At 72.6% G+C, this 57671-nt stretch carries 36 protein-coding genes, 1 tRNA gene, 1 other RNA gene and 1 pseudogene (2 of these 39 running past the window's edge); 25 read left to right on the top strand and 14 right to left on the bottom strand.

Annotation, left to right across the window (positions count from 1 at the left end; all coding sequences use genetic code 11):
- The 5 genes in view from ACZ31C_RS23255 to ACZ31C_RS23275 are tightly spaced (at most 56 nt apart) and all read right to left on the bottom strand, a layout consistent with a single transcriptional unit that may run on beyond the window.
- Nucleotides 1-1002, bottom strand: partial view of a DUF58 domain-containing protein gene (locus ACZ31C_RS23255; RefSeq protein ID WP_465797059.1) — the 5' portion only. The gene continues 309 nt to the left of window position 1, outside the view; only the first 1002 of its 1311 coding nucleotides appear in the window; the start codon lies at nucleotides 1000-1002; its stop codon lies beyond the left edge, outside the window.
- Nucleotides 999-1928, bottom strand: coding sequence for an AAA family ATPase (locus tag ACZ31C_RS23260; RefSeq protein ID WP_465797212.1), 930 nt, complete (start codon nucleotides 1926-1928; stop codon nucleotides 999-1001). Before ACZ31C_RS23260 ends, ACZ31C_RS23255 begins: the two co-directional genes overlap by 4 nt.
- A 56-nt stretch (nucleotides 1929-1984) precedes the next feature.
- Complete coding sequence (locus ACZ31C_RS23265; RefSeq protein WP_465797060.1) at nucleotides 1985-3364, bottom strand: DUF4350 domain-containing protein; 1380 nt, start codon at nucleotides 3362-3364, stop codon at nucleotides 1985-1987.
- Nucleotides 3358-3936 carry a DUF4129 domain-containing protein gene (locus tag ACZ31C_RS23270; RefSeq protein WP_465797061.1) on the bottom strand — a complete coding sequence of 193 codons (579 nt, stop codon included), beginning with the start codon at nucleotides 3934-3936 and terminating at the stop codon, nucleotides 3358-3360. Before ACZ31C_RS23270 ends, ACZ31C_RS23265 begins: the two co-directional genes overlap by 7 nt.
- The gene (locus tag ACZ31C_RS23275) at nucleotides 3933-4778 is read right to left on the bottom strand and encodes a hypothetical protein (protein ID WP_465797062.1); all 846 of its coding nucleotides are present in this window, start codon (nucleotides 4776-4778) and stop codon (nucleotides 3933-3935) included. Before ACZ31C_RS23275 ends, ACZ31C_RS23270 begins: the two co-directional genes overlap by 4 nt.
- A gap of 208 nt (nucleotides 4779-4986) precedes the next feature.
- Between ACZ31C_RS23275 and mtrA the strand changes: the two genes are divergently transcribed.
- The 5 genes from mtrA (at nucleotide 4987) to hpf (ending at nucleotide 10839) form a co-directional block, all read left to right on the top strand.
- A complete protein-coding gene (gene mtrA / locus ACZ31C_RS23280; RefSeq protein WP_111245291.1) occupies nucleotides 4987-5676 on the top strand; it encodes an MtrAB system response regulator MtrA in 690 nt (229 codons plus the stop codon).
- 12 nt (nucleotides 5677-5688) lie between these two features.
- The gene (gene mtrB, locus ACZ31C_RS23285) at nucleotides 5689-7458 is read left to right on the top strand and encodes an MtrAB system histidine kinase MtrB (protein WP_465797063.1); all 1770 of its coding nucleotides are present in this window, start codon (nucleotides 5689-5691) and stop codon (nucleotides 7456-7458) included.
- Nucleotides 7455-9251, top strand: coding sequence for an LpqB family beta-propeller domain-containing protein (locus tag ACZ31C_RS23290; RefSeq protein ID WP_465797064.1), 1797 nt, complete (start codon nucleotides 7455-7457; stop codon nucleotides 9249-9251). The genes mtrB and ACZ31C_RS23290 overlap by 4 nt, the downstream gene beginning before the upstream one ends.
- A 44-nt stretch (nucleotides 9252-9295) precedes the next feature.
- A complete protein-coding gene (locus ACZ31C_RS23295) occupies nucleotides 9296-9958 on the top strand; it encodes a ComF family protein (RefSeq protein ID WP_465797213.1) in 663 nt (220 codons plus the stop codon).
- A gap of 251 nt (nucleotides 9959-10209) precedes the next feature.
- The gene (gene hpf, locus ACZ31C_RS23300) at nucleotides 10210-10839 is read left to right on the top strand and encodes a ribosome hibernation-promoting factor, HPF/YfiA family (RefSeq protein ID WP_131057878.1); all 630 of its coding nucleotides are present in this window, start codon (nucleotides 10210-10212) and stop codon (nucleotides 10837-10839) included.
- 89 nt (nucleotides 10840-10928) lie between these two features.
- Here hpf and ACZ31C_RS23305 read toward each other — a convergent pair whose 3' ends face one another.
- Nucleotides 10929-12038, bottom strand: a complete 1110-nt coding sequence (locus ACZ31C_RS23305; RefSeq protein WP_465797065.1) for a GNAT family N-acetyltransferase — start codon at nucleotides 12036-12038, stop codon at nucleotides 10929-10931.
- A gap of 170 nt (nucleotides 12039-12208) precedes the next feature.
- Here ACZ31C_RS23305 and secA point away from each other — a divergent pair, with 170 nt between their 5' ends.
- Nucleotides 12209-15136: a preprotein translocase subunit SecA gene (gene secA / locus ACZ31C_RS23310; protein WP_465797066.1), complete on the top strand. Its 2928-nt coding sequence runs from the start codon at nucleotides 12209-12211 to the stop codon at nucleotides 15134-15136.
- 195 nt (nucleotides 15137-15331) lie between these two features.
- On the opposite strand, the gene ACZ31C_RS23315 is transcribed toward secA, so the two are convergent.
- Together ACZ31C_RS23315 and ACZ31C_RS23320 are read right to left on the bottom strand one after the other, a co-directional pair.
- The gene (locus tag ACZ31C_RS23315; protein ID WP_465797067.1) at nucleotides 15332-15988 is read right to left on the bottom strand and encodes an Rv3235 family protein; all 657 of its coding nucleotides are present in this window, start codon (nucleotides 15986-15988) and stop codon (nucleotides 15332-15334) included.
- Nucleotides 15989-16111: 123 nt separating this feature from the next.
- The gene (locus ACZ31C_RS23320) at nucleotides 16112-16339 is read right to left on the bottom strand and encodes a helix-turn-helix domain-containing protein (protein ID WP_396740449.1); all 228 of its coding nucleotides are present in this window, start codon (nucleotides 16337-16339) and stop codon (nucleotides 16112-16114) included.
- A 205-nt stretch (nucleotides 16340-16544) separates the two neighbouring features.
- Here ACZ31C_RS23320 and ACZ31C_RS23325 point away from each other — a divergent pair, with 205 nt between their 5' ends.
- Nucleotides 16545-17063, top strand: a complete 519-nt coding sequence (locus ACZ31C_RS23325) for a DUF6912 family protein (RefSeq protein WP_465797068.1) — start codon at nucleotides 16545-16547, stop codon at nucleotides 17061-17063.
- A 13-nt stretch (nucleotides 17064-17076) separates the two neighbouring features.
- Here the strand turns inward: ACZ31C_RS23325 and ACZ31C_RS23330 are convergent, their stop codons facing one another.
- Nucleotides 17077-18111, bottom strand: a complete 1035-nt coding sequence (locus tag ACZ31C_RS23330; RefSeq protein ID WP_465797069.1) for a hypothetical protein — start codon at nucleotides 18109-18111, stop codon at nucleotides 17077-17079.
- Nucleotides 18112-18442: 331 nt separating this feature from the next.
- On the opposite strand from ACZ31C_RS23330, the gene pruA reads away from it, so the two are divergent.
- The 8 genes from pruA to ACZ31C_RS23370 all read left to right on the top strand — a co-directional run bounded on the left by pruA (nucleotide 18443) and on the right by ACZ31C_RS23370 (nucleotide 26096).
- Nucleotides 18443-20071, top strand: coding sequence for an L-glutamate gamma-semialdehyde dehydrogenase (gene pruA / locus ACZ31C_RS23335; protein WP_465797070.1), 1629 nt, complete (start codon nucleotides 18443-18445; stop codon nucleotides 20069-20071).
- 217 nt (nucleotides 20072-20288) lie between these two features.
- Nucleotides 20289-20804 (top strand): PadR family transcriptional regulator, encoded by a 516-nt coding sequence (locus tag ACZ31C_RS23340; RefSeq protein WP_350698870.1) that lies wholly within the window; start codon nucleotides 20289-20291, stop codon nucleotides 20802-20804.
- A gap of 270 nt (nucleotides 20805-21074) precedes the next feature.
- Complete coding sequence (gene prfB, locus ACZ31C_RS23345; protein ID WP_465797071.1) at nucleotides 21075-22196, top strand: peptide chain release factor 2; 1122 nt, start codon at nucleotides 21075-21077, stop codon at nucleotides 22194-22196.
- 118 nt (nucleotides 22197-22314) lie between these two features.
- Nucleotides 22315-22995 carry a cell division ATP-binding protein FtsE gene (gene ftsE / locus ACZ31C_RS23350; protein WP_117229384.1) on the top strand — a complete coding sequence of 227 codons (681 nt, stop codon included), beginning with the start codon at nucleotides 22315-22317 and terminating at the stop codon, nucleotides 22993-22995.
- Nucleotides 22996-23063: 68 nt separating this feature from the next.
- Nucleotides 23064-23939: a permease-like cell division protein FtsX gene (ftsX, locus tag ACZ31C_RS23355; RefSeq protein ID WP_396740441.1), complete on the top strand. Its 876-nt coding sequence runs from the start codon at nucleotides 23064-23066 to the stop codon at nucleotides 23937-23939.
- Between the two features lie 131 nt (nucleotides 23940-24070).
- Nucleotides 24071-24550 (top strand): SsrA-binding protein SmpB, encoded by a 480-nt coding sequence (gene smpB / locus ACZ31C_RS23360; RefSeq protein ID WP_350698875.1) that lies wholly within the window; start codon nucleotides 24071-24073, stop codon nucleotides 24548-24550.
- Nucleotides 24551-24657: 107 nt separating this feature from the next.
- Nucleotides 24658-25033: a transfer-messenger RNA gene (gene ssrA / locus ACZ31C_RS23365) on the top strand.
- A 94-nt stretch (nucleotides 25034-25127) separates the two neighbouring features.
- On the top strand, nucleotides 25128-26096 hold the full coding sequence (locus ACZ31C_RS23370) for a hypothetical protein (RefSeq protein WP_465797072.1): 969 nt from the start codon (nucleotides 25128-25130) through the stop codon (nucleotides 26094-26096).
- 55 nt (nucleotides 26097-26151) lie between these two features.
- Here ACZ31C_RS23370 and mdlC read toward each other — a convergent pair whose 3' ends face one another.
- Nucleotides 26152-27747, bottom strand: coding sequence for a benzoylformate decarboxylase (gene mdlC / locus ACZ31C_RS23375; protein WP_465797073.1), 1596 nt, complete (start codon nucleotides 27745-27747; stop codon nucleotides 26152-26154).
- Nucleotides 27748-28018: 271 nt separating this feature from the next.
- Here mdlC and ACZ31C_RS23380 point away from each other — a divergent pair, with 271 nt between their 5' ends.
- From ACZ31C_RS23380 to ACZ31C_RS23400, 5 genes and pseudogenes are all read left to right on the top strand, one after another.
- The gene (locus ACZ31C_RS23380; protein WP_131053527.1) at nucleotides 28019-28609 is read left to right on the top strand and encodes a YqgE/AlgH family protein; all 591 of its coding nucleotides are present in this window, start codon (nucleotides 28019-28021) and stop codon (nucleotides 28607-28609) included.
- A gap of 100 nt (nucleotides 28610-28709) precedes the next feature.
- Nucleotides 28710-28782, top strand: a tRNA-Ala gene (locus tag ACZ31C_RS23385).
- 319 nt (nucleotides 28783-29101) lie between these two features.
- On the top strand, nucleotides 29102-30337 hold the full coding sequence (locus tag ACZ31C_RS23390; RefSeq protein WP_465797074.1) for an RCC1 domain-containing protein: 1236 nt from the start codon (nucleotides 29102-29104) through the stop codon (nucleotides 30335-30337).
- Nucleotides 30250-30513 (top strand): annotated as a pseudogene (locus ACZ31C_RS23395) (FGGY-family carbohydrate kinase); the annotation flags it as partial. The gene ACZ31C_RS23390 and the pseudogene ACZ31C_RS23395, both read left to right, overlap by 88 nt.
- 318 nt (nucleotides 30514-30831) lie before the next feature.
- The gene (locus tag ACZ31C_RS23400) at nucleotides 30832-32850 is read left to right on the top strand and encodes a sigma-70 family RNA polymerase sigma factor (RefSeq protein WP_465797214.1); all 2019 of its coding nucleotides are present in this window, start codon (nucleotides 30832-30834) and stop codon (nucleotides 32848-32850) included.
- A 31-nt stretch (nucleotides 32851-32881) separates the two neighbouring features.
- On the opposite strand, the gene ACZ31C_RS23405 is transcribed toward ACZ31C_RS23400, so the two are convergent.
- The 4 genes from ACZ31C_RS23405 to ACZ31C_RS23420 form a co-directional block, all read right to left on the bottom strand.
- Nucleotides 32882-33280 (bottom strand): carboxypeptidase-like regulatory domain-containing protein, encoded by a 399-nt coding sequence (locus tag ACZ31C_RS23405; RefSeq protein WP_465797075.1) that lies wholly within the window; start codon nucleotides 33278-33280, stop codon nucleotides 32882-32884.
- 132 nt (nucleotides 33281-33412) lie between these two features.
- Nucleotides 33413-34453: a trypsin-like serine peptidase gene (locus ACZ31C_RS23410; RefSeq protein WP_465797076.1), complete on the bottom strand. Its 1041-nt coding sequence runs from the start codon at nucleotides 34451-34453 to the stop codon at nucleotides 33413-33415.
- Nucleotides 34454-34628: 175 nt separating this feature from the next.
- Nucleotides 34629-35900 (bottom strand): cation:proton antiporter, encoded by a 1272-nt coding sequence (locus ACZ31C_RS23415; protein ID WP_465797077.1) that lies wholly within the window; start codon nucleotides 35898-35900, stop codon nucleotides 34629-34631.
- 78 nt (nucleotides 35901-35978) lie between these two features.
- Nucleotides 35979-37277, bottom strand: coding sequence for an MFS transporter (locus ACZ31C_RS23420; protein ID WP_465797078.1), 1299 nt, complete (start codon nucleotides 37275-37277; stop codon nucleotides 35979-35981).
- A gap of 420 nt (nucleotides 37278-37697) precedes the next feature.
- Here ACZ31C_RS23420 and ACZ31C_RS23425 point away from each other — a divergent pair, with 420 nt between their 5' ends.
- The 5 genes in view from ACZ31C_RS23425 to ACZ31C_RS23445 are tightly spaced (at most 35 nt apart) and all read left to right on the top strand, a layout consistent with a single transcriptional unit that may run on beyond the window.
- Nucleotides 37698-39641, top strand: coding sequence for an amino acid adenylation domain-containing protein (locus tag ACZ31C_RS23425; RefSeq protein ID WP_465797079.1), 1944 nt, complete (start codon nucleotides 37698-37700; stop codon nucleotides 39639-39641).
- On the top strand, nucleotides 39638-41419 hold the full coding sequence (locus ACZ31C_RS23430) for a carbamoyltransferase family protein (protein WP_465797080.1): 1782 nt from the start codon (nucleotides 39638-39640) through the stop codon (nucleotides 41417-41419). Before ACZ31C_RS23425 ends, ACZ31C_RS23430 begins: the two co-directional genes overlap by 4 nt.
- A complete protein-coding gene (locus ACZ31C_RS23435) occupies nucleotides 41416-45627 on the top strand; it encodes an amino acid adenylation domain-containing protein (protein WP_465797081.1) in 4212 nt (1403 codons plus the stop codon). The genes ACZ31C_RS23430 and ACZ31C_RS23435 overlap by 4 nt, the downstream gene beginning before the upstream one ends.
- On the top strand, nucleotides 45614-52234 hold the full coding sequence (locus ACZ31C_RS23440; protein ID WP_465797082.1) for an amino acid adenylation domain-containing protein: 6621 nt from the start codon (nucleotides 45614-45616) through the stop codon (nucleotides 52232-52234). Before ACZ31C_RS23435 ends, ACZ31C_RS23440 begins: the two co-directional genes overlap by 14 nt.
- Nucleotides 52235-52269: 35 nt before the next feature.
- A protein-coding gene (locus ACZ31C_RS23445; protein WP_465797083.1) for a non-ribosomal peptide synthetase crosses the window boundary here: on the top strand, nucleotides 52270-57671 show its 5' portion. The gene runs 5026 nt beyond the window's last position; only the first 5402 of its 10428 coding nucleotides appear in the window; the start codon lies at nucleotides 52270-52272; its stop codon lies off the right edge, out of view.

Here is a 57671-nt window from a genome sequence, read left to right on the forward strand (position 1 = left end):
CAGGACGACCAGGCTCCGTGGGCGGTGTCGGCGCAGCAGTTCGCCCGCGATCAGGCGGAAGTCGGTCTCCACCAGGGCGGGTTGCAGCGGTGCCAGCGCGTGCGCCAGCCGGCTCCACTGCGCCGGTCGCTCCGCGCCGCTGACCGACGCCCGGGGCACCGCGTCGGCCGCGAACACGTCGACCCGGTCGCCGGCCCGGGTGGCCAGCGCGGTGAGCAGCAGCGCCGCCTCGATCGAGGTGTCCAGGCGCGGCTCGTCCCCGAGGCGCACCGCCGACGTACGCCCGGTGTCCAGCACGCAGACCACCCGTCGGTCCCGTTCGGGACGCCAGGTCCGCACCAGCACCTCGCCCCGCCGGGCGGTGGCCCGCCAGTCGACGGACCGTACGTCGTCGCCGGGCACGTACTCGCGCAGCGTGTCGAACTCGGTGCCCGCGCCGCGTCCCCGGCCGACCTGGCGGCCGTCGATGACCCGCAGCCGGGCCAGCTTCTCGGGCAGGTGCCGTCGCGAGTCGAAGCGGGGCAGCACCCGCAGTGTCCACGCCGGTGTCGCCGGTCGACCGCTCCACTGCCGGAACGCCAGCCCGAGCGGCCCGAACGAGCGGACCGTCAGCGCCACGGCGGGCCGGTCGCCCCGGCGGGTCGGGGTCAGTCGGCTGGGCAGCGCCACCACCGTGCCGGGGGCGACCTGCACCACGCGGCTCGGCGGCACGTCGGGTCGGGCCCCGGCCGACGGCACCCAGGCGTCGCGGACCTGGGCACGCAGCGGCCGACCGGAGAGGTTGCCCAGGTGCAGCACGACGGTGGCGGTCCCGCCGAGCCGGACGGTCCGTTCGCCGTCCCGTGCGGCGGTGAGCGACCGCAGCGGCGCGGCGAGCGCGAGGTCCACGACGAGCAGCAGCAGGACCGCGCCGACCATCACCGCCACCCCGACGAAGGGGGCCGGCCACAGCGGCAGGGTCAGCGCGCCCACCGCGAGCAGCGCCGCCGCCCGCCAGGTCATCGTGGGGTCGGCACGGTGGCCAGCACCGTGTCCAGCACGGCGTCGACCGCGACGCCCTCCAGCTCGGCCTCGGGGCGCAGCCGGAGCCGGTGCCGCAGGGTGGGTCGGGCCATCGCCTTCACGTCGTCGGGCACCACGTGGTCGCGACCGCTGAGCCAGGCCCACGCCTTGGCGGCGCCGAGCAGGCCGGTGGCGCCCCGGGGTGAGGCGCCCAGTTCCAGCGCGGGTACGGCCCGGGTGGCCCGGCACAGGTCGACGACGTACCCGAGCAGCGGTTCGGCGACGTGCACCCGACTGACCGCCGCGCGGGCCGTGGCGAGGTCGGCGGCACCGGCCACCGGGCCCACCCCGACGCCGGCCAGGTCGCCCGGGTCGAAGCCCGCGTGGTGGGCGCGCAGCACTCCCAGTTCCTCGTCCCGGTTGGGCAGCGGCACGGTCAGCTTGAGCAGGAAGCGGTCCAGTTGGGCTTCCGGCAGCGGGTAGGTGCCCTCGTACTCCACCGGGTTCTGGGTGGCCACCACGATGAACGGGTCGGGCAGGCCACGCCGCTCGCCCTCGACGGTGACCTGCCGTTCCTCCATCACTTCGAGCAGCGCGGACTGGGTCTTCGGCGGGGTCCGGTTGATTTCGTCGGCGAGCAGCAGGTTGGTGAAGACCGGCCCTTCGCGGAAGGTGAACGCCGCGGTCCGCGAGTCGAAGACCATCGAGCCGGTGACGTCGCCGGGCATCAGGTCCGGGGTGAACTGCACCCGCCGGGCCGTCAGGTCCAGCGCGGCGGCCAGCGTCCGCACCAGCAGCGTCTTGGCCACCCCCGGTACGCCCTCCAGCAGGACGTGGCCCCGGCAGAGCAGCGCGACGACGAGGCCGGCGACGACGGCGTCCTGCCCGACGACCGCCTTGGCCACCTCGGCGCGCAACCGGTGCAGCGCGGCCCGGGCGGGGTCGGCGGCGAGCGGGTCGACGGTGGTGGTGGCGGGTCGGGTCACCGGGGGTCTCCTTCGGATCGGGGCTGCGGTACGGGGGGTGACGGTCGTGACCCGGCCGGATCGACGCCGCCGGCCCAGGCCGCCCGGTCCAGGCCGGTGGCCAGGTCCAGCAGGTCCTGGTCGGTGGTCGGCGGCGGACCGTGCAGCAGGTGGTCGACGACCTCCCGGGGGGTGCCGGTACGGGCTGCCACGGTGGCGGCGACGCCCTCGTGCCCGGTCTCCGCGGACAGGTGCAGTCGGCGGGCCAACCGGGTCCGGGCGGCGGCCCGCAGCGTCTCGGCGGCGCTCTCGTGGGCCTGCGCCCGCTGATAGAGGCGGGCTCGTCCGCGCACCGTCTCGGCGGCGGGGACGGCCACCGGCAACGGCTCCGGCGTCGGCGGACCGAGCCGTCGGGCCCGCCAGACACCGACGAGCAGGGCGGCCAGCAGCAGTTGCAGCAGCAGCGCCCAGAACCAGGGCGGGAAGGCGGACCAGAGCGGGTTGGTCGAGTCGTCCGGCCCGGAGCGGCCGGGTCCGGACGCGTCCGGCCCGGACCGGTCACCGGGGGTCTCCTCCGCGCCGTTGCCGGTGCCCACGTCCGGGTCGTTCTCGGGTTCGCCGTACCCGGAGTCGGTCCGGTCCGGTGGCGGGCTGGCCGGGCCCGGCGGCGGCTCGGGCGGCGCCGGTGCGGGACCGTCCAGGTCGAGCCAGATCACCCGGCCGGTGCCGGCGAGCAGGCCGGTGGCGAAGGCGTGGTTGTCCCACTCGTCGAGGCGGCTGTTGCGGAACGGGTCGCTGGCCCCCACCACCACGCGCTCGCTGGGCCCCGGCAACCGGGCCAGGCCGGCGGCGAAGCAGAACTCGACGGGTTCCACGGCCCCGGTGGGCGCGTACCGCGCCCGGGTGACGGCGGCGGTGCCGACGCCGGACATCTCGGCCAGCGGGCAGGCCCGGCCGTCGTGGTGCGGTGCGACCGCCCGCGCCGCCCACCGCCGCGCGGCGGGCCGGATCGGCAGCCCGGCGGCGTCCAGCACCCGCCGGGGCGGGTCGACCAGGACCAGCCGGGTGCCGGCGGGCAGTAGGCCCAGGTCGTCGACGGTACGCGGGTGCAGCAGTTCGGGCGCCGGAACGAACAGGGTGGCCGGTGTGCCCCGGGTGGCCCGCAGCGCCTGGACGGTCTCGGTCTCCCGCTGCACCACCACTCCGATGCGGGCCAGGCTGGCCGCGAGCCGGCTGCCGCCGTCGTCCCCGGTGGCCACCGGCGAGAGGAATCCCCGGTCGGCCTGGTCGGGCTGGTCGAACTCGCGACTGAACAGGGTGACGGTGAGCACCAGCGCGGCGAGGACGACCGGGATCACCACCCGGTGCCGGCGGCGGGTGGTCCGGGGCGTCACCACGTGACCTCCGCCGACTCGTCGGCGGCGAGTACGTGGCGCAGCCGGTCGGCTTGCTCGCGCATCCGGTGGTCGTGCTCGACGGTGGCGCCGCGTTGGGCGTACCAGAGTTCGGAGAAGATGCCCGCTGCGGCGGTCAGCGGCGGACCGACGGACGGGCGGTTGGTGCTGGCCGCGGTGACGACCTCGCTGACGGTCATGCCCGGCCGGATCCAGACCACGCGCCGGTCGGTGAGATCGTGCAGCATGGCGCGCAGCCGTTCCCGGACGGCCTCGGCGTAGCGGCCGTCGGCGGAGAGCCGGTCGGCCAGGTCGGGGGCGACTGACGGCACGGCCGGGGACGGCAGACCGGCGACGGCGGGCGCGGGCACCGCAGTGACCGTCTCGGTGCGCTCCACCCGGCTCCGGGTACGCCGACGCAGTCGGGGAATCCGTCGGGGAACCCAGCTCGGGTAGGCGTACCAGCCGACCGCGACCAGGGCCGTGACCAGCCCCAGCAGCAGGGCGGCCAGCGGCAGCGGGACGTGGTCGCCGAGTGCCGCCGTGGTCTCGGTCCACCACCGGCTGACGTTCATCCGCGCACCGCCAGGGCTGCCGGCGCCGCGTCGGCCGGTTGTCGGGACAGGTGGATGTCCAGCCCTTCGGTGCGGATCCGGGTCTCCAGGTGCAGGACCGCGTCCAGGCAGGCCAGCGCGGCGTAGGCGACGGTGTTGACCGCTGCCCAGAGCAGGGCTGCGGCGACGACCAGGGCGCCCTCGCCCTCGATCAGGCCGAGCGTGGACAACCCGATGAAACTGCCCCAGCCCAGACCGACCCGGAGGATCCACCAGACCAGGTAGCCGAGGGTCCGCAGGGCGGCGCCGCGACCCTCGATCCGTACGGCGAGCGAGGCGGAGCGGGTGAGCGCACGCGGTGGCGTGATCCGGTCGAGCACGAGGGCGGGGGCGACCGCGCCGAGCAGGGCCCACCCGACGAACCATGCCGGGCCGAGCAGCGACAGGAACAGCATCGCGGCACCCACCAGCAGGGCGAGCAGCACGGTCGCGCCCCACCGGCCACCGGTGGGGCGGATCAACTGCCGGGCGGTGCGGTGGTGACCGAGCAGCGCGCCCCCGGCGGCCCGGGCGGCCGGGTTGCCGAGCAGCACGATGATCATCGCCTCGGTCGCCGCCCCGAGCGCGAGCAGCAGCCAGAACCCGCCGAGATTGTTGAGGTTCGGCAGCCACCACAGTGGCGGGCCGACACCGAGGGCGGTACGCAGCGGCAGCAGGAGGAGTTGTTCGCCGACGGCGAGTACGGCGGCGAGGGGGAGCAGCGTCGAGGCGTGGTGGCGCAACAGGAGCACGGCGGAGTCGAGGAGTTCACCGACGGTGAGCGGGCGGCCGGGGAGCACGGCGGTGGGGCCTGCTTCGGGCACGCGTACTCCTGGGAGGCGTGGATGGTGGCGCGCGGCGGCGCACCCGGGGATCATGTTGACACGCGCGGTCCGCCCGGGTGCAGGCCCGGCCCGGGTGGCTTCGCGAGAGCGGTGCAACCGGCCGGTGCTGGGCACCGCGTGTCCTCCGGCAGTAGCGTGCCGGGTGACGCCGAGCCCACCCAACTGACGGGATGGAAACATTAACCCCATGAGAGCCCGGGTACTGGTGGTCGACGACGACCCTGCGCTTGCCGAGATGCTCGGCATCGTGCTGCGCAGTGAAGGCTTCATGCCGTCCTTCGTGGCGGACGGGGAACGGGCATTGGCCGCGTTCCGTGACAACCGACCGGATATCGTCTTGCTCGACCTCATGTTGCCTGGAATGAGCGGAATCGACGTGGCGCGGGCTATCCGGGCCGAATCGGGCGTACCGATCGTCATGCTCACCGCCAAGAGCGACACGGTCGACGTCGTACTCGGACTGGAGTCCGGTGCGGACGACTACGTGGTGAAGCCGTTCAAGCCCAAGGAGCTGGTCGCCCGGATGCGGGCCCGGCTGCGGCGGGGCGAGGACGCGGCGCCGGAGATGCTCACCATCGGCCCGCCCGGCAACCAGATCTCCATCGACGTGCCGGCGCACACCGTGAGCCGCAACGGCGAGGAGGTGAAGCTGACGCCGCTGGAGTTCGACCTGCTGGTCGCGCTCGCCCGCAAGCCGCGGCAGGTCTTCACCCGCGAGGTGCTGCTGGAACAGGTCTGGGGATACCGGCACGCGGCGGACACCCGGTTGGTCAACGTGCACGTCCAGCGGCTGCGTGCCAAGATCGAGCCGGATCCGGAGCGTCCGGAAATCATCCTCACCGTGCGCGGCGTGGGTTACAAGGCGGGCACCGGATAGCCTGGTCGCACTGTGACCAACTCCCCGCTACCGGATCTTGACACGACGTCCCACCGGCGAGGTGCCGCGTGGGAGTTGTGGCGTGGGCTCAGCGGCCGGGCCGCGCGGCTCCTCGCCGGGCTGCACCAGACCTGGCGGCGTTCGTTGCAGGTCCGGGTGGTGACCATCACCCTGGTGGTCTCCAGCCTGCTGGTGGGCGGGTTCGCGTTCCTCATCGCCGACAAGATCACCAACATCCTGCTGGACAACGCCAAGACCGACGTCCAGCTCCGGCTGATGAACGGCGCCGAGTACGCGGCCAAGCAGTTCAGCCTCTACGGCCAGCCGCAGGAGGCCCAGCTCCAGGAGACCATCGACGGCACGGTCAACTACCTGGCCGGCGGTGACCCCCAGCAGAACAGCGGCGTCGTGGTGGCCCTCACCGCCGACAGCTACCCCGGGGTGATCGAGCCGCGCACCTCGCCGTCGGTGAACGTCCGGCCGCTGATCAGCCCCGAGCTGCGGGAGGCGGTCACCGACGGCAACGTGGCCAACCAGATCGTCACCGGGCGCCTCACCAGCGACGACGACACGAAATACCTGGTCTACGGCACGCCGGTGCCGACCCAGTTCGGTCAGGTGGAGCTCTACTACTTCGTGCCACTGACCGTGCAGGACGTGACCTCCGGCCAGGCGCGGGCCACCGTGGTCGCCACCGGGGTCGCCCTGGTGCTGCTGCTCGGCGTGCTCGCCGCGCTGGTGACCCGGCTCGTGGTGCTGCCGGTGCGGGTCGCCGCCCGGACCGCCCAGCGGCTCTCCGCCGGCCTGCTCGACCAGCGGATGGCGGTCAACGGCGAGGACGACCTGGCCCTGCTCGCCGCCTCGTTCAACCAGATGGCCACCAACCTGCAACGACAGATCCTGCGGCTGGAGGAGATGTCCCGGCTGCAACGCCGGTTCACCTCAGACGTCTCGCACGAGTTGCGGACCCCGCTGACCACGGTCCGGATGGCCGCCGACCTGATCTTCGCCGAGCGGGACGAGTTCGACCCGGCGGTGGCCCGCAGCGCCGAGCTGCTCCAGGCCGAGCTGGACCGGTTCGAGGAGCTGCTGACCGACCTGCTGGAGATCAGCCGGTTCGACGCCGGCTTCGCGGTGCTCGATTCCGAGCCCACCGACCTGGTGCCGGTGGTGCACCGGGTGGTGGACCGGCTCTCCGGGCTGGCCGAGCGGGTCGGCGTGACGATCGAGCTGGACGTGCCCTCGGCCCCGGTGATCGCCGAGATCGACCCGCGCCGGGTCGAACGGGTGCTGCGCAACCTGGTCGGCAACGCCGTGGAGCACGGTGAGGGCCGACCGGTGCGGATCACGCTCGGGATGGACGAGACCGCCGTGGCGCTCACCGTCCGCGACCACGGCGTCGGGCTCAAGCCCGGCGAGGAGAAGCTGGTGTTCAACCGGTTCTGGCGGGCCGACCCGTCACGGGCCCGGCAGACCGGCGGCACCGGGCTGGGCCTGTCGATCAGCCTGGAGGACGCCCGGCTGCACGGCGGCTGGCTGGAGGCGTGGGGCGCGCCCGGGCAGGGCGCCCAGTTCCGGCTCACCCTGCCGGCGCGGGCCGGCGACCGGCTGACCACCTCGCCGCTGCGCCTGGTGCCGGCCGACGCGACGTTGCCGTTCGGCGGTGCCCCCGCCGGAAGCCTGCTGGCCATCGGCCCGGGACCGGCCGGTGGGCTCACCGTCGCACCGGCGAGCGGCGGGGCTCCACCCGTGCCCGAGCAACGCGCGGAGGTGGGGTCGTGAGGCGTCGGGTGGCCGGTGGCGTGTTCGGCGTCGCCCTGGCGCTGACCCTCACCGCAGGTTGCGGCATCCCGGATCACTCCGAGGTGCAGGTCGAGCAGCGCGGGCCGGCGGCCGAGGCGAGCTGGTCGCTGGGACGGGGCAGCGAGCCGCCGACCCGGACGGCCAGCGGGAGCGACGCCGAGGCGTTCGTCCGCAACTTCCTGGCCGCCGCCGCAGGCGAGCCGGACCGGGCGTACGAGCGGGTCAAGCAGTTCATCGCGGCGGCCGACAAGCCCAGCCTCCAGGAGCGGCAGGGCAGCGAGGTGGCGCTGTCGGTGGTCCGCCTGACCGACGACCCGGTGATCGAGCCGGACGTCGACAGCATGAAGGTCACCATCACCGTGCAGCAGGTCGGCCTGCTGCGGGCCAACGGCATGCTGGTGCCGCCGCTCGCCACCGAGTCGACCTACGAGTTCCGGCTGATCAGCGCCGGTCCGGCGGGTCAGGACGACGCCGGTTTCTATGTCAGCGACCCGCCCAACGTGCTGCTGCTCAGCGACGAGGCGCTGCGCCGCTACTACCAGGCGCAGTCGATCTACTTCTGGAACTCCGACCGCACCCGGCTGGTGCCCGACCAGCGGTACCTCTCCTCCGTCGTGCCCGCCGAACGCCGGGTCAGCGAGGTGGTCCGCTGGTTGACCGCAGGCCCCTCGGAGTGGCTGCGGGCCGGTGCCTCCGGCCTGCCCGACCGGACCGAGATGATCAACAACGCCACCGGCGCGGACGGCCGGTGGGAGGTCAACCTGGACATGCCCGGTGCCGACGACGGGCGTCTGGAGCAGCTCGCCACCCAACTGGCCTGGTCTCTGCCGGAGCTGGAGGGCACCGTCGAGATCAAGATCCTGAACCAGTCCCGCAAGGTGGTCGACCTGGGCGGTCAGCGGTCGTCGAACGCGCTGTACGCGCTCGACGGCACCGCCCGGTACTGCGTCTACGACGGCGCGATCCACGGACTTGCCGTCACCAGCGAACCGAACCGACCGGTCCCGGTGGCCGCCGAGGCGAACCGCGACATCGTCTCCGCCGGGCTGCGTCGGGCCGGTCCCGACGTGCTTGCCGCGCTGGTCGTGGCCGGCGGGGACGGCCGGCAGCGGCTGAGTGTCGGGCGGGGCCGGGACGTGGTGGAGAACTTCGTGACCGAGCCGGGCCGTGGTCACGCCGCGATCAGCCGGCCGGTGTGGCTCCGCAGCGACCACGGCCGCCCGTACGGGCTGGTGGTCGCCGACGGCCGGCTCTACCGCTTCGACGACCAGGCGGCGCTGCGGCCGGTGCAACTGGGCCTGCCGGGCCGGGTCAGCGGGGTCGCCGCGGCACTGGACGGGCACCGGGTCGCCCTGATCGTCGACGGTGCCCTGTACGTGGCGGCGATCAGCTGGGAGGGCGGCGTACCCACGGTCGGCCCGGCGCGTCGACTGGTCACCTCGTTGACCCGGCCGACGGCGGTCGACTGGGGCGCGGAGAACCGGCTGCTGGTGGCCGGCTCGGCGGGTCGACCGGCGATCTACGACGTCAGCGTGGACGGCGCCCTGGAGACCCCGCTGCGGGAGGACGCCGGCGCCGAGGTGAGCCACCTGGCCGCGTACCCGACGATGCCGCTCTCCCCGTACGCGGGCTCGTTCATGTACGAGGCCAACGGCGTCGCGTACCGCAGCAACCCGTTCGAGCGCATCGTGCGGGACCAGGTGCAGGACGTCACGCCGCCGCCTGCCGGGGTGCGTCCGGGCAACCCCACCGCGCCCTTCTTCCTCTACTAGGCGTCGCCGTGCTGGGCGGGCTCTGGGCGGACCTGACCGACCTGGTGCTGCCCGCCGACTGCGCCGGATGCCGGGAACGCCGGTCGGGACTGCGCCACGGGGTGTGTCCGGAGTGCGTGGCCACGCTCGGGGCGCTGCGCCCCGGGCCGGTGCGGCCGGTGCCCGCCCCACCCGGGCTGCCACCCTGCCACGCCCTGGGCCCGTACGGCGGGCCGTTGCGGGAGACCCTGCTGGCGTACAAGGACCACGGTCGGCACGGCCTGGCCCGACCGCTCGGTGCCCTGCTCGCCGAGGTCGTGGCGGCGGCGGTCGGTCCGGTACGCCCGGTGCTGCTGGTGCCGGTGCCGGACACCCCGGCGGCGGCCCGGGCCCGGTACGGCGACCACCTCGGCCGGTTGACCCGCCACTGTGCCCACCGGCTGCGTGAGGCGGGCTGGCCGGTGCGGGTCCGCCGGGCGTTGCGCGCCACGCCGCGTCCGGACTCGGTCACGCTGGACAGCGCCGGTCGGGCCGAGGCCGCGGCGGCGGCGTTCCGGGCGCGCCCGGATCTCGGGCCGCTGCCGGACGGGGCGAGTGTGGTGTTGCTGGACGACATCGTCACCACCGGGGCCACCCTGGCGGCGATCAGCCGGGTGCTGGCCGTGCGCGGGTGGTCGCCGTCGGTGGCAACGGTGCTCGCGGCGACCGAGCGAAGGCACCAACCGTAACCGATTGTGTTTCCGTTTCACCCCTTCGTGTATGAGCTGTGGAAATCACCCGGTGGTCTTGGCGACGGGGGGTGACGGCCGGGCGAACAGGAGTTAGCGTTTGCCTGTCGGGGGTAGGAAGGCGATTCCACCCACCCCCGGCGGTGAGAGGAGGCGTAGCCGTATTGACCGGTCGACGCCGAACGGGGCCGTCCCCCACCACGCGCGACCGGGTTGCTCGGATCGAAGACCATCCGATCGAGGGAGGTCACGTGGACATCGTGGTCAAGGGCCGTAACGTCGAAGTGCCGGATCACTACCGGGTACACGTAGCAGACAAGCTCGCGAAGATCGAACGCTACGACCACAAACTTATTCGTGTCGATGTGGAGCTGTTCCACGAGCGCAATCCGCGCCAGGCCGATCACTGCCAGCGGGTGGAGATCACCTGCTACTCCCGCGGCCCGGTGATCCGGGCGGAGGCCTGCACCGACGACTTCTACAGCGCACTCGACGCGGCCATCGCCAAGCTCGACGCCCGGCTTCGCCGCGCCGCCGACCGGCGTCGCGTACACCGTGGGCGGCACACACCGATCTCGGTCGCCGCCGCCACCGCCGGCCTGCCGGTGACCGACCTGCCCGCGCTCGCCGCGCCTGCGGAGTCCGGCACCGCCACCGCCGTGGCCGAGCGGCCGGAGGAGGAACACGAGGCGGAACAGCCCTGGCACATCGCCCGGGAGAAGGTCCACCCCGCCGAGCCGATGACCGTCGACGACGCCCTCTTCCAGATGGAACTGGTCGGCCACGACTTCTACCTGTTCCAGGACAAGGAGTCCGGCCGGCCGAGCGTGGTCTACCGACGGCACGCCTACGACTACGGCATCATCTCGCTGGACATCTGAGCGGCCCATCGCCGTCTCCGGGTCGGGGAGCGCCCGACCCGGAGACGGCGCGGCAGGTCCAGTCGGCGCGCTCGGTCCCGCCCGAGCGGTCAGTGCCTCGGGTCGGTGCGGAGCAGCCCGTACACGGTGGAGTCGGCCCGGGTGCCCTCCGCGCCGAGCAGTCGCCCGCGCAGCAGGCCCTCCCGCCGGAAGCCGGTCTTCTCCAGGACCCGCTGCGAGGCGAGGTTCTCCGGAAGCGTGCCCGCCCAGATCCGCGCCAGCCCGACGTGGTCGAACCCCCACCGAGTGAGCAGCCGGACGGCCCGGGTGGCGTATCCGCGCCCGTACCACGCGGGCAGCAGGCTGTAGCCGATCATCGCCTGGCTCGCGGGCGGCTCGTGGATCAGCGAGCACCCGCCGACGAACGCGTCGCTGGCGGCGTCCCGCAGGACCACGGCGGCGGACCGGCCGACCAGCCACTGACTCTGCGCCCCGGCGCACCGGCGGTCGACGTCGTCCCGCGTGGGCGGCTCGGGCGGCACCATGCTGGCCACCACCTCCGGCGCGGAGTGCAGACGGTAGATGTCGTCCGCGTCGTCGGGACCGAGCGGACGCAGCACGACCACCCCGTCGGTGAGCCGGCCGTCGGGCAGGTCCGGCAGCGGACGCGGGGACGGCCCAGGCGGGTCGTCGGCGAGGCGTACCCAGACGGTCAGGTCCCGGCGGCCACCGCCGCGCACCGGCCCGCCGCTGCGGCGTACCCCCTCGGGTTGGAAGCCGGCGGCCAGCGCGACCCGCTGGCTGGCCGTGTTCTCGACGTGGGTGACCAGCTCCAGCCGGGCGGTGCCGGTGGCGAAGGCCCGCTGCGCCAGGGCGCGGGTGGCGGCGGTGGCGACGCCCCGGCCGCGCGCCCACGGCGCCACCCAGTAGCCGATCTCGGCCTGGCCGCGCTGCGGCACCGGATGGCTCAGCCCGACCGCGCCGAGCAGCCGGCCGTCGGCCGGGTCCGTGACGGCGTAGGCGGCGCCGCCGGCGGCGAAGGCTGCCGGGGCGCCCTGGGTCACCCACCAGCGGCCGTCGGCCTCGGTGTACGGGCTGGGCAGCCCGTCGAGGTAGCGCTGGACCAGCGGATCGGTGCACCCGGCGACGATGTCGGGGACGTCGTCCGGACGGAACGGGCGCAGCAGCACCCCTTCTTCGGCGATCTCCACGGGCTCCATCCGAGACATCGTGCCGGATCGTTCGCCCACGGCGTAACCCGATGACCGAGCGGCGGACGGCCCGCAGGTGTGTTATGTCGGTTTCGCGGCGGCCGACCACCGCCACCAGTGACCATCGGCCCGTCCGAACGCCTACGATGGTTCGAGACTGTCTAGGGGAGAGTTGATCCGTGTCGATTCTGGAAAAGGTCCTCCGCGCGGGCGAGGGGCGCATGGTGCGCCGCCTCAAGGCGATCGCCGCCGCCGTCAACTCGATCGAGGACGACTACGTCAACCTCACCGACGAAGAGCTGAGCGGCATGACCGAGCAGTTCAGGGAACGGCTCGCCGAGGGCGAGACCCTGGACGACCTGCTGCCCGAGGCCTTCGCGGTCTGCCGGGAGGCGGCGGCGCGCGTGCTCGGCCAGCGGCCGTACGACGTGCAGGTGATGGGTGGCGCGGCGCTGCACTTCGGCAACATCGCGGAGATGAAGACCGGTGAGGGCAAGACCCTGACCTCGGTGATGCCGGTCTATCTGAACGCGCTGTCCGGCGAGGGCGTGCACGTGGTCACGGTGAACGACTACCTGGCCCAGCGTGACGCCGCCTGGATGGGCCGGGTGCACGAGTTCCTCGGCCTCAGCGTCGGTGTGGTGCTGCCGAACCGTCCGGCCACCGAGCACCGCGCGGCCTACGAGTGCGACATCACCTACGGCACGAACAACGAGTTCGGCTTCGACTACCTGCGCGACAACATGGCGTGGTCGAAGGACGAGCTGGTCCAGCGCGGCCACAACTTCGCCGTGGTCGACGAGGTCGACTCCATCCTGATCGACGAGGCCCGGACCCCGCTGATCATCTCCGGCCCGGCCGAGCACTCCGCCCGCTGGTACGGCGAGTTCGCCGCCGTGGTGGCCCGCCTTCAGGCAGGCAAGGACGGCGAGGGCGACTACGAGGTCGACTTCTCCAAGCGCACCATCGCGGTCACCGAGCGCGGTGTGGCCAAGGTCGAGGATCGGCTCGGCATCGACAACCTCTACGAGTCGGTGAACACCCCGCTGGTCGGCTACCTGAACAACGCCATCAAGGCCAAGGAGCTCTACAAGCGCGACAAGGACTACATCGTCAGCGACGGCGAGGTCCTGATCGTCGACGAGTTCACCGGCCGCATCCTGCACGGCCGTCGCTACAACGAGGGCATGCACCAGGCGATCGAGGCCAAGGAGGGGGTGGAGATCAAGCAGGAGAACCAGACCCTGGCCACCATCACCCTCCAGAACTACTTCCGCCTCTACGACAAGCTCTCCGGCATGACCGGTACGGCGCAGACCGAGGCGGGCGAGTTCAACAAGGTCTACAAGGTCGGCGTGGTGACCATCCCGACCCACCGGCCGATGGTCCGGGAGGACCGCGCCGACGTCATCTACAAGACCGAGAAGGCCAAGTTCAACGCGGTCATCGAGGACATCGCCGAGCGGCACCAGGCCGGGCAGCCGGTGCTGGTCGGCACCGTCTCGGTGGAGAACTCCGAGATCCTGTCCCAGTTGCTGCGCCGTCGGGGCATCCCGCACTCGGTACTGAACGCGAAGTTCCACGCCCGCGAGGCCGAGATCGTCGCCCAGGCCGGTCGTAAGGGTGCGGTCACGGTCGCCACCAACATGGCCGGTCGAGGCACGGACATCCTGCTCGGCGGCAACCCCGAGTTCCTCGCCGCGAGCGAGTTGCGCCAGCGCGGCCTCGACCCGATGGAGAACGCCGAGGAGTACGACAAGGCGCTCGAAGAGGTCACGCCGAAGTGGAAGCAGGCCTGTGACGCGGAGGCCGAGGAGGTCGCCGCGGCCGGTGGGCTCTACGTGCTGGGCACCGAGCGGCACGAGTCCCGCCGGATCGACAACCAGCTGCGTGGTCGTTCCGGCCGGCAGGGCGACCCGGGTGAGTCGCGGTTCTACCTCTCCCTCCAGGACGACCTGATGAAGCGGTTCCGCTCCGGCGCGGTCGAGGCGGTGATGGAGCGCTTCAACATCCCGGAGGACGTGCCCATCGAGTCGAAGATGGTCACCCGCCAGATCAAGGGCGCGCAGGCCCAGATCGAGGGCCAGAACGCCGAGATCCGTAAGAACGTCCTCAAGTACGACGAGGTCATGAACAAGCAGCGCCAGGTGATCTACGCCGAGCGGCTGCGCGTACTCAACGGCGAGGACCTTTCCGACCAGGTCCGCAACATGATCAACAGCGTGGTCGAGGAGTACGTGCGGGGGGCCACCTCCGAGGGGTACGCCGAGGACTGGGACCTGGACCAGCTCTGGACCAATCTCAAGCAGCTCTACCCGGTCGGCATCACCATCGAGGACATCGAGGAGGAGGCCGGCGGCTCGCGCGCCAGCATCGACGCCGATTTCCTGGTCGCACAGTTCAGAGACGACGCGAACGCCGCGTACGACCGGCGTGAGGAGCAGCTCGGCGCCGAGGGCACCCGACAGCTCGAGCGGATGGTGCTGCTCCAGGTCATCGACCGCAAGTGGCGTGAGCACCTCTACGAGATGGACTACCTCCAGGAGGGCATCTCGCTGCGCGCCTACGCCCAGCGTGACCCGGTGGTGGAGTACCAGCGCGAGGGCTTCGCCATGTTCACCACCATGATGGAAGGCATCAAGGAGGAGACGGTCGGTTTCCTCTACAACCTGGACGTCCAGGTCAACGAGCCGGAGCCGGAGGCCGAGGAGGTCCAGCTGCTGGACAAGCCGGTGGAGGTCCGGGCCAAGGGCCTGGGTCGGGCACCACAGCAGCAGGGCCTGCAGTACTCCGCGCCGACCATCGACGGGGAGGCCGGGTCCGGTGCGGTCGCCGTGCAGCGCGACGACCAGCGTGCCCCCGCCCTCGGCATCGGTGGCCCGGCTCCGGCGGCACCGGCGGCACCGGGTCGTACGGCTCCCTCGGCCCCGCAGCGCTCGGCCACCAACCGGGGCGCCGGTGTGGCTGCCAGCACGGCCCGCCAGTCGGTGCCGACCGGGCAGGCGGGTGCCGGCAACGGGCCGTCCCGCAACGCGCCGTGCCCCTGCGGCTCGGGTCGCAAGTACAAGCGCTGCCACGGCGCCCCCGGGGGCGGCTCGGCGGACTGACGCCGCAGTCGGCGGGCCTACCGGTCCCGCCACCACAGGTTCTCGACGGAGCCGTGGTCCTGGTGACCACGGCTCCGTCGCGTCCGGTTGGGGAGGCGGGCGTGTCGTCCTCCGGCCCGGGAATGCTTCGGCCGGGCCGGGGACGCCTCGTCGCGGCCTGAGTGGGGATTGCCTCGTCAGGCCCTGGGTGGGCGCTCAGAGGACGCGGAGGTCGGTGCAGAGCCAGGTGCCGCGCCGGTGTTCCAGGCGGAGCGCCATCGCCCAGGTGCGGCCGGCGGCACCGGCGAACACCGCGGCGACCTCGATGGCGGCCGGGCGCGGCTCGCAGACACGCAGCCGGCGCAGCCGGAGAGCGGGTCGGGTGGACCGGCGTCGGGCCGGGGCGCCTCGGGCGGCGGCCCTGGCCAACTCGGGCAGCAGGTGGGCGGCGCGGGCCGGATCGAGGTGACGCCGCAACTGCACCGGCGGCCGGAAGCCGTTGAACACCTCCAGGCAGGTCGCCACGAAGCGGTGTGCCACCCGGGTGGCCGCCGGTGTGGCGGTGACCAGGGCGTCGGGCGGCAGTCGTCGGGACCGGTCGGCCCCCGGCCCGGACGGTGCCGGGTGGGTGTGCGGCCCGGGTTCGCCGACCCGGGGCACGGTGCCGAGGACGGGGCGTCGGGTGGGCGGCCGGTCGGGTTCGCGCCGGACGGACCACGGCGCGGCATCGGCGAAGAGGTCGAGAGCGAGCTGGCCGTGCACCGGGACGGGCCAGCCGGTGGCGTCCTCGTCCAGGAACGGCGGGTCGAACGCGGGGGCGGGCCGTAGCCGCACGGGAGGGCGGGACGGCCCGGGTCTCCGGAGGTCGGTCATCGCACTGCGCCTCGCCTCGGGGATGTCAGCGGTCTTTGATTGCGTTTACCTTCGTTTGCCTTCGACAGCCTCCATCTTCGGGCATGGATCAGGGTCGGTCAATGGCGCGGCGGAATCGGGTGGCTACTCGGGGTCGCGGTCGGTGAGCGGGTTGCCCCGGATCCACTCGGCGGTCTCCGCGTACTTGCGCTGGATGTACTCCTCCAGCCGGGCGCGCTCGACGCGCCACTGGCCCCGGCCGCCGATCTTGATGGCGGGTAGCTCGCCGCTGCGTACCATGTGGTAGACCTGCGAGTCCGACACGTTCAGCTCGGTGGCCACGTCGGACAGGAGCAGGAACCTCGGCTCCACGGAGACTCCCCGGGTTGGCGTCGTTTGCCTCAGTTTGCCATTGTCTACCTGGTCCAGCCCAGCCGCTGCGCCGTGCGTCGGCGCGGCGACTCGGACACACCCGACCGGCGCGAAACTTCCACCGGAGCGGGTCCGGGGTGTATGACGGTCTGGGCGTACGGCGAGACCGGCGGGGGCCGGTTCACGAGAGCGGGGGAGACCACCGGTGACCGACGAGCTAGTGCGGGTCTACGTGCCGGCGACCGTACCGATGCTGGCCAGGCTCTCCGAGGACGGCCTCGGGGTGGCGCAGGCGCACGCGGTGACGCCGATGCTGCGCGAGTGGTACGCCGAGGGCGACGAGGAGGAGTTGGAGTACGTCGCCTTCACCCGGGCCGCCCAGGACGCCCTGCAACTGATCCGTCACGACCCCGCCGCCCCGCGTCGCCGGGTGGTGGTCTCGGCGGACCTGCCCGCACGGGCGGTCGGGCGCGGTGACGGCGAACTCGGGTCCAGCGTGGTCGAGGTGGGTGGCGTGGTGCCAGCCGCCGCGGTGGCGGCCATCCACGTGGACGGCGCGGACGCCGCCACGGACGTCGCCGCCGCCGCGCAGGTGGTGGCGGAGGCGCTGGCCGGTGACCCGGACGCGCAGTTCACTGTCGACAGCGCCGAGGACCACGAACTCGAGTGGTACGACCCGAGCGAACTGGAAGTGCTGCTGCGCACGACCGCCGACGAGAGCTGAGCCGGCGCGGCTCTCAGCGGCCGGCGGTGGTCGATCCGTCGGCGGCGGTGGCCTCGGTGTCGCTCTCCGGCTCGTCGTCCGAGGCCGGGCCGAGCGTGCGGCCCAACGCGACCAGCGCGGTCAGTGCGCCGACGAACAGCACCCAGATGCCGTTGTCCACCCGGGAGGTGCCGAGCGAGGTCTGCGCCACCGCGTCCGCCTCGCTGAGCGCGGCGGCCAGGTCGATCAACGAGCGCCCGCCGATGCGGATGATCACCTCGGCGAGCAGCAGCAGGAGCCCGGGGCCGGCCCCGGCGACGAGGTACGCCGGCCAGCGCGGCCCGGTGACCGCGCGGTCGACCCGGGCGGCACGCCGCCGGGCCCAGGCGAGATAGCCGAAGGCCAGGGCACCGGCGATCAGCCCGGCGAGCAGCGACTCGGTCCGGGAGACCCAGGCGGCCGCGTCGATCAGCGACTGCTGGCTGTCGCCCGCGCCGAACAGGTTGAACAGCGGGTCCCGGGCCGCGCTGAAGGCCACCACGAACAGCAGCGTGCCGAGCGTGGCGGAGGCGACCGCGCCGACGACCGCGCCGTTGCGCGCACCCGCCAGCGCGCCACCGATGACCGCCGCGGCGGCCGTGGTGCTCGCGATCGTGCGGGTGGTGGTGTTGCCGACGTAGGTCTGGTCGATCACGAGTGCGGCGGCGATCCCGACCAGCAGGCCGGCTCCGACCGCCACCGCGAATCGCAGGGTCACCCGGTCCCGGTGGCGGGTCACCGGCTCGGCGGCGGCCAGCCCGACCGCGGCACCGGCCACCAGGGCGGCCGAGATCACCCCGGGGAGCGCGAACGCCGACAGGCTGACCGCGGTGACACCGGCGGTGGCCGAACTGATCGCCTCCCGGGTGGACCAGAGCATGGCGGCCAGCCAGCCCATCGCCAGCAGAGCCAGCACCGGGGCGCCCGGGGCGCGCAGGGGCCGACCGGCGAGGGCGCCGGTGGCCGCCGGGTCGCCGGTCTCGGCCCGATCGGGCTGCGCAGCGGTCGAACCGCCGGGCTGGTCGCTCATCGTCTCCCCTTCACCGCCGGGCCCGACGACCTGGCCCGGGTACGTCACCGGCAACCCAGCGTACGCGTCCCGCCCGGATGCCGGCCCGAACCCCGAGCGTCACCCCCGCAACCTGCTTTCCTTCGGCCGTACGCCCCATGTGGGTACGAATCCATGCCGGGAGAGTGAAGATGCCTCGCGATCAACGGCCATCGGGCGGTCGGGATGTGATCGACGGGCGGTGGGCGTGGGAGGATTGGCCGAGGTCCCGCCACCGTGGGACGGTTTCGTCACCGCACCCCGCCACCGCGGGACGGTTTCGCCACTGCCGTCGAGATCGCCAGGAGCCCTGATGGACGCCGTGTTCTCCGTACCCGAGCCACACAACGAGCCGGTACGCGCCTACGAGCCGGGCAGCACCGACCGGGAACGGCTCCAGCGGCGGCTCACCGAGCTGGCCGCCGAGCGGATCGACCTGCCGATGACCATCGCGGGCACGCAGCGGATGGCTGGCGGCGAGGCGATCGACGTGGTGCAGCCGCACCGGCACGCGCACGTGCTCGGGGTGACCGGGCACGCCACCCGGGACGACGCGCGAGCCGCCGTCACGGCGGCCAAGGAGGCCGCGCCCGGCTGGCGCGCCCTGCCCTTCGAGGAGCGCGCGGCGGTCTTCCTCCGCGCCGCCGAGCTGCTCTCCGGTCCGTGGCGCGACACGCTCAACGCGGCCACCATGCTCGGTCAGTCGAAGACCGCCGTGCAGGCCGAGATCGACGCGGCCTGCGAGTTCATCGACTTCCTGCGGTTCAACGTGCACTTCGCCCGCAGGCTGCTGGCCGAGCAGCCGATGTCCTCACCCGGGGTGTGGAACCGGTTCGACCACCGGCCGCTGGAGGGCTTCGTCTACGCGGTCACCCCGTTCAACTTCACCGCGATCGCCGGGAACCTGCCCTCGGCGCCGGCCCTGCTCGGCAACACGGTGGTCTGGAAGCCGGGCCCGACGCAGCAGTTCGCGGCGCACTTCACCATGCGGCTCTTCGAGGCGGCCGGGCTGCCGCCCGGCGTGATCAACATGGTCACCGGTCGGGGCGAGGAGGTCTCCGACGTGGTGCTGGCCGACCCCGACCTGGCCGGCATCCACTTCACCGGCTCCACGAAGGTGTTCCAGCACCTGTGGCGCACGGTCGGGGAGAACATCGCCACCTACCGCGGCTACCCGAGGCTGGTCGGTGAGACCGGCGGCAAGGACTTCGTGGTGGCGCACACCAGCGCCGACGTCGACGCCCTGCACACCGCGCTGATCCGGGGCGCCTTCGAGTACCAGGGCCAGAAGTGCTCGGCCGCCTCCCGGGCGTACGTGCCGCGGTCGATCTGGGAGGGCGGCCTGCGCGACCGGCTGGCCGCCACCGCGGACGGGCTGGCCTACGGCGACGTCACCGACTTCCGCAACTTCGGCGGCGCGGTCATCGACGACAAGGCGTTCGCCCGGCACACCGCCGCGCTGGAGCTGATCTCCGGCGACGACAGCTGCCGGGTCGTCGCGGGCGGCACCGCCGACGACTCGGTCGGCTGGTTCGTCCGCCCGACGATCTTCGAGTGCGGCGATCCCGCCCACGAGACCTTCACCACCGAGTACTTCGGCCCGATCCTCGGCGTGCACGTCTTCGACGACGCCCGCTTCGACGACGTGGTCAACCAGGCCGAGTCGATCGCCCCGTACGCCCTGACCGGGGCGGTCTTCGCCACCGACCGCCGGGTGGTCGAGGCGGTGGCCGAGCGGATGCGGTACGCGGCCGGCAACTTCTATGTCAACGACAAGCCGACCGGTGCGGTGGTTGGGCAGCAGCCCTTCGGCGGCGCCCGGGCCAGCGGCACCAACGACAAGGCCGGCTCCTGGCACAACCTGGTCCGCTGGACGTCGCCCCGGACGATCAAGGAGACCTTCGTCCCGCCGACCGACCACACCTACCCCCACATGGGCTGACACATGTAAGGAAGGGTCCCCTCCTATCGCCTCGTGCATAGGAGGGGACCCTTCCTAACGTTCGGCCGGTTGCCGGGGGCGGGGAGGGCCGGAACGGTGCAGGTGGGGGCGGCTTTGGGGGACCGTCGTGCGCCGACAGTGCACATAGGAAACCCCAATGGGTGGCGAAACGGTGAAATCCTGGACGCCGGCTCAGCAAAGTGGCAGCGTAAGCGGCATGGCGGAATCCGGAGTCAACCCCACGGCGGCGGCCCTACTCGGGCTGCTCCACGAGGGCCCCATGACAGGTGGCCAGTTGATGGCCGCCGCCGAGCGCCGACTGGCGCCGTACTGGTCGATGACCCGCAGCCAGGTCTACCGGGAGTTGCCGGTGCTGGCCGAGCGAGGTTTCGTCCGGCTGGGCAAACCCGGGCCGCGGATGAGTCAACCGTACGCGATCACGGCCTCCGGCAAGCGGACATTCTCCCGCTGGCTCGCGGAGGACCCCGGGCGGGACACCATCCGCAACCCGATCGCCCTGCGCATCGCCTTCGGGCAGTTGCACTCGTCGAGCCAGCTCAAAAACCTCCAGGCAGCGGCCAACGAGTACCACACCGAGGCCCTGGCCCGGGTTCGTGAGCAGGTCAAGAGCGCCAAGAAGGAAGGCGACAACTTCGACGCCAGCGCGTTGGAGTTCGCCGTGGCCTACCACAAGGCCGCTCTGAGCTGGCTCAAGAGCGCCCCCGTCGGCTGACCGCGCGCACGCTCGGCGTCCGGACTCCTCGCCCGAGCGGCGGGTATTTGGCCCGGAACTGCGGGGCTCGCAAGCTCACTCCTCGCCCGAGCGGCGGGTATTTGGCCCGGGACTGCGGGGCTCGCAAGCTCACTCCTCGCCCGAGCGGCGGGTATTTGGCCCGGGACTGCGGGGCTCGCAAGCTCACTCCTCGCCCGAGCGGCGGGTATTTGGCCCGGGACTGCGGGGCTCGCAAGCTCACTCCTCGCCCGAGCAGTAGTCTTGTCTGTCGTGACCGCTGCCGACTACGCCGAACAGCTCAAGGACCTCGACGCCACCCTGCGCAACATCGAGGCGGTGCTCGACCTCGATCGCCTGCGTGCGGACAAGGCCCGCCTGGAGCAGGAGGCGTCCGCCCCGGACCTGTGGGACGACCAGGCCCGGGCGCAGCAGGTGACCTCCCAGCTCTCCTACGTCAACGGGGAGATCGAGAAGCTCGGTAGCCTGCGCGCGCGAATCGACGACGCGAACGTGCTGCTGGAGCTCGCCGAGGCCGAGGCCGACTCCGGTGTGCTCACCGAGGTCGAGACGGAGATCGCCGGGCTGGGCAAGGCCATCCAGGAGATGGAGGTCCGCACCCTGCTCTCCGGCGAGTACGACTCCCGGGAGGCGCTGGTGGCGATCCGGGCCGGCGCCGGTGGTGTGGACGCGGCCGACTTCGCCGAGATGCTGCTGCGGATGTACCTGCGCTGGGCCGAGCGGCACGGCTACCCGACGGAGGTCTACGAGACCTCCTACGCCGAGGAGGCGGGCCTCAAGTCGGCCACCTTCACGGTGAAGGTGCCCTACGCGTACGGCACGCTCAGCGTGGAGTCCGGCACCCACCGGCTGGTGCGGATCAGCCCCTTCGACAACCAGGGCCGGCGGCAGACCAGCTTCGCCGGGGTCGAGGTGCTGCCGGTGGTGGAGCAGACCGACCACATCGACATCCCCGAGAACGAAATGCGGATCGACGTCTACCGGTCGTCCGGACCTGGTGGACAGAGCGTCAACACCACCGACTCCGCGGTGCGGATCACGCACATCCCGACCGGCATCGTGGTGACCTGCCAGAACGAGAAGTCGCAGCTACAGAACAAGGCCTCGGCGTTGCGGGTGCTCCAGGCTCGACTGTTGGAGCGCAAGCGCCAGGAGGAGCAGGCCAAGCTCCAGGGCCTGAAGACCGACGCGGCGGGCTCCTGGGGCGACCAGATGCGCTCGTACGTTCTGCACCCTTATCAGATGGTGAAGGATCTGCGTACCGAGCAGGAGACCGGCAACCCGAGCTCGGTCTTCGACGGTGAGCTGGACTCCTTCATCGAGGCGGGCATCCGCTGGCGTAAGCAGCAGCAACTGGCTGGCGACAGTGCGTGACCAATCGTGGGCGGACCGCAGCATCGATCTCCACCTGACGTGCTGATTAGATGACATGGCCCGCAACGGCGGGGCGTGGGACTTGGCACAACAGTTACACCGCGTAGACTCACCACCCGTGATTCAGCTTGAGCAAGTGACGAAGACGTACCCGAAGGCGTCGCGGCCTTCGCTCGACAACGTGTCCGTGTCGATCGACAAGGGCGAGTTCGTCTTCTTCATCGGCCCATCCGGCTCCGGCAAGTCCACGATCATCAAGATGCTGCTGCACGAGGTGGCCCCCAACAAGGGCCGTGTCGTGGTGAACGGCAAGGACGTCACGTCGATGCGGTCCTGGAAGCGCCCGCACTTCCGCCGCTCGATCGGCTGCGTCTTCCAGGACTTCCGACTGCTGCCGAACCGCACCGCGTACGAGAACGTGGCCTTCGCGCTCGAGGTGATCGGCAAGACCAAGGCGGTGGCCCGCCGGGTCGTGCCGGAGGTTCTGGAGCTGGTCGGCCTCGGCGGCAAGGAGCACCGCTACCCGCACGAGCTCTCCGGTGGTGAGCAGCAGCGTGTGGCGGTGGCGCGGGCGTTCGTGAACCGCCCGCTGATCCTGCTGGCGGACGAGCCGACCGGAAACCTGGACCCGGACACCTCCATCGAGATCATGCGCCTGCTGGACCGGATCAACCGCACCGGCACGACCGTCGTGATGGTCACGCACGACTCCAACATCGTGAACCAGATGCGGCGCCGCGTCATCGAGATCGAGAGTGGGCGCATCGTTCGCGACCAGGCCCGCGGCGTCTACGGGTGACGAGCGCAACCCACCGCACCCCGATCTGACGACGAACACCTCACGCCGGAGAGCCGGAGGAAATCCCGATGCGGATGAAATACGTCCTGTCCGAGGTACTGGTCGGACTGTGGCGCAACGTGACCATGACCATCGCGATGATCATCACGATGGGGGTCTCGCTGACCATGCTCGGCGCCAGCGGCCTGATCTACACCAAGGTCGCCGACATGAAGCAGTTGTACTTCGAGAACATCGAGGTCTCGATCTTCCTTGAGGCCGACGTCACCGACGAGCAGCGGACCGCGATCGCCGGCCAGCTGGACGCCGACCCGCTGATCTCGCAGGTCACCTACGTCAACAAGGACGAGGCGTTCCAGCGTTTCCAGGAGATGTTCCGCGACTCGCCGGACCTGCTCAGCGCGGTCAAGGCCGACCAGCTTCCCGAGTCGTACCGGCTGAGGCTGGTGGACCCGGAGCAGTACCGGACCATCGCCGACCAGTACACCGGGACCGCGGGCGTCGACCAGGTCGTCGACCAGAGTCAGGTGCTCGACAAGATCTTCAACCTCTTCACCGCCGGGCAGAACATCGCACTCGTCGCCGCCATAGCGATGGCCGTCGCGGCACTGCTGCTCGTGGCCAACACGATTCAGGTGGCGGCGTACAGCAAGCGGCGTGAGGTCGCGGTCATGAAGCTGGTCGGTGCCTCCAACTGGTTCATCCAGGCGCCGTTCGTGCTGGAGGCGGTGGTCGCGGGTCTGATCGGCTCGGTCCTCGGCCTCGGGGCGCTGGTCGCGTTGAAGGTGTTCCTCTTCGACGGCGCGCTCAGTGCTCTCCAGGGACTCTTCGCCCCGGTGAGTTGGGGCGAGATCCTGCTGACCTTCCCGGTGATGGCCGGTGTCGGTGGTCTGATCAGCGCGGTCACCGCCTGGGTCACCCTCCGGTTCTACCTGCGGGTCTAGCTCTGCCGGCAGGGCCCGTCGGCGTCGGAATAAACGGCGCGGGCGGGCCCTTGTCGTTCGGGTAGCATGATCTCCGCTCTGCGGCGGGCCGCGTCGCCGGTCGGGGGCGCTGACGAGAGAGGGGGCCGCCGATGCCACGGGAAAAGGGGCGCAAGGTCGTCGCCTCCAACAAGAAGGCCCGACACGACTACGCCATCCTCGACACGTACGAGGCGGGCATGGCGTTGACGGGGACCGAGGTGAAGTCGCTGCGGGCCGGGCGGGCGTCGCTGGTCGACGCGTTCGCCCAGGAACGCGACGGCGAGATGTACCTGCACGGCATGCACATCCCCGAGTACGCCCAGGGAACCTGGACCAACCACGAGCCCCGGCGGACCCGCAAGCTGCTGCTCAAGCGGCTGGAGATCGACCGGCTGATCGGCAAGATCCGGGAGAGCGGTCTGACCCTGGTGCCGTTGCAGGTCTACTTCTCGGACGGCTGGGCCAAGGTGGAGATCGGCCTCGCCAAGGGCAAGAAGGCGTACGACAAGCGCCAGGACCTCGCCAAGCGGGACGCGGACCGGGAGATCGCGCGGGCCGTCGGTCGGCGAGGTAAAGGAATGGATAGCTGATTTGTCCGGATCATCCGGTTCCTGGTCGGTCGACCCGGGCTCGGGATGAATCCGGTTGCGGCAGGCGTTAGGCTTGTCGGAGTCGCCGGAGTTCGGCGGCACGTCGAGGGGGTGACTGGTTTCGACTTCGTGTGTTGCGGCAGGGGAAGCGAGCCGAGGAAGCCGACGTCGTCTCGAGAATCGTTCGTCGGAAACCAATAAGCGCCAAGAACAATCGCGCTGACTTCGCTCTCGCCGCCTGAGGCGAGTAGTGAGTCTGTCGGCCTGGGAGCGCCTTCGACCCAGATAGCCGGCATCAGCTAGAAGGCTGGCCAACCGGACCCGGTCGCGGGGTCCGTGCGGCGAGATCAATCAGCGACTGGGCCCGTCACACCGACTCGCTCGCGTGATCGGAGGGGCCGAGTAGAGGCACAGCGAGCTGCGCTCGGAGAAGCCCTGACAAGGCAGCGAAGGACCCGGGTTCGATTCCCGGCACCTCCACCCCCGTACTGCGCGCCCCGGTCATCACGACCGGGGCGCGCAGTCGTTCCCGCCCCGGGTGCGGAACCCCGTCGGGCGCTCACCCGTCGAACCCGGTATGCGCCGATCAGTCGCCCTGTTGGGCCTGCCCCTGATGATGATCGTGGCCGGGTGTGCCCCGGTGGGCACCGAGCCGGACGAGTCCGGTGCCGCGTCCGGCCCCTCGGGCGGCCCGGAGGACCGACAGGGGGCGTTCACGCAGCGGGCGGCGGCAGTGGCGCAGGCGTGGCAGCCCGACGACGCCTGGACCACGCGCTACGTACCCCTGCAGGAACCCACCGTGCTCGTCGGCGAACCCGACTTCACCCCGCAGACCAAGACCGCCTTCCAGGCCGGGTGGTACCGCGCCACTGTCGACCTGCCCGACCGCAGGCCGGCCGAGGGGACCGTACGCTTCCCGGACGGGACGGCGCGGGTGCCACTGGTCAGCGCGGCGCAGGCGTACCGCGACCTGCGCCAGGGCGACCCCGGGGCCTGCCCCGGGCCGACGGAGCCCGCCATCCCACCGGCGCCCGCGCCGGGTGGTGGGCCGGACGGCGCGGTCGGTAGCCGGCCGCAGGGTGACTGCGTCGCGCTCACCGTCACCAAGGTCGAACTGGGCACCGCGCCGGTGCACACCACCCGGGGAGCGGCGCAGGTACCGGCCTGGCTGTTCACCGTGCCGGAGATCGGCGCGGTGGTGGCCCGGGTCGCGGTCGCGCCCGAGGCGGTCGCCACCCCGCCCGCGCCGGTGCCGCCGTCCGACACGCCCGAACCGGGCCTGGTGGGCGCGCAGGACATTGAGGCGGTCGAGGGGACGACGCTGCGCTACCGGCTCGGGGTGGGCAGCTGCGACACCGAGATCACTCCGCTGGTCTTCGAACAGGATCACGTGATCGTGGTCGGCGGCACGATCGTGCCGCCGACCGGCGGCTGCGACGAGATGCTCAACCTGCACCCGGCCGAGGTGACGCTGAAGGCCCCGGTGGGCGCGCGCCCCGTCCTGGACGTGCTCAGCGGTTCCCCGCTCCGCGTCGTCGCCGGCTGAGATGTAAGGAGGGGTCCCCTGCTATGCACGAGGCGTTAGTAGGGGACCCCTCCTTTCACAAGATCGGGGGGATGTCGGTGCGGATGGGGACGGGCAGCACGGTCGGACCGTCGGCGCGCAGCGCGGTGCCGAGGGCCTCGCCGAGGCCGTCCGGGGTGTCAACCACGGCGGCGGCGCAGCCGTAGCCGCGCGCGATCGCGGCGATGTCCAGTCCGGGCAGGTCCAGTCCGGGTACGCCGGGCGTCTGCTTGAGGTCGGCGAACGCCTTGAGGATGGCGTACTGCTGGTTCACCGGCACCACCACGGCCAGCGGCAGCCGCAACTGGGCGGCGGTCCACAGCGCCTGTACCGAGTAGTGGAACGAGCCGTCGCCGATCACGGCGACCACCGGCCGGTGTCGGCCGGTGTCGCGTTGCGCCAGTGCGATGCCGACCGCCGCCGGCAGCCCGTAGCCGAGCCCGCCGCTGGCCATGGTGAAGTACGACCCGGGTCGGGTGAACCGCAGCCGCCGCCGCAGCGCGGCCAGGTTCGACGGGGACTCCTGCACCAGCACCCCGTCCTCGGGCCAGTGTGCGGCCAGCGCGGCGAAGAGGGCGTCGGCGCTGAGCGGGACGCCGTCCGCCACCGCCGGGGACTCGGCGCGGGCCGGCGGCGCGGGGCGGTCGGCGGGCGGCACCCGGTCGGCCAACGCGGCGAGGGCGAGCCCGGCGTCGCCGAGCAGGCTGTCACCGACCGGGGCCCGGGCCGCCTCCTCCGGGTCGTCGGTGACGTGCAGCAGGCGTACGCCGTCGGGCAGCGTCTCGCCCGGCACGTGCGGGTAGTAGCGGAACACCGGGGCGCCGACCACCAGCACCGTGTCGTGGCCGCGGAGGCGCTCGGCCAGCGGGGCGATCGCGAAGGGCAGGACACCCTGGAAGTACGGGTGGTCCTCGGGGAAGGCGGTCCGTTCCGGTGCGGGCGCGGTCCAGACCGGGGCGGCCAGCCGCTCGGCCAGGGCGACCGCGTGCTCCCACGCCCCGGCGCGGTCCACTGCGGCGCCGAGCACGATCGCCGGTGACCGGCTGCCGGCCAACGCCGTGGCGAACTCGGCGAGCCGGTTCGGGTCGGGAGCGAACCGGGTGGCCACCGTGCGGGCCTGTGGCGGCGGGTCCGCGGGCTGGGCCCAGTCGTCCAGCGGCAGGGAGAGGAAGACCGGCCCGGCGGGCGGCTGGACGGCGGTGGCGTACGCGCGCATCAGAGCCGCCGGTACGTCCTGCGCGCGGACCGGTTCGTGGGCCCACTTGACGTACGGCTGGGGCAGCTCGGTGGGGTGCCGGGCGGCGAGCCGGGGTTCGAGCAGCAGCATCTCGCGGGTCTGCTGGCCGGCGGTGACGATCAGCGGGGTGCGGTTGTGCCAGGCGGTGACGATGTTGCCCATGGCGTTGCCGGTGCCCGGCGCGGTGTGCAGGTTGACGTGGGCGGGGCCGCCGGTGGCCTGTGCGTACCCGTCGGCCATGCCCACCGCCGACGCCTCCTGCAGGGCCAGCACGTAGTGGAAGTCGGCGGGGAAGTCCTGGAGGAAGGGCTCCTCGGTGGAGCCGGGATTACCGAAGACGGTGGTCATGCCGAGGGCGCGGAGCAGCTCGTAGGTGGTGTCCCGGACCGTTGCCATCGTCTTCGAATCTATCCGGGCGACCTGGTTGTCCAGGGCTTTTCGCATCTGCTCGGCGGCCCGTTCCGCTCGCCGACCCGGCTGTCGGCCCGGTTTCGCCGCAACCGGTCGGCACCGGTGTCGATCACCCGACGATCAGACCTTCGCGACCGCCGTGGACGCAGGCTATGGTGCCAGGCATGGCAAAGACAGCGGGGATGGTGCCGATCGGGACCACCGTCCCGATGTGTGATCGCTTCCGCCGTCCGGTACACGGTTGACGGGTGCGGTGATGCAGGGAGAGGGGCAGGCGATCGGCGGACGGGCGACGGAGTCGATGGCGGGCAAGCTGATGGTGGCGACGCCGGCGCTGAAGGACCCGAACTTCGACCGCACAGTCGTGTTGCTGGTCGCGCACGAACCCGGCGGCGCGCTCGGCGTGGTGCTCAACCGGGCGACCGAGGTGGCGGTGGCCGACGTGCTGCGCGACTGGGGCGACCTGGCCCGCCATCCGGCGGTGTTGTTCGAGGGTGGCCCGGTGCAGCCCGACTCGGCGATCTGCCTCGCCCGGATGCGGCAGCCGGTCCGTCGGCTCAAGGGCTTCCACCAGGTCTCCGGAGCGGTCGGCACCCTCGACCTCTCGGTCGACCCGCAGCGGCTGCGGGAGAGCGTGGAGAGCATCCGGGTCTTCGCCGGATACGCGGGCTGGGGCGCGGGACAGTTGGAGCAGGAGATCGAGGACGGCTCCTGGTTCGTGCTGGACGCGCTGCCCGGCGACGCGTTCGTCGACCGCCCAGACGACCTGTGGCCGATGGTGCTGCGACGGCAGGGCGGCATGATGGCCGCGGTCGCGCACTTCCCGCCGGACGTGGCACTGAACTGAGGGCCGCAACGCCGTCTCGCGGGGGACCCCCGCGAGATGACCATGCCGCCGAGCGTGTGTATAGTTCTCCCAGTGCCCGGGCGACCGGGTGCGACAGCAAGGGGCCGTGGCGCAGCTGGTAGCGCACCACACTGGCAGTGTGGGGGTCAGGGGTTCGAGTCCCCTCGGCTCCACCTTGTGTTTGTTCGGGTGAATCGGCATCAGCTATCAGCTGGTGCCGATTTTTGTGGTCACGGCCGTCGTCGCGCGGTGCCCTGTGCCGCGTTGCGGCGGCCAGTGTGTGAAAACGCCCGGTCGTGACGCTCCACCCCGCCGGCCCTCGACGGATGGCGGCAACCGGCTTCGACGCGGTCCCGGCGGGGGTGGACCCGTAGAAGGAACTGATGTGAGTCAATGTAAGATTTCATCGATGTGACGTGACGGGTCGCTGGTGACCCATCGGGGCAACGCCGCCTCCACGGACGAAACCCACGATGGGCAGGGAGACAGCGAATGAGCGAACATCGTGAGGGACGGCTGCGGAGGCGATGGCGGCGGGCGACCCGGACCACCGTCGCGGCAGCGGCCTCTGTCGGGATCACCGTGCTGGCCGTCGGGTTGACGGCGGGTGTGGCGACAGCGGGCGTCGGCTCTGCAGACGGGGGCGCACCGACCGTCTCGGTCGCCGCTGCCGCGCCGGTGTCCCGGGTCGCCACAGGCGATCTGCACACCTGTGCCATCCGCTCCGACGGAGCGCTCTGGTGCTGGGGCAACAACTTCTACGGCCAGCTCGGCGACGGGACCAACACGCAACGGACCGCACCGGTCCGCATCGGCGACGCCACTACCTGGGCGAGCATCGACGCCAGCATCAACACCACCTGCGCGGTGCGCACGGAGGGAACGCTGTGGTGCTGGGGCAGCAACCACAACGGGCAACTCGGCGACGGGACGACCACGAAACGGAACAGCCCCGTCCGAGTCGGCGACGGCACCGCCTGGGTCGGAGTCAGTGCCGCCACCAATCACACCTGCGCCGTTCAGGCCACCGGCACCCTGTGGTGCTGGGGCGAGAACCGCCACGGGCAGCTCGGCACCGGTCTGACCCCCTATCTGGCGACCGCCCCGGTGCAGGTCGGCACGGCGACCACCTGGGCGAGCGTCACGACCGGGTACGCGCACACCTGCGCCACCCGCACCGACCGGACCCTGTGGTGCTGGGGCAGCAGCTCGGACGGGCAGCTCGGTATCGGCATCCGGGAGTACCGGGCGACGCCGACACAGGTGGGTACCGCGACCATGTGGGCCGGCGTGACGGCCGGGTACGTGCACACCTGCGCGGTGCGCACCGACGGGACGCTGTGGTGCTGGGGCGAGAACGGGTACGGCCAGGTGGGCGGCGGCGTCGGCTCCCAGTTGACCCCTCTTCAGGTGGGCACCACCACCACCTGGGCGCGGGTCGAGGCGAGCATCGACTCGTCGTGCGCCACACGCACCGACGGCAGCCTGTGGTGCTGGGGCAAGAACTCGTCCGGGCAGCTCGGCGACGGCACGACCACCCACCGATCGACCCCGACCCGGGTCGGTAGCGTCACCACCTGGACGGACAACCTCGCCGCGTCCTACCACGCGTGCGCGATGCGCACCGATGACAGCCTGTGGTGCTGGGGCGACAACTCGTTCGGGCAGGTCGGCGACGGCACCACCATCCAGCGGTCGACCCCGGTGCAGGTGGCCCTGGCGGGCTGAGCACCGACGCCCGCCACGCGCTCCGTGCCCAGCAGGTCCCGGTCGACCGGGTGTTGCTGATCGGCGGCGCGGCCCAGTCCCGCGCCGTGCGGGCGGTCGCGCCGGCGTTGTTCGGCGCGCCGGTGAGCGTGCCGCGCCCTGCCGAGTACGTGGCGCGCGGCGCGTCGCGGCAGGCGGCCTGGGCGTTGTCCGGCGGCCCCGAGCCGCCGCCGTGGCCGGTAGAGGCAGAGGAGACCACCACCGCCGGCACCCCCGAGGTGTACGAGCGGTACGTCGACGTCCGCCAACGGCGTGACACCGACGGTGCGCGGCGACGGGCGGTGGGGCAGAGCTGCCGGTGCGTCCGTTGGCGCACCGGCCGTGGCCGCGGCGACGATGTTCGCGGAAACTGTTATCTCGTCCCGGCCCTGCCGTCTCCTGTGGGGAGGCATCGGCCGGATGTCTCGTCCGCCCGGAGTGCGGTGGCGGTGCGATCACGTGGAGGAGTGGCGGGTATGCGGGTCGGAGACCGGGGTGGCGCGGACGCGAGTCTGGTGATCGCCGCCCGCGCCGGCGAACCACAGGCGCTCGACGCCCTGCTCGCGGCCTCCCTGCCGCTGGTTTACAACGTGGTCGGCCGGGCGTTGCGCGGGCACGCCGACGTCGACGACGTGGTCCAGGAGACGTTGCTGCGCGTCGTGCGGTACCTGACCGAGTTGCGGGACCCGACCGCCTACCGGTCGTGGCTGATCGCCATCGCGGTCCGCCAGGTCCGTGATCGCGAACAACGGCGCCGTACCGCGCAGGAGCACACCTCGGACCTCGACGTCGCGTACGGCGTGCCGGATCCGGCGGCGGACTTCGCCGGCCTGACGATCCTCCGGCTCGGCCTGACCGACCAACGGCGGGAGGTCGCCGAGGCGACCCGCTGGCTGGACCCCGACGACCAGACCTTGCTGGCGCTCTGGTGGCTGGAGTCGACCGGAGACCTGGACCGCACCGAGCTGGCCGCCGCCCTCGGCCTCACCCCGGCCCACGCGGCGGTGCGGGTACAGCGGATGAAGGAGCAGTTGGAGGCGGCCCGGAGCGTGGTCCACGCGCTGCGGACCGCCGACTGCGCCGGGATGCAGGAGCTGACCCGGGGCTGGGACGGCACGCCCCACCCGCTGTGGCGCAAGCGCCTGGCCCGCCACGTCCGCGAGTGCGGCCGGTGCGGCGGCTCCGGCGGCGAGATGTTCCCGATCGACCGGCTGCTCGCCGGGCTCCCGCTGCTGCCCGTCCCGCCCGGCGTCGCCGAGGGCGTGCTGACCCACCTGCCACTGTCGCCCACCCTCATCCCGAACGTCGCGCCGGTCACCCCACGGGCCGGCGCGGTGAGCCCCCACGCCCCGACCCCGGACCCGACGGTCGAGGCGTTCGGGCGCACCGCCGTCGTGCAGACCGGCGGCGGTGCGCCCGGGGGTGTGCATGCGGCCCGCCCACGCGGGCTGGCCAGCCTGCTGCCGGCCGGGTCGGCCAAGGTCGCCGGGCCGGTTGCCGCCGCCGTCGCGGTGGTCGTCCTCGCGGTCGGTGCCATCGCGGTCGCGCAGCGGACCGGTCCCACGCCGGCACCGGCGGCACCACCGCCACCGGTGGCGGCACCGGCGTTCGAGGCGTCCTCGCCGCCGGCCTCCCCGGATGCGCCCGGCACGCCGTCCGCGACACCCACCACCCCGGCCGCCGGCACGTCGCCGTCGGCGAGCCCGTCGTCCCGTCCGACACCCACGGCGGTACGCCCGGCCGCGCCACCGCCCGCCGCCACCTCGACGAAGAAGGGCGTCGGCGTCTGGACCTTCGACGGGGTCGACGGGGCGCTGGCCGACTCCGGGGCGAGTTGGTACTACACCTGGAACGTCGCGCACCCGGGGGTCACCACCCCGCGCGGCAGCGAGTTCGTGCCGATGATCTGGGGCGCGGACAGCGTGACCGCCGCCAACCTGCGGCAGGCCCGGCAGAACGGGAAGTACCTGCTCGGGTTCAACGAGCCGGACCTGAACGGCCAGGCGAACATGAGCGTGGAACGGGCGCTGGACCTGTGGCCGCAGTTGGAGGCGACCGGCCTGCCGCTGGGCAGCCCGGCGGTGGCCTGGGGCGGGGACCGGCCGGGGGAGTGGCTCGACCGCTTCATGGCCGGTGTCAAGGAACGCGGCCTGCGGGTCGACTTCATCGCCCTGCACTGGTACGGCGGTGACTTCCGCACCGCCAACGCGGTGAGCCAGCTCCGCTCCTACCTGCAGGCGGTGCACGACCGGTACGGGCTGCCGATCTGGCTCACCGAGTTCGCGCTGATCGACTTCTCGAACGGGGTGCGCTTCCCGACCCAGGCGCAGCAGGCGGCGTTCCTCACCGAGGCGACCCGGATGTTGCGTGGACTGCCCTGGCTGCACCGGTACGCCTGGTTCGGGCTGCCCGCCAGCGACAAGGACCAGACCGGCCTGTTCCGTCCCGGCGGCCAGACCACCGAGGTTGGGCGCGCCTTCCGGGCCGCCCGCTGACCGCACCGGCCGTGCCCGAGGTCAACGGGGTTCAGCGCAGGACGATGTCGAGGGTGGTGACCGCGCCGGCCGTGACGGTGGCGGTCTGCGGTTCACTCGTCCGCTCGCCGGTGTCCACGACGATCTCGTACCGGCCGGGCGGGAGGCGCCACTCGTACCGCCCGGTGTCGCCGGTGAGGACGCCGATCTCGGGGATCGCCGGTGCCGGGTCGTCGAGCGACTCGACCAGTACGGCTGCGCCCTGCACGGGATCACCGGTGGCGGTGGCGGCGGTGCCGGTCACGATGCCGGTGGTGTCGCTCCGGGGTGAAGGTGGTGACGACCCGTCGTCCGAAACCGACCGGTCGCCGTGCCACGCCAGCAGGCCGGCCCCGATCAGCAACGGCGCGGCCACCAGCAGTGCGAGCGCCCCGAGGCGCCCCCTGGTCATGCCGGAACCCCGTTTCGCTCGCACATAACTGCTCCCTCGCTCGCAGTGACGGACAGTTACTGGGACGTGCCGGAGTGGCCAGCGGTTCCGTGGGGTGGGGGCAGTTCACCCCCACCCCACGTCCGATTCCGGTCAGCCGTTTCGCCAGGCGATCAGGTTGTTGGCGACGGACTCGGTGATTCTGGTCCCGTGGTTGTTGGTCGAGTGCGGTGCGGAGCCGTGCACGCCGTACGCGTGGATGGCCATCACGCACTCGCCGGCGCAGAACGAGCTGCCGGCCGGGCGGGTCTGGTAGACCGGGCTGCCGCTCTGGCAGCCGAAGGTGTCGTTCTGGTAGAAGACCTGCCGGTCGTGGGTGACCTGGATGGTCTGCCCGGCGTGCCGCCACTGCTGTCCGAAGGTCTTGTCGCACGGGTAGCCGCTGACCGTGCTGGCGGTGCCGGTCAACGTGGCGCTCTGCCACCAGAAGCCGAACCAGCCGGTGGTGTTGCCGGCGGCGCAGTTGAGCCGGATCGCACCGTAGTCGTTGGTCTCACTGCCGTCCTGGGTCCAGCCGGTGACCGAGAGCAGTTGGGTCGCGGTGCAGGTGCCGTACGGCGTCGAGGCCCCGTTGCGGCCGGGGATGATCTGGAAGTCGCCGCGCGGGTAGAAGCCGTTGCCGCCGCCGCCGTTGGACCCGCCACCCGGGTGGACGCAGTGCCCGGCGGTGGCCACGATGCTGGGCCCGTACAGCCAGCCGGTGCAACCCCAGGTGGAGCCGCCGGTGGTCCGGACGATCTGCACGATCGCCCGGGACGGGAAGACCGTGGTCGGGTCGACGCGGACCCGGTTGTCGGTGCCGATCACGCTGAACACGCCGGCCGAAGCGCCGCCCGCCTTCAGCGCCTGACCGCCGGTGTCGAACCGGAGCCCGCCGGGCCGGACCGCGCCGCTGCCGGCGGCGCCGGTGACGCCGCCGCCCCGGGAGCCGTCGATGCCGCGCTGCACGCTGGCGGAGAGAGCGGAACTGGGTACGGAGCCGGAGTCGGCGACGGCGCCGTGCGCGCCGGACCGGGCGGTGGTGGTCGGCGCCGCGGTGGCCGGCGCGGCGGCGACCACCGACGCCAGCACGGCGGCCAGGCCGACGGCGAGCATGATTCGCAGTCGGGCGGTGATGGACGGTGTGCGGGTCACGTGGGCCCTCCTCATCGAACGGTGACGCTGTCGATGGGGAAGCTATATCGGCCCGGATGATCCAGACTCGTCTCTGTCTGTCCGTCGACACCGCTACGTTCAGTTTCGGACAGATGGCACACCGTGTCGGCGTGTCGGGTGACGCGCCGACACGGTGTGTCGTCGAGGTCGGGCGCTACCGGGTCGGGGTGCCCGCCGGTTCCAGGTCCTGAACGTGCGGCGGCGACGGGTTCCGGCCGGTGGGCATCGGGTAGAGCAGGTGCAGCAGCGGCCCGGCCATCGCGGTCGTCACCAGCGCCATCACGACCATCGACGAGTAGAGCTGGCCGTCGAGCATGCCGAGTTCCAGGCCGACGGCGAGGATGATCAGCTCGGTCAGGCCGCGCGTGTTCATCAGGACAGCGAGTGCGCTCGCCGGGCGCGGGGCCACCCCGCCGAGGCGGGCGGCGGCGAAGGCGCCGACGAACTTGCCGCCCACCGCGACCGCCAGGATGAGCCCCAGCTCGATCACGTCGCCCACGTCCATGGTGGACAGGTCGACCTTCAGCCCGGCGACCACGAAGAAGATCGGCAGCAGCAACATGCTGTTCAGGTGCGTGATGCGGTCGCTGACCTGGGCGGTCACGCCCTGCTCGGGCAGCACGGAGCGGGGCATCACCACGCCGAACAGGAACGCGCCGAAGATGAAGTGCAGCCCGATCCAGTCGGTGAACGCCGCCGACAGCAGCAGCCCGACCAGCGTGATCACCAGCGCCGCCGGGCGGGGTGGGCCACCCTCGGTGCGCTCGGCCAGCAGCCGACGCAGCAGTGGCCGGACGACCAGGAACATCGCCAGCACGTACGGCACGAACAGCAGTACCCAGACGGATCCGGCACCGGCCCCAGCGACCGCGACCACGACGGCGAGCAGCGTCCAGGCGAGCACGTCGTCGATGGCGGCGCAGGCCAGCGCCACGCTGCCCAGCCAGGTGCGGCTCAGGCCCCGGTCGATCAGGATGCGGGCCAGCACCGGGAACGCGGTCACCGACATGGCCGCACCCATGAACAGCACGAAGCCCAGCTTGCTGTCGGTGGGGTGCCGGGGGAACAGATAGAGGGCGAGCAGCGCGCCGAGACCGAACGGCACGGCGATCGAGCCGGCGGCGACCGTGCCGGCCACCATCCGGCGTCCCCGCAGCAGACCGGCGTTCAGCTCGGCCCCCACGGTGAACATGAACAACACGACGCCGATCGTCGCCAGGACGGTCAGGAACGGTCGGATGTCGGTCGGGAAGAGGGTGTCGGAGATGAGGCCGTTGAACAGCGTCGGGCCGAGCAGGATGCCCACCACGACCTCGCCGATGACGGGAGGTTGCCGCAATCGCCGGGCCACCGCGCCCGCCCCGAAGGCGAGCAGCGAGATCAGTGCCAACGCGAGGAGGAGTGTCGGGACCTGATGCGAAGACATGGGCGTCTGTCTCCTGGTGAGAACGGTGGGTTGCCGGCCGCCGAGGAACGCAGGTCCGGGCCGGGTGGTGCGCGGTGCCTAGCGGTCCGACATCGGGGTCGTGACCGGCTTGGCGGTGGCGGCCAGGACGTCACCGGCCGCCTGTACCTCGCCGGCCTGCACCTCGGTGGGCGGCACGTCGCCGGGCTGCTCGCCGGGGCCGGTGGGCTGCTCGGGCCGGGTGACCAGGTAGACGGCGGAGACGGTGACGGCGGCGGCCACGATGCCCAGCAGCAGCCGGTAGTCGAGCAGGGCGATGAGGGCCGCGCCGACGGCGATCGACAGGGTCTGCGGCACGGTCACCGCGAACTCGAAAGCCGCCGACGCGCGGCCGAGCAGGTGCTCCGGCGTACGGCGTTGCAGGGCGGTGGTGGCGCCGACGACGAGCCACGGGACGCAGAGGCCGAGCAGGGCCATCGCGGCGATCACCAGTGGCGTCATCTGGATCATCAGCAGCATGCTGGAGACGGCGACCATCGACAGACCGATGATCACCGTCATGCTCTCGCTGGTCCGGCGCAGGACCGCGCCGGCGGAAACCCCGCCGATGATGGTCCCGACCGCCTGCGCCGCACCGAGGACGCCGAGGAACGTCGGCTCGCGGTCCAGCCCGGCGGTGACCACGGCCAGTCCGATCGCCTCGAAGAAGCCGAGCACGAGCATGGCCAGTCCACAGGAGATGACGAGCTGGCGCAGCGTCACGGTGCGGCCGATGAAGCGCAGGCCGGCGGTGAGCTCGGTGCGCCAGGGCTCACCGGACGGCACCGGTTTGGTCTCTTCCACCTTGATCGCCAGCAGGGCTCCGGCGGCCAGGACGAACAGCGCCGCGTCGATGAGGATGACCGCCTCCGGGCCGAGCCAGGCGAACAGGCCCGCGCCGACCACCGGCGCGAAGACCCGGATCAGGCCACGGACCGACTGGATCAGCCCGTTGGCGTCGCCCAGCAGGTCCTTGGGGATGAGGGACGGCAGCAGGGCGAGCTGTGCCGGACCGGTCACGCTGCCCAGCGCGCCGTAGGTGAACATCACCACGTAGACGAGCCAGACGTGATGAGCACCGCCGACCAGGAGCAGTAGCAGGACGACGGCGGCGAGGGCGAGGTTCGCGCCGATGAGCAGCGGGCGGCGGCGTACCCGGTCGGAGAGCAGCCCGGCGGCGGGCAGGAGAAGGCTGCCGGCGGCGAAGGAGAACATCACCAGGGCGGCGGCCGAGGTGCTTCCACTTATCGTCTTGACCCAGATCGTCATGGCCAGGAACAGCGCGAAGTCGCCGAGGTTCGACGCCGTGTCCGCCAATAGGTAAAGCCGCATCCGTCGCGTGGCAAGAATCCGTGACATGTCCTTCTCCTTGATAAAGGGCGCCGACGCGGGTGCGGCCTAAAGGCTGCCCCCAAGGGTCACACAAAAGACCAGTTGAGGGGGCGGATCCGTTTCCACTTGGCACAGTTCTGCCAGCGTGCCGTCGGCCGGCTCGTGGGTGGGTGCGCTCCGGAACTAGGCAAAAACGGCCCGAAGATGACGAGGCCACCGGGGTATCTGACCCAATCCTCGGTGACATGTCCGATTGGTTCCGCCCGGTTGCGGCCGTTGACACCCCGATCCGGTCGCTCCTAGCGTGCTGCCTCGTAACCCGGCGGGACCCGATCCAATTGCCGGACACGGACAGTAATTCAAGGATCACTCGTCCGGCATGAATGGGGTGGACGGCAGCGCGATGAATTGCTTTTCTCTGCCCCCGCCGGTATTAGGGAGTGCGCGATGACGCGATCGCTGGTGGCTTCGGAAAACGCCGCTGGGGCGAGTGCGTCGGTCAATGTCGAGACGGTCGCGGCCAGTCTGCTGGTGCTCGCGCACGCGGGTGCCGCGCCGACCGTCACCGGTGAGCTGATCGATCCGGCGACCGGCCGGTCGGTGACCGTGTCGGCACCGTGGCGGGCCCGCCGGTCCGTCCTCGGCGCGCTCGTCGGCAAGCAGGTGGCGCGCCTCGGCGCCGACACCGCGATCCGGGTCGACCACGGCGACGGGCCGCACATCCTGGTCACCGGAGCGGACGTCACGCCGTCGGCCGACACGGCGCTGCTGGCCGGGCGCGTCGCGCGCGTCCTCGGGGCGGCGGACGACGTACCGGTCGGGGCGATCGACCTCTGCGGCGAGGAAGACGTGCGGATCGTCGCCGCCGCCCACCGCTCGGGCCGGGCCCCCGGCGACAGCGTGCCGGCCCTGGTCCGCGCCCAGGCACTCGCCCGGCCGCAGGCCACCGCGATCGAGGACGCCACCCGCAGCGTCAGCTACGCCGACCTCGTCGCGGCGGCCGACCGGTACGCGCACGTCCTGCGCGCGGCGGGCGTGGCGCCCGGTGACGTGGTCGCGGTCGGGCTACCCCGCCGGGCCGAGCTGGTGGTCACCCTGCTGGCCGTGTGGTCGTTGCGGGCCGCGTTCCTGCCCGTCGACCCGGGGCATCCGCGCGCCCGGCTGGACACCCTGCTCGACACCGCGGACGCGCGGTTCGCGGTGCTGGCCGATCCGCAGGCGGTGACCCGTGCGGGTTGCCAGGTGGTGGCGCCACCGGACGACGCCCCACCGCCCGCCGACGTCCCGCTTCCCGCCGGTGACCCGCCGACCGGCGACGGCCTCGCGTACGCGATGTCGACCTCCGGCTCGACCGGCCGGCCCAAGGTGGTCGGGGTGTCGCACGCGGCGCTGGCGCACTGTGTCGTCACCTTCGCCGACCTGTTGGCACCCGGCACCCCGACGGTGGCCGGCACGACGGCGCTCACCTTCGACATCTCGCTGCTCGAACTCTTCCTGCCGCTGGCCACCGGCGGCCGGCTGCTGCTGGTCGACGACGCGACGCGCCGGGACCCGGCCCGGCTGGGCGGATACCTCGACGCCGCCCGGCCCGACCTGATCCAGGCCACGCCGTCGGGGTGGCGGCTGATCCTGCCGCACCTGTCGGGCGACCTGACCGGGCGGACGCTGCTCTGCGGCGGCGAGGCGGTCACCGCCGACCTGGCCGCCCGCCTGGTGGACACCGGGGCCACCGTGTGGAACGTCTACGGCCCGACCGAGGCCACCATCTGGTGCACCGCCCACCGGCTCGACCGGCCGGTGCCCGACCCGGTGCCGATCGGCGCACCGCTGCCGGGCACCGTCGCCGTCGTCCGGGGCCGGGACGGGCGGCCGGTGCCGGTCGGCCAGATCGGTGAACTGCACGTCGGCGGTCCGCAGCTCGCCGTCGGATACCTCGGCGACACCGAGCGCACCGCCGCGGTGTTCCGGGACGACGAGTACCGCACCGGTGACCTGTGCGCCTGGCGTCCGGACGGGACGCTGTCGTACCACGGGCGCGCCGACAACCAGGTCAAGATCCGGGGACACCGGATCGAGCTCGAAGAGATCGAGACGTACGCCGAGCGTCATCCGGCGGTGACCCAGGCGGCGGCGGTGGTCGTCACCGCGGCCGAGGACGACCAGCGGCTCGTGCTGTACGTGCGGACCGGCGGGGACGGTCCGGCCGTCACCGACGCGGCGCTCCGCGAGCACCTGGCGGCGTCGCTGCCCGCCGCGTTGCTGCCGCAACGGATCGTCGCGCTACCGGAGCTGCCCCTCACGCCCAGCCAGAAGGTCGACCGGCGGGCGTTGCGGGAGGCGGCGACGGCACACATCCACCGTCGGGCCGGCTCCGAGGAGACGCCATCATGAAGGTTCTGGGCATCAGCGGGCTGCACAACAGCGTCGACTTCAAACGCCGCGAGCTGCCGGACCTCGACGCCCGCGAGTACCGGGTGGTGCAGGGCCTGGACTCGGCGGCGGCACTCGTCGTGGACGGTGTGGTGCGGGCCGCGGCGGCCGAGGAGCGGTACACCGCCGAGAAGGCGACCGGCAGCTTCCCGGCGCACGCGATCCGCGACGCGCTCCGGCGGACCGGGGTCACCCCCGACGAGATCGACGTCGTCGCCCACGGATTCGCCCACCGCGCCGCCGACCTGGACCTGTCCGACCCGTACCTGGCCGCCCGGTACGCCGAGGTCTACGACCCCGACGTGCAGCTGACCTGGCTGCGGCGGGAGTTCCCGAGCGTGGACTGGGCCGCGAAGCTGGTGCCGGTCCCGCACCACCTCGCCCACGCCGCGAGCGCCTACTACCCCAGCGGGTACGAGGAGGCGCTGGTCCTGGTCGCCGACGGGATGGGGGAGACGGAGAGCCTGACCGTGGCGGCGGGCACCGGCGGCAAGCTGGAGGTGCTGCACCGCATCCCGGCGCTGCACTCGATCGGCACGCTCTACGGCGTCTTCACCATGTACCTCGGCTTCGACATGATGATGGACGAGTACAAGGTGATGGGCCTGGCCGCCTTCGGTGACCGGCGGGCCCACTTCGCCGAGATGTCGAAGCTGGTCAAGCTGCTCGACGGCGGCACGTTCACGGTCTCCGCGCTGGCCGCCGACCGGGACCTGCGCGAGCGGGAGACGCACCGGGGCGTACTGGCCCTGCTCGCCGAGCGCTTCGGCCCGCCCCGGCAGCCGGGAACCCCGGTCGAGCAGCGGCACCGGGACGTCGCCGCCGCACTCCAGGCGGTGGTGGAACTCTGCCTGGTGCACGTGCTGCGGCACTTCCGGCGCGAGACCGGGCTGCGGGACCTGTGCTACGCCGGTGGTGTCGCCCTGAACTGCTCTGCCAACGGGGTGATCGCCCGCAGTCGACTGTTCGAGCGCATCTTCATCCCGCCGGGCGCGGGCGACGACGGTTCGGCCGTCGGCGCGGCGCTCTACGTGCAGGCCCAGCAGGAGCCGGCGACGCGTATCCCGGCGATGTCCATGCCGTACTGGGGCACCTCGTACACCGACGAGGAGATCGGCGCGGCCGTCGGGAGCCGGACCGACGTGGTGGTCCGGCACGTGCCGGAGCGGGCGCGGCTGCTTGCCGAGACCGCCGAGGCGCTGGAGACCGGTGAGGTCGTCTCGTGGTTCCAGGGCGGCATGGAGTTCGGCCCCCGGGCGCTGGGCAACCGCAGCATCCTCGCCGACCCTCGGGACGCGCGGATGCGCGACCACATCAACGCGTTGATCAAGCGCCGGGAGGACTTCCGTCCCTTCGCGCCGGTCGTCACCGAAGAGGCGGCGTCCACGTACTTCGAGATCGAGCCCGGCGACGAGCAGCGGTTCCGGCACATGCTGTTCACCACCCGCACCAGGTCGGAACACCGGGACTCGCTGGGCGCGGTCACCCACTTCGACGGCACCGCCCGGGTGCAGGTGGTCACCCGCGAGGGCAACCCGCTGCTCTGGGAGCTGCTGACCGCGTTCGCCGACCGGACCGGCATCCCGGTCCTGCTGAACACCTCGTTCAACCTGCGCGGGCAGCCCATCGTGCGGACCCCGGAGATCGCCGTCGACACGATGCTGCGAGGCGGCCTGTCCCGACTGGTCATCGGGGCGTACACGGTCACGCCGCCGGACGCCGGGCAGGGGCGGCCATGACCGTCGAGGTCAGCCGGGACCCGTCGGTGGCGGCGACCCTCGCCGCCGACGACGAGGTGATGCCCGGCCTGTCGTTCCGTCGCGGCGAGGTCAGCCGGGCGCTCGCCGTCAGCGAGGCGGACCTGACCGCTCTCGCCGCCGACCTCGGCACCACCCCGGCGGCGGTGCTGGCCGCCGCGACGCAGGCCCTGGTGGCCGGCGACCGGGGCCGGACCGCCGCGACGACGGCGGTGGTCGGCGTGATCGTCGCCGACGCCACCGACGGCGTCGCCCTGCGCGCGGTGCACTGCGCGGTCGAACCGTTACTGCCGCTGCGGCGGCTGGCCGAGCGCACCGCCACGGCGCTGCCGGCGGCGGGCCCGGCGAGCGACGGCGAGGTACGGATCGCCGTGGTGCCGCTCGGCGCGCTCGGCGGCGGACTCGACCCCGGCGACGTCGCGGACCTCGAACACGAGATCGTCTGGTGCGACGCCGTCCTGGAGTTCACCGCCCGCGACGGGCGGCTGGTGCTGCGCTGCGACCACGACGAGGACCGGTACGGTCCGGTGAGCGTCGCCGCCCACCTGGACCGGCTCGACGGGATCCTGACCGCCCTGGTGGCGGGGAAAGGGCACCTGCCGGGCGCGGGCGAGACGGACGCCGTCGCGGTGGCCGTGGAGAGCCTGCCCACCGGCGAGCCGATCGAGCCGGCCACCCCGACCGAGCGACTGCTCGCCGCCGTCTGGGCCGACGTCCTGCACCTGGACCGGGTCGGCGCCGACGACAACTTCTTCGCCCTCGGCGGGCACTCCCTGCTGGCCGCCAAGGTCGTCGCCCGGACGACGGCCGAGCGCGGGGTGGCCCTCACCGTGGACCAGCTCTTCGCCCACCCGGTCCTCGCCGACTTCGCCGCGCTTGTCGACGCCGGTGAGCCGGCCGTCGCGCTGCCCGCTCTCACCGCGCACACCGGCGAGCCGGTGGTGTCGTTCGGGCAGGAACGGCTCTGGTACCTGGACCGGCTGCGGGACGGCTCGGCCCTCTACAACGTCCCGGTGCTGCTGCGGCTGACCGGAACGGTCGACCCCGAGCGGCTGCACGACGCCGTCCGGACGGTGGTGGCCGCGCACCCGGCGCTGCGTACCGCGCTGGTGACCGTGGACGGTCGTCCGGTCGCCCGGACCGCCGACCGGACCGAGATCGACTGGACCGTGGCGGACGCCCGCGCCGGAGGCGAGCGGGAGGGGCGGCGACTGGCCGCCGCCGGTGTCGCCCGACCGTTCGACCTGGCGCAGGCGCCGCTGCTGCGCGGCGGACTGGTCCGGATCGCCGACGACGAGTGGTTCTGCTGGCTCTCCGTGCACCACGCCGCCTGCGACGGCTGGTCGCTGGACATCCTGCTCGCCGAGATCTTCGGTAAGGAAGGGCCCCCTGCTAACGCCTCGTGCATAGCAGGGGACCCCTCCTCACCGGCGCCGACGTACGCCGACTACGCCGCCTGGCAGCGCGCGGTGCTGACCCCGCAGGTGATCGCCGACGAGGTGGCCTGGTGGCGGCAGCGGCTGGCCGGTGCACCGCGCCTGTTGGAGCTTCCCGCCGACCGCCGTCGCCCGCCGGTCGCGAGTCACGTCGGTGCGACCCTGCGGCACCGGCTGCACCCCTCGACGGTGTCGGCGCTGCGGGCCGCCGCGAGGACCCACTCGGTCACCGTCTTCGACCTGCTGGTGACCGCGTACCTGCTGCTGGTCGGCCGCTGGTCGGGCCGGACCGACGTGGTGGTGGCGACCCCGGCCGCCGGGCGTCCGCTGCCCGAGCTCGACGACCTGGTCGGCTTCTTCGTCAACACCGTCGTGCTGCGGGCCGACCTGGGCGGCGCGCTGACCTTCCTGGACCTGGTCGACCGGGTACGCGCCGTCTCGGCCGCCGCCCAGGCACACCAGCAGATCCCGTTCGCCTCCCTGGTGGACGCGCTCGATCCGGACCGCGACCAGAGCCGGGCACCGCTCGCCCAGGTCGCCTTCGGGATGAACCAGCACGCCCGGGGCCGCTGGGAGTCCGACGGCCTGGTCGCCGAACTCGACTCGGTGGACACCGGCACCGCGAAGTTCGACCTCACCCTGGCGGTGGTCGACACCGGCGGACCGGACCTCGGCGTCGAGGTCGAGTACGCCACCGATCTCTTCGACGCGTCCACCGCCGAGCGGTTCGCCACCGGGTGGACGGTGCTGCTGGAGCGGCTGCTCGCCGACGTCGACGCCCCGGTCGCATCGGTGTCCGCGCTGCCCGCCGAGGAGGAGCGCCGACTGCTGGACTGGGCCGGGCAGGCCCGCGACTACCCCGCCGGGTCGACCGTGGACGCGCTGGTGGCCGAGTGGGCCCGGTCGTCCCCGGACGCGGTGGCCGTGGTGGACGGCGAGGAGTCGGTGTCGTACGGGTCGTTGGTGGCCCGGGCCGACGCGCTGGCGGCGCGGTTGACGGACCTGGGGGTGGGGCGGGGCTCCCTGGTGGGGCTCTGTTGTCGGCGGTCGGCCGATCTCGTGGTGGGGATGTTGGGGGTGTTACGGGCCGGTGGCGCGTACGTGCCGTTGGACCCGGACCATCCGGCGCAGCGGTTGGGTTTCATGCTGGCCGACACGGACGCGCGGGTGGTGGTCGGGCATCGGGATCTGCTCGACCAGCTCCCGCTCGGTGACCGGCACGCCGTCACCCTGCCCGAGGCCGCCGAGGCGGTCGCCCCGACCGCCGGTGCCGAACCGGACCGGTCGGCGCGTGGCGGCGACGACGCCGCGTACGTCATCTACACCTCCGGCTCGACCGGCGACCCGAAGGGCGTGGTGGTGCCGCATCGCGGCATCACCCGCCTGGTGGGTGGAGCCGACTACGTCGAGCTGACCCCACGGACCGTCCTCGCCCAGCTCGCCAACGCCAGCTTCGACGCCATCACCTTCGAGGTGTGGGGTGCGCTGGCCAACGGCGGGCAGGTGGTGATCGTGCCCACCGAGACGGTGCTCTCCCCGTCGGGGCTCGCCGCCCTGCTGCGTACCCGGTCGGTGACCACGGTCTTCATCACCACCGCGTTGTTCAACGCCACCGTCAACACGGTGCCGGACGCCTTCGCCGGCGTGGACCAGCTCTACTTCGGCGGCGAGAGCCTCGATCCGGGGACGGTGGGCCGGGTCGTCGAGGGTGGACGGGGTCCGGCGCGGCTGCACAACATCTACGGCCCGACCGAGGTGACCACCTTCGCCACCTACACCCGGCTGACGTCGCGACCCACCAGCACCGGCGCCATCGGTACGGCGATCGGGAACACCTGGGCGTACGTGGTGGACGACGCGGGTCACCTGGCCGGCGTCGGCGTCCCCGGCGAACTGTGGCTGGGCGGCCCGGGAGTGGCCTGGGGGTACTGGGACCGGCCGGGGCTGACCGCCGACCGGTTCGTGCCGGACGGCTTCTCCGGCCTGCCGGGTGCCCGGTTGTACCGGACCGGGGACGTGGTGTTCCGGCGGCCCGACGGGTCGTTGGAGTTTGTCGGCCGCGCCGACCACCAGGTGAAGGTCCGGGGTTTCCGGGTCGAGCTGGGCGAGGTCGAGTCGGCGCTGCTGGCGTACCCGGCGGTGGCGTCGGCGGTGGTGGTCGCGGCGCGGTCCGAGGGCGTGCCGGTGCGCCTGGTCGGCTACGTGGAGCCGGTGGCGGGTGCCCCGGTCAGCGTGGCGGAGCTGCGCGAGTTCCTGACACAACGGCTGCCGGAGTACGCGGTGCCGTCGGCGTTCGTGGTGATGGACACGCTGCCGCTGACCCCGAACGGCAAGATCGACCGGGCGGCGCTACCCGATCCGGACACCGACCAACGGGTCGACCAGGCCGCCTTCCGTGCGCCGACCGATCCGCTCGAACAGATCATCGCCGAGACCTGGGGCGAGGTGCTCGACGTCGCCGAGATCGGCCTCGACGACAACTTCTTCGGCCTCGGCGGGCACTCCCTGCACGCCGTGCAGGTCTGTGGCCGGCTGGAGCGCACGCTGCGTACTCCGGTCTCCGTGCGTCACCTCGTCGAACAACCCACCGTCGCGGACCTGGCCCGGCGCCTGCGCGCCGAGGGACCCGACGCCGGCCGGCTCGACCGGATCGCCGCCGTCGTCATGCAGGTCCGCCGACTCAGCCCCACCGAACGCGCCGCACGACTCGGCACCGCGTCCGCAACGAAGGAGAACACTGGTGACGACCACTGATTCCGCCGGATCGCTGGGGCCGACCGAGGACGACCTCATCAACCACCTGCTCGCGCAGGCGGGGATCACCGACACCACCGCCCGTGCGGTCATCGCCGCCACCGGTGAGCCGACGGTGCTGTCGCCGGGTCAGGAACGCCTCTGGTTCCTCGACCGCTGGCGGCCCGGACTGCCGCTCTACAACGTGCCGGTCGCCTTCGCGCTGACCGGCGCGGTGGACCCCGACGCGCTGGGCGCCGCCGTGCAGCTCCTGGTCGACCGGCACGAGTCGCTGCGGACCGCCATCGACACCGAGGTGGGCCGCCCCCGGCTGCTCCGGGCCGAGGCGGGCACGCCGGTGTCGTGGCGGGTCGACGACCTGCGCGCCGCCGGGACGGGAGCCGAGGCGGCGGCGCTGGACGCGGCGCGCGCCGCCGTCGCCGAACCGTTCGACCTGTCGCGGGCGCCGCTGCTGCGCGCCGGTGTGATCCGACACGCCGACGACCGGTGGCTGCTCTGGCTGTCGATCCACCACGTCGCCTGTGACGGGCAGTCGCTGGAGATCCTGCTCGCCGAACTCGCCGAGGCGTACCGGGCGCTGGTCGCCGGAACCCGGCCGCCAGCCCGGGACCGGTCCCTCGGCTACGGCGACTTCGCCGCCTGGCAGCGGGACCAGCTCGTCGGGGACCGCCTGCGCGACGGCGTCGAGTGGTGGCGGCAGCAGCTCGACGACCTGCCGCCGGTGCTGGAGCTGCCCGCCGACCGGGTCCGCCGTCCGGTGCAGAGTTACGCCGGACGCACCCGGCACGCCGAGCTGACGTCCGAGGTGGCCGATGCCGTCCGGGCGCTGGCCCGGCAGCGGTCCAGCACCGTCTTCGACGTCCTCTTCGCCAGCTTCGCCCTGCTGCTCGGGCGCTGGTCGCGCCGCACCGACGTGGTGGTGGCCACGCCGGTCGCCGGTCGGCCGGTGCCGGAGGTGGACGACCTGGTCGGGTTCTTCGTCAACACTCTCGCCGTGCGGGTGGACACCGCCGGCGCGCCGACCTTCGCCGACCTGGTCGGCCGGGTCCGGGCGGCCTCCGCCGACGCGCAGGACCACCAGGAGGTGCCGTTCGCGGCCCTGGTGGAGGCGCTTGCGCCGGAGCGCGAGCTGGCCTGGTCGCCGCTGGTGCAGGTGCAGTTCGTGCTGCAACGCCAGGATCCCGCCGGGTGGCGGCTCGGCGACGACGTCACCGCCACCCCGGTCGGCATCGACACCGGGACCGCCAAGTTCGACCTCACCCTGCTGGTCTACGACGCCGGCAGCGGCGGCATGCGGGTGGAACTGGAGTACGCCACCGACCTCTTCGACGCCTCCACCATGGACAGATTCGCCGCGCAGTGGTTCACGCTGGTGCAGCGGTTGGTCGCCGACGCGGACCGGTCCGTCGCCGAGGTCTGCGGTCTGCCGGATCAGGAGCGCGACACGATCGAGGGTTGGTCGGCCATCATCCGGACCTGCCCCGTCGACGCGCCCATCGGCGACCTGGTCGCCCGGCACGCGCGGCAGCGCCCCGACCACGTCGCGGTGCTCGACGGCGAGACCCGCACCACGTACGCGGAGCTGCTGGCCGCCGCCGACGCGGTGGCCGCCACCCTGCGCCGGGCCGGTGTCGGCCGGGGAGACATGGTGGGTGTCTGCTGCCGCCGCTCGACCGACCTGGTGGTCGGGATGCTCGGCGCGCTGCGGGCGGGCGCGGCCTACGTGCCGCTGGACCCCAACTACCCGGCCGACCGGCTCGACTTCATCGTGCGTGACAGCGGCCTGCGGGTCGTCGTGGCACAGAGCGACGCGATCCCGGCCGACCTCACGCTGCCCGAGGACGTCCGCACGGTGGCGATCGAGCAGGCGGTACGCGCCGACACCGCCGACGCCCCGGACCTCGTCCCGCCGACGGTCGACGACCCCGCGTACCTCATCTACACCTCCGGCTCGACCGGCTTGCCGAAGGCGGTCATGGTCTCGCACCGCAGCGTGCTGCGGCTGTTCGCGGCCACCGAGGAGCAGTTCCACTTCGGCCCGCAGGACGTGTTCAGCCTCTTCCACTCCGCCTCGTTCGACGTCTCTGTCTTCGAGGCGTGGGGCGCGCTGACCCACGGCGCCACGCTGGCGGTGGTGCGCTACTGGGAGAGCCGCGACCCGGAGGCGTTCTACGAGTTGGTGGAGCGCGCCGGAGTCACCGTGCTCAGCCAGACACCGGGGGCGTTCCGGCAGTTCGAGGCCGTCGACGAGCGGCGTCGGGCGGACCTGGCCGTCCGGGTGGTCATCTTCGCGGGCGAGGCGCTGGACCCCGACGCGGTGCGTCGCTGGTGGACCCGGCACCCGGAGACCAGCCCCGAGATGGTCAACATGTACGGCATCACCGAGACCACGGTGCACACCACGTACTGCCTGCTCACCGCCGATCTGCTGGCCGAGCGGCACAGCCCGATCGGGCGGCAGGTGGCCGACCTCAGCCTGCACGTGCTGGACGAGTACGGCCGGCCCGCCCCGATCGGCGTACCCGGTGAGCTCTATGTCGGCGGTGACGGTGTGGCACACGGCTACTGGCGTCGGCCGGAGCTGACCGCGCAGCGTTTCGTCGCCGACCCGACGACCCCCGGCGGTCGCCGCTACCGCAGCGGTGACCTGGCGACCTGGCGTCCCGACGGCACGCTGGAGTACCTGGGCCGCCTCGACCACCAGGTCAAGATCCGGGGCTTCCGGATCGAGCCGGCCGAGGTCGAGGCCGCGCTGCTGGCCCACCCCGCCGTCAGCGCCTGCCTGGTGGTCGCGCACGGTGAGCCCGGCACCGAGCGGCGGCTGGTCGCCTACCTGGTCGCCGACGGCGACCTGACCGTCCCCGAGGTGCACGAGTTCCTCGAACCGACGCTGCCCAGCCACATGATCCCGTCGGTGGTGACGGTGCTCGACGCATTCCCGCTGACCGCCAACGGCAAGATCGACCGGCGGCGGCTGCCGGAGCCGGGCGTCGACCGGCCGGCGCTGGCCCGGCCGTACGTCGCGCCCCGCAACGAGACCGAGCAGGCCCTCGCCGAGATCTGGGCGACCGTCCTGGAACTCGACCAGGTCAGCGTCGAGGACAACTTCTTCCACCTCGGCGGCGACTCGATCCGCAGCGTCCAGGTGATCGGCCTGGCCCGCGCCAGGGGGCTCGACTTCTCGTTGCAGCAGCTCTTCCAGCGCACCACCATCGCCGCGCTGGCGGGGGAGGTCACCACCGCGCAGGCCCCCGCCGCCGAGCGGCAGCCCTTCGCGCTGATCTCCGAGGCGGACCGGGAGCGGCTGCCCGAGGACGCGGTGGACGCGTACCCGATGGCGGTGCTCCAGGCCGGGATGATCTTCCACATGGAGGCCGACGAGGGACGTCGGCTCTATCAGAACGTCGACAGCTTCCACGTCCGCGCGCCGTTCGACGAGGCACTGATCCGGCGGGCCATCGGGCAGATCGTCGACCGGCACGACATCCTGCGGACCTCGTTCCACCTCAGCGAGTACAGCGAGATGCTCCAGGTGGTGCACCGCGAGGCGGACCTGCCGATCGAGGTGTACGACGTCCGCGAGCTGGACGAGCAGGAGCAGGACCGCCGTATCGTCGAGGTGATCGAGGGGCTGCGCGACGTTCCGTTCGACCTGGCCCGGCCGCCGCTGTGGCGCTTCGTCTTCCACTGGCGCAGCGCGGAGTCCTTCGAGTGGACCCTGGTCGAGCACCACGCCATCCTCGACGGCTGGAGCCTGCACTCCTCGATCACCGAGATCCTGCAGCGCTACATGGAGCTGATGCGGGACCCGTCGAGCAGCGCCGACCCGAAGCCCGCCTCGACCTACCGCGAGTTCGTCGAGGCCGAGCGGGAGGCGCTCGCCTCGGCGCAGGAGCGGGAGTTCTGGGCGGCGCGGGTCGGGCAGGCCAACCGGCTCCGGCTGCCGCGCTGGCCGCAGGGCGCCGAGGTGGAGCCGCTGCCGCAGGCCGAGCCGGCTCCGGACGAGCAGCCGCTGCTGGAGTGGGAGCTGCCGCCCGGGCACTCCGACTTCTACCGCTGGCTGGAGACGAAGATCCCGGACGACCTCTGCGCCGGGTTGGAGCGGGTGGCCGCCGGTGTCGGCGTACCGCTGAAGAGCGTGCTGCTCGCCGCGCACATGCGGGTGCTGGCCCACCTGACCGGCAGCCGTGAGGTCTCCACCGGGATGGCCTTCAACGGCCGTCTGGAGGTGCTCGACGGCACCGAGTCGCGGGGCCTGTTCCTCAACTCGTTGCCGGTCCGGGCGACCGTGGCCGGTGGCACGTGGGCGGACCTGATCCGGGCGATGCTCGACGAGGAGAACGAGCTGCTGCCGCACCGCCGCTTCCCGATGGCGGAGATCCAGCGCCTGGCCGGCGGGGAGTCGTTGTACGAGTCGCACTTCGTCTACAACCACTTCCACGTCATGCGCGGCCTGGCCGACCGGGACGTCCGGATCGTCGACCCGAAGATCAACTCTTTCACCACCATGCGGGTCGAGCCGACCAACTACCCGTTCGTCTGCGGCTTCCTGCGCGACCCGGGGGCCAGCGGCCTGCTGATGGGGCTCGACTACCACACCACCGAGTTCTCGCCGGAGCAGATCCGGCGGGTACGCGGCTACTACCTGGCCGCGCTGCGCTCCATCGTGGCCGACCCGAACCGGTCGCTGTCCGAGGTGGACCTCACCTCGCCCGCCGAACGCGCCCAGATCGACGGGTGGAACCGGACCGACCGGGAACAGTCCCCGGAGCTGACCGTGGACGCGCTGGTCGCCGGCTGGGCGCAGTCGTCGCCGGACGCGGTCGCGGTGGTCGACGGTGAGCTGTCGCTGTCGTACGCGTCGCTGGTGGCCCGCGCGGACGCGCTGGCGGCCCGGCTGGCGGAGTCGGGCGTGGGCCGGGGCTCGTTGGTGGGCCTGTGCTGCCGGCGCTCCGCCGACCTGGTGGTGGGCATGCTCGGCGTGTTGCGGGCCGGTGGCGCGTACGTGCCGCTGGACCCGGACTACCCGGCGCAGCGGTTGGAGTTCATGCTGACCGACACCGACGTGCGGGTGGTGGTCGGCCACCGGGACCTGCTCGACCAACTCCCGCTGACCGGCCGCGAGACCGTCGACATCACCGACGTGACGGCGTCGCCGACCGGCCGGGACACGACCACCGTCCCCGGAACGGTCGCCGAGGACGCCGCGACCCTCATCTACACCTCCGGCTCCACCGGCCGGCCCAAGGGCGCGATCGTGCCGCACCGCGGCATCGTCCGGCTGGTCCGTGACACCGACCTGATCCGGCCCGAGGAACTGCGCGCCGTCGGCCAGGTCTCCAACGCCTCCTTCGACCCGCTGCTGATCGAGGTCTGGGGGCCGCTGCTCAACGGCGGCCGGGTGGTGGTGGTCCCCACCGACGTGGCGCTCTCGCCGCCGCGCTTCGTCGAACTGCTGCGCCGCGAGCAGGTCACCGCCGTCGCGATCGTCACCGCGTTGTTCAACTCCACGGTCAACGAGATCCCGGACGCGTTCACCACGCTCAAGCAGGTCTACATCGGCGGCGAGCGGATCAACCTCGGTGCGATCGCCGCCGCCGTGCAGGCCGGTGGGGCCCGGATGAACAACATCTACGGCCCGACCGAGGTCACCAGCATCTCGACCTGCAACCCGCTGTCCGAGGTGCCGGCCAGTTCCGGCGCGATCGGTGCGGCGATCACCAACACCACCACGTACGTGGTGGACGAGTGGGGCCGTCCGGTCGGCGTGGGGGTCCCCGGTGAGCTGTGGCTGGGCGGCCCCGGTGTGGCCTGGTGCTACTGGAACCGGCCGGGGCTGACCGCCGACCGGTTCGTGCCGGACGCCTTCTCCGGGGTACCCGGCGCCCGGCTCTATCGGACCGGGGACGTGGTGGCCTGGCGTGCCGACGGGACGCTGGAGTTCGTCGGCCGCGCCGACCACCAGGTCAAGGTCCGGGGTTTCCGGGTCGAGCTGGGCGAGGTCGAGTCGGTGCTGGTGGCTCACCCGACGGTGGCCTCCGGGGTGGTGCTGGCGCTGCGGTCCGGCACCGGCCCGGTACGCCTGGTCGGCTACGCGGAGCCGGCGGCCGGTGCGTCCGTGAACGTGGCGGAGTTGCGCGAGTTCATGGCCGAGCGCCTGCCCGAGTACGAGGTGCCGTCGGCGTTCGTGGTGATGGGCACGCTGCCGCTGACCCCGAACGGGAAGATCGACCGGGCGGCGCTGCCGGAGCCCGACCCCGAGCGCCCGGAGACCGCAGGCGCGCATGTGGCGCCGCGCGACGCCCTGGAGCGGGAGGTGGCCGCCGTCTGGGCGGACATCCTCGGCGTCGAGCGGGTCGGCATCGGCGACAACTTCTTCGCCCTCGGTGGGCACTCGCTCCAGGCCGTGCAGGTGGCGTTCCGCATCCGCACCACGTTCGGGGTGGACCTGGAACTGCGCCGGATCCTCGAGGCGCCGTACGTCGAGGACCTGGCCAAGGCCATCAACGAGGCGCTCGGCGAACAGGACGACCTCCTCGCCGAGGCGCTGGAGAGCGTCGAGTCGATGTCCGACGAGGACGTCCGGGCGCTCCTGGCGAATTCCTAGACGGCCACCGACGGCCCAGTTCCGAAGGGACCTCCATGTCTGACACGCTCGCCGAGCGGCTCGCCCAGCTCTCCCCGGAGCGACGCCGGCTGCTGCTGGAGCGGCTGGGCCGCGGCGACGCGCGTCCCACCGGGATTCCCCGCGCCCCGCGCGACGAGGCACTGCCGCTGTCGTTCGCCCAGGAGCGGCTCTACTTCCTGTGGCGGCTGGCGCCGGCCTCGGCGGCGTACCACGCGCCGGTGGCGGTGCGCCTGACGGGCGCGGTGGACGTGGCGGCGCTGGGCACCGCGCTGTCGGCCGTGGTGGCCCGGCACGAGGTGCTGCGGACCCGTTACGTCGACGGTGCGCAGGGCCCGGAGCAGGTGGTCGACGAGGCGGTCCCGGTTCCGCTGCCGGTGGTGGACGTGCCAGGCGGTGCCGGGTCGGAGGCGGCGCTGCGGGAGCTGATCGACGCCGAGACGCTGCGGCCGTTCGACCTGGCGCAGGGGCCGGTGCTGCGGGCCACGCTGTTCCGGCGGTCCCCCGAGGAGCACGTGCTGCTGCTGGTGATGCACCACATCGCCTGTGACGGGTGGTCCCTGCCGATCATGTGGCGGGAGCTGTCCACGGTCTACCGGGACGGCGCGGCGGCTGCCCAGCGGCTGCCCGCGCTGCCGGTGCAGGTCGCCGACGTCGCCTGGTGGCAGCGACGCCGCCAGGCCGACGGCGGGTACGAGCCCGGCCTGCGGCACTGGCAGGAGCAACTGACCGACGTTCCGGTGCTGGACCTGCCGGTCGCCCGGCCCCGTCCGGCCACCCCCACCTTCGCCGGTGACCGGGTGCCGGTCCGGCTGCCCGCGCCGGTCGCCGACGGGCTGCGGGAACTCGGCCGGTCCACCGGCTGCACCCCGTTCGTCGTGCTGCTCGCCGCCTTCCAGGTGCTGCTCTCCCGGCTCTCCGGCCAGCCGGACATCGCCGTCGGCACGCCGGTCGCCGGCCGGGACTCCGACGCCGTCGCCGGGCTGGTCGGCTTCTTCGCCAACACCGTCGTGCTGCGCGGCGACCTCTCCGGCGACCCCACCTTCACCGAGCTGCTGACCCGGGTCCGGGGCGTCGTGCTCGACGGCCTGGCCCACCAGGACGTGCCGTTCGACCAGGTCGTCGAGCGGATCAACCCGGCCCGGGACGCCAGCGCCACCCCGCTGTTCCAGGTCATGTTCACCACCGACGGCGACGCCGCCGGCGCCAACGATGCCTGGGACCTGGGCGACGTGGACGTGCAGCCGTACTCGGGGGCGGCCCAGGGCGCGCAGGTCGACCTCACGCTCGGCCTGCGGGAGAGCCCGGAAGGGCTGACCGGTGAACTCGAGTACAGCGTGGACCTCTTCGACGCCGACGCCGCCGAGCGGATCGTGGAGCACCTGACACAGCTGCTCACCGGCATCGCCGAGGCACCGGACCGCCCGATCAGCGACTACCGCCTCTCCACCAGCCACGAGCGTCGCCTGGTGCGGGACTGGAACAGCACCCGGCTCAGCTACTCGCCGTCGATCTCCGTCGAGCAGCACTTCGAGGCGTACGCGGACACCACCCCGGACGCGCCCGCGCTGGTCTGGGACGGGCGGACGCTCGACTACGCAGGCGTCGAGGACCGCGCCAACCGGATCGCGAACCTGCTGCGCGGGCTCGGTGTGGGCATCGACGACCGGGTGGCGATCTGTGTCGGACGCGGTCACGACACCGTGGTCGCGCCGCTGGCCGTGCTCAAGGCCGACGCCGCGTTCATGCCGGTGGACCCGGAGCAGCCCGCCGCCCGCATCGCCGTGCTGCTCGACGACGCCACGCCGACGGTGGTGCTCTGCGATGCCACCACCGCACCCGACCTGCCCGCCGGTCCGTGGCGGCTGGTCCGGCTCGACGACCCGGCCACGCTCGCCGACACCTCGGCCGTCCGGCCACCCCGCACCGCGCCGCCGTCCGCCCTCGCGTACGTGATCTACACCTCCGGCTCGACCGGTACGCCGAAGGGCGTGATGGTCACCCGGGGCGGCACAGCGAACCTGCGCGCGGCCTGGACCACCTGGGACCCGGGGCCGCTACGCCGCTGGATGACGATCGCCAGCTCCGCCTTTGACGTCTTCGTCGGTGACGTGGTCCGGAGCCTGGCCTTCGGTAGCTGCCTGGTGCTCGGTCCCCGCTCGCTGGCCCGGGACCCGCAGGCGTTGGTGGACGCGTTGGCGGCGGAGCGCGTCGACGCCTTCGACACGGTGCCCGCCGTGCTGACCGCCATCACCGCGCACCTGACCGAGAGCGGCCGGCGGCTGCCGGAGGTCAAACTGCTGATGGTCGGCGCGGACAGCTTCGCGGTCAGCGACTACGCCGCCGCGCTGGCCGTGCTACCGGACGGTGTCCGGATCGTCAACGCCTGGGGCGCCACCGAGACGTCGATCGACAGCACGATGTTCCCGGCCCGGCCCGGGGTGAGCACCGCCTCCGGCATCGTGCCGGTCGGCGCCCCGGTGGCCAACACCGCCGTGTACGTGCTCGACGAGCGGCTGCGTCCGGTCCCGATCGGGGTGGTCGGTGACCTGTACGTCGGCGGCCACGGGGTGACCCGGGGCTACCTGAACCGGCCCGGCCTCACCGCCGACCGGTTCCTGCCCGACCCGTACGGAAGCGACAGCGGCAGCCGGCTCTACCGCACCGGTGACCGGGGCCGGTGGCTCGCCGACGGGGTCGTGGAGTTCATCGGCCGCAGCGACGACCAGGTGCAGATCCGGGGCCACCGGGTCGAGCCGGGCGAGATCGAGGCGGTGCTGCGCGGGCACCACGCGGTCAGCGAGGCGTGCGTGGTGGCGGTCCGGGACGGGGTCTCCCACCACCGGCTGGTGGCGTACGTGGTGGCCGCGACCGGCACCGCACCCACCGGTGGCGACCTCCGGGCGTACCTGGACGAGCGCCTGCCGGCGCAGTTGCGGGTCTCGGCGTTCGTGCCGATCGACCGGCTGCCCCGCACGCTCAGCGGCAAGGTGGACAAGTCCCGGCTACCGGCGGTCACACCCGAGGACGGCGCGGTGGACCGGGTCGCCCCGCGCGACGACACCGAACGGGCCGTGGCGCAGGTGTGGCAGCAGGTGCTGGACCGCACCGACCCGATCGGCGTGCACGACGACTTCTTCGAGATCGGCGGGCACTCGCTGCTGGCCACCCGGGTCGTCTTCGGCCTGCGCCAGACCCTCGGGATCGAGCTGCCGGTGCAGGCGGTGTTCGACGCCCCCACGGTCGCCTCGATGGCCGCCCGGCTCGCCACCACCGTGCACATCGCCGGCCCGGCCCCGATACCGGTGCCCCGCCTGTCCGACGGGATGCCGCTGTCGTACGCGCAGGAGCGGCTCTACTTCCTCTGGCAGTACGCGCCGGAGTCCCCGGCGTACAACATGCCGGTCGCGGTACGGCTGCACGGCGCGCTCGACGTGGACGCCCTGGCCGGCGCGCTCGGTGACGTGGTCGCCCGGCACGAGATCCTGCGGACCCACTACGTCGCCACCGACGACGGCCCGGTGCAGGTGGTCGACGCGCCGTACCCGGTCGAGCTGCCCGTGGTCACGGTCACCGGCCTCGCCGACGACCTGATCACCCGGGTCCTGCACGACGAGTGGGCCCGCCCGTTCGACCTGGGCAGCGGCCCGGTGCTGCGCGGTTTCCTGCTGCGGGTCGGCGAACACGACCACGTGCTGCTGGTGGTGCTGCACCACATCGCCTACGACGGCTGGTCCCACCAGGTCGTCTGGCGCGAGGTGACCGAGTGCTACCGGGCCCGGCGGGCCGGCACCGCACCCGATCTCGACCCGGTGACCCTGCACTACGCCGACTTCGCCTGGTGGCAGCGGGAACGGCGGGACAGCGGCCGGTACGAGGAGGCGCTCGACTACTGGCAGGGGCAACTCGCCGACCTGCCGGTGCTGCGTCTGCCGCTGGACCGGCCGCGCCCGGCGACGCCCAGCTTCGCCGCCGACCGGGTCCGGCTGGAGGTGCCGGCGGAGACCGTCCGGCGGCTGCGGGACCTCTCCTCGGCGCGGGGCGTCACGCCGTTCATGGTGCTGCTGACCGCCTTCCAGGTGCTCCTGGCCCGGGTCAGCGGCCAGCGTGACATCGCCGTGGGCACCCCGGTCACCGGCCGCGACCACCCCGAACTCGCCGACGTGGTCGGCTTCCTGGTCAACAGCGTCGTGATCCGCACCGAGCTGGGTGACAGTCCGCACGGCCCGACCTTCGCCGAACTGCTGGAACGGGTACGCGGCACGGTGCTCGGCGCGCTCAGCCACGCCGAGGTGCCCTTCGACCAGGTGGTGGAGCGGCTCAACCCGGTCCGGGACCAGAGCATGTCGCCGCTGTTCCAGGTGATGTTCACGCTGGCCGGCGCCGAGGACGAGCCCACCGGGCTGGCCGACGTCGAGGTGCGGACGCAGGATCTCGCGCTCTCGTCGCTCCAGTTCGACCTGGCGCTGATGATGCACCTGGTCGACGACCGGCTCACCGGCGAGGTCTACTTCGCCACCGAGCTGTTCGACCACACCACCGTCGAGCTGCTGGCCGACCGGCTGGTCCGACTGGTCGGCAACCTGGTGGCGGAGCCGACGGCACCGGTCTGCGCGGTGGAGATCCTGGCCGAGCGGGAGCGGCGGGAACTGCTCACCACCTGGGCGGGCAGCGCCGGTGCGCCGTCCACCCTGACCCTGCCGGAACTGTTCGAGGCGCAGGTCGCGGCCACCCCGTCGGCCCCCGCTGTCGAGGCGGACGGGCGCACGCTGCGCTACACCGAGCTGAACGAGCGGGCCAACCGGTTGGCGCGGGCCCTCGTCGCCCGGGGGGTCGGCCCGGAGCGGACCGTCGCGCTCGCGCTGCCCCGCTCGATCGACCTGATCGTCGCCATCGTCGCGGTCGCCAAGACCGGCGCGGCCTACCTGGCGGTGGACCTCACGTACCCGGCCGAGCGGCTCGCCTTCCTGCTCGACGACAGCGCGCCCACGGTGGTGCTGACCACTCGGGCCGGGCTGGCCGTGGCACCGGTGGCGGGGGCGTCCGCGACGGTGGTGCTGGAGGAGATCGATCTGGCGGCGGCCTCCCCGGCGAACCTGTCCGACACCGACCGGCTCGGCCCGCTGCGGGTCGCCGACGCGGCGTACCTCATCTACACCTCGGGCTCCACCGGTCGGCCCAAGGGTGTCGAGGTGACCCACGCCGGTCTGGCCGGGCTGCTGGCCAACCAGATCGTCCGGCACGACGCCCGACCCGGCGCGCGGGTGTCGCAACTGGTGTCGCCGAGCTTCGACGTGATGGTGGCGGAGGTGTCGATGGCGCTGCTGGCCGGCGGCTGCCTCGTGGTGTCGCCGACCACCGTCGCGGGTGAGGAACTTTACGCCTACCTGGCCGAGCAGCGGATCAGCCACGCGCACAT

The sequence above is a fragment of the Micromonospora sp. NPDC023869 genome, assembly GCF_055559695.1.

Excerpts from the sequence above, each read along its gene's own strand:
- ACZ31C_RS23270 (WP_465797061.1), bottom strand. The coding sequence starts at position 3,936 with ATGAACGTCAGCCGGTGGTGGACCGAGACCACGGCGGCACTCGGCGAC.
- mtrA (WP_111245291.1), top strand. The coding sequence starts at position 4,987 with ATGAGAGCCCGGGTACTGGTGGTCGACGACGACCCTGCGCTTGCCGAG.
- ACZ31C_RS23305 (WP_465797065.1), bottom strand. The coding sequence starts at position 12,038 with ATGGAGCCCGTGGAGATCGCCGAAGAAGGGGTGCTGCTGCGCCCGTTC.
- ACZ31C_RS23315 (WP_465797067.1), bottom strand. The coding sequence starts at position 15,988 with ATGACCGACCTCCGGAGACCCGGGCCGTCCCGCCCTCCCGTGCGGCTA.
- ACZ31C_RS23330 (WP_465797069.1), bottom strand. The coding sequence starts at position 18,111 with ATGAGCGACCAGCCCGGCGGTTCGACCGCTGCGCAGCCCGATCGGGCC.
- pruA (WP_465797070.1), top strand. The coding sequence starts at position 18,443 with ATGGACGCCGTGTTCTCCGTACCCGAGCCACACAACGAGCCGGTACGC.
- ACZ31C_RS23340 (WP_350698870.1), top strand. The coding sequence starts at position 20,289 with ATGGCGGAATCCGGAGTCAACCCCACGGCGGCGGCCCTACTCGGGCTG.
- ftsX (WP_396740441.1), top strand. The coding sequence starts at position 23,064 with ATGCGGATGAAATACGTCCTGTCCGAGGTACTGGTCGGACTGTGGCGC.
- smpB (WP_350698875.1), top strand. The coding sequence starts at position 24,071 with ATGCCACGGGAAAAGGGGCGCAAGGTCGTCGCCTCCAACAAGAAGGCC.
- ACZ31C_RS23370 (WP_465797072.1), top strand. The coding sequence starts at position 25,128 with ATGCGCCGATCAGTCGCCCTGTTGGGCCTGCCCCTGATGATGATCGTG.
- mdlC (WP_465797073.1), bottom strand. The coding sequence starts at position 27,747 with ATGGCAACGGTCCGGGACACCACCTACGAGCTGCTCCGCGCCCTCGGC.
- ACZ31C_RS23380 (WP_131053527.1), top strand. The coding sequence starts at position 28,019 with ATGCAGGGAGAGGGGCAGGCGATCGGCGGACGGGCGACGGAGTCGATG.
- ACZ31C_RS23390 (WP_465797074.1), top strand. The coding sequence starts at position 29,102 with ATGAGCGAACATCGTGAGGGACGGCTGCGGAGGCGATGGCGGCGGGCG.
- ACZ31C_RS23400 (WP_465797214.1), top strand. The coding sequence starts at position 30,832 with ATGCGGGTCGGAGACCGGGGTGGCGCGGACGCGAGTCTGGTGATCGCC.
- ACZ31C_RS23405 (WP_465797075.1), bottom strand. The coding sequence starts at position 33,280 with ATGACCAGGGGGCGCCTCGGGGCGCTCGCACTGCTGGTGGCCGCGCCG.
- ACZ31C_RS23415 (WP_465797077.1), bottom strand. The coding sequence starts at position 35,900 with ATGTCTTCGCATCAGGTCCCGACACTCCTCCTCGCGTTGGCACTGATC.
- ACZ31C_RS23420 (WP_465797078.1), bottom strand. The coding sequence starts at position 37,277 with ATGTCACGGATTCTTGCCACGCGACGGATGCGGCTTTACCTATTGGCG.
- ACZ31C_RS23425 (WP_465797079.1), top strand. The coding sequence starts at position 37,698 with ATGACGCGATCGCTGGTGGCTTCGGAAAACGCCGCTGGGGCGAGTGCG.
- ACZ31C_RS23430 (WP_465797080.1), top strand. The coding sequence starts at position 39,638 with ATGAAGGTTCTGGGCATCAGCGGGCTGCACAACAGCGTCGACTTCAAA.
- ACZ31C_RS23435 (WP_465797081.1), top strand. The coding sequence starts at position 41,416 with ATGACCGTCGAGGTCAGCCGGGACCCGTCGGTGGCGGCGACCCTCGCC.